The following is a 54,803-nucleotide window of genomic DNA, read 5'->3' on the forward strand; positions in this document are numbered from 1 at the left end:
CTGCCAGCGGTGGAAATTCTTGAGGTTGTCCGCGCCCATGACCCAGACGAAGCGCACGTCGCGATTGCGTGCGCGCACGATTTCGAGCGTGCGCGCCGTATAGCTCTGGCCGAGCGCCTGCTCGAAAGCCGTAACCTTGATGCGCGGATTGGGAGCGATTTTCTCGCTAAGCGCGATGCGTTCAGCCAGCGGCGCGAGATCGTTGTGGTTCTTCAACGGATTGCCGGGCGTCACGATCCACCAGAGCTGGTCGAGACCGAGCTTGCGCAGCGCCGTATCGGCGACAAGGGCGTGGCCTTCATGAGGCGGGTTGAACGACCCGCCGAAGAGGCCGACCTTCATCCCGCTTTCGACATGCGGCATGCGCAGGTAGCGCGCGTTCACTTGAGGGTGGATCACGTCAGGACCGCACCTGTCCCGTGCCGCGCACGCGGTATTTGAACGAGGTCAGCTGTTCGACGCCGACGGGACCGCGCGCATGCATCTTGCCGGTGGCGATTCCGATCTCGCCGCCCATGCCGAACTCGCTGCCGTCGGCAAACTGCGTCGAGGCATTGTGCAGGAGGATGGCGGAATCGATCTCCGAGAAGAAGCGTTCCACCGCGGCCGGATCTTGCGCGATGATCGCTTCGGTATGGGCCGATGACCAGGTGTTGATATGGTCGATGGCGCCGGAAATGCCGTCGACCAGCTTCGCCGAAATGATCGCGTCGAGGTATTCGGTCGCCCAATCCGCGTCGGTCGCGGGCTTCAGACCCGGCAGCAGCTGTTCCAGCTCTTTCGAGACCCTGACTTCGCAGCCGGCTCCAACGAGCGCTTGCAGCAGCGGCTTCGCAAAGCGATCTGCGGCGTAGCGGTCGATCAGCAGCGTTTCGGCAGCGCCGCAGATGCCGGTGCGGCGCATCTTGGCGTTGACGACGATCTTCTTCGCCATGTCGAGATCGGCCGAGGCATCGACGTAGATGTGGCAGAGGCCTTCGAGATGCGCGAAGACCGGGACCCGCGCCTCGTTCTGGACTCGGGCGACGAGGCTTTTTCCTCCGCGCGGCACGATGACGTCGATCGCGCCGTTGAGCCCGGACAACATGGCGCCGACGGCGGCGCGGTCGGCGACCGGCACCATCTGGATCGCATGTTCCGGAAGGCCCGCGGCCTTCAGCCCCTCGACCAGGCAGCCATGGATCGTCCGCGACGAATGAAAACTGTCGGAGCCGCCGCGCAGGATCACCGCATTGCCGGCCTTGAGGCAGAGCGCGCCGGCGTCGGCCGTGACGTTGGGCCGGCTTTCGTAGATCACGCCGATCACGCCGAGCGGCGTGCGCACGCGTTCGATATGCAGCCCGTTCGGGCGATCCCATTCGGCGATCACGTCGCCGATCGGATCCTTGAACGCGGCGATGGCGCGGATGCCATCGGCCATGTCGCGGATGCGGTCCCGGTTGAGTGTGAGACGATCGATGAAGGCCTTGGCGACGCCGGTTTCCCGGGCGTTTTCAAGATCGACCGCATTGGCCGCGAGGATTTCGTCGGTCCTGGCGACGATGGCGTCCGCCATGGCAATCAGCGCCGCGTGCTTGCGCTCGGCGCTGGCAATGGCGAGCGGGCGGCTTGCCGCCTTGGCCCGGCGGCCGATTTCCAGCATGACGCTGTTGACGTCCTCGCCGTTCTTTGCCGCGTCAGGCATGAACCTCGCCTTTCCTCTCGTCGTTTCCATCATCCAGCCGCGCCCCGGCGGGACCCGTCATCACCAGATCGTCGCGGTGCACCATCGCGGTGCGGCCGGGATAGCCGAGGATCGCGGCGATCTCGGCCGACCTCTTGCCGGCGATCTGGCGCGCCTCGTCGGCATCGTAGCCGGCGAGGCCGCGAGCGATTTCGCGGCCGGACATGCCGAGGATCGCAATCGTGTCGCCACGGCTGAAGCTGCCCGTCACCTGCCGGACACCGGCCGGCAGCAGGCTCTTGCCGGAGCGCAAGGCAGTTTCGGCGCCGGCGTCGATTGCAAGCGAGCCGGCCGGCAGCAGCTGCCCGGCAATCCAGGTCTTGCGCGCCGTGACCGGCGAGCCGGCCGGCGCGAACCAGGAGGAACGGGCGCCGGACTCGATCGCGTTCAGCGGATGCTCCGGCTTGCCCGAGGCGATGATCATCGCACAACCAGCCGTCGTTGCGATCTTGCCGGCGTCGATCTTGGTACGCATGCCGCCGCGCGAAAGCTCGGAAGCCGCACCCCCGGCCATCGCCTCGATCTCGGGTGTGATCTCAGCGATCGTGTCGAGGAAGCGTGCGTTGGGGTCGAGATGCGGCGGGGCGGTGTAAAGGCCGTCGATATCGGAGAGCAGCACGAGCAGATCGGCGCCGACCATCGTCGCCACCCGGGCGGCAAGCCGGTCGTTGTCGCCATAACGGATTTCGGTGGTCGCAACCGTGTCGTTTTCGTTGATGATCGGCACGGCACCGAGCTTCAGCAACTGGCTGATCGTCGCTCGGGCATTGAGGTAGCGGCGGCGCTCTTCCGTGTCACCGAGCGTCAGCAGGATCTGTCCTGCGATGATCTGATCGGTCGAGAGGCTTTCCGACCAGGCGCGCGCCAATGCGATCTGGCCGACGGCGGCGGCGGCCTGGCTTTCCTCGAGCTTCAACGCGCCCGCCGGAAGGTCCAGCACCGTTCGCCCGAGCGCAATGGCACCGGAAGAGACGACGAGCACCTCCACGCCCTTCGCCTTCAGTCCGGCAATGTCGGCGCACATGGCGTCGAGCCAAGCCTTTTTCAGCCCGGATTTGCGATCGACCAGCAGCGCCGACCCGATCTTGATGACGACCCGGCGGTATTTTTGCAGCGGCTTGCGGGTCTTTGTCATTCTAGGCGCTCTCTTCTCCGGCCTTGGCTGCGGAAATGATGCTGCGAAGCGCCCGGAGCGCTTCGGTCATGCCCTTGCCGGTGACCGCCGAAATCAAAAGCGGCGGCGACCCGCAGGCCTTGGCGAGCGCCTTGGCCTTGACCTTCAACTCATCCTCATCGAGCACGTCGATCTGTGCCAGTGCGACGATTTCCGGCTTGTCCTCCAGCCCGCCGCCATAGGCCTCGAGCTCGTGCTTCACTGTCTTGTAGGCCTTGGCGACATCCTCTTCCTGCGCCGAGACGAGATGCAAGAGCACGCGTGTACGCTCGACATGGCCGAGGAAGCGGTCGCCGATACCGATACCTTCATGGGCGCCCTCGATCAGGCCGGGGATGTCGGCGAGGATGAACTCCTGGCCATCGATCGTGGCGACGCCGAGATTGGGGTGGAGCGTCGTAAAGGGATAGTTTGCGATTTTCGGCCGGGCACGGGTGCAGGCGGCGAGAAAGGTCGATTTACCGGCATTCGGCAGGCCGACGAGGCCGGCATCCGCAATCAGCTTCAGCCGGAGCCAGATCGTCTTTTCCTCGCCTTCAAGGCCTGGATTGGCCCAGTTCGGCGCCTGGTTGGTGGAGGATTTGAAATGGGCGTTGCCGAAACCGCCATTGCCGCCGGCGGCCAGCCGATAGCGCTGGCCCTCCGCCACCATGTCGACGATCAGCGTTTCGTTGTCTTCCTCGAAAATCTGCGTGCCGACCGGCACTTTCAGCGTCACGTCGGCGCCGCCGGCGCCGGTGCGATTGCGGCCCATGCCGTGCATGCCCGTCTTCGCCTTGAAGTGCTGCTGGTAGCGGAAGTCGATCAGGGTGTTGAGACCATTGACGGCCTCGACCCAGACGTCGCCGCCGCGGCCGCCGTCTCCGCCGTCCGGCCCGCCGAATTCGATGAATTTCTCGCGGCGGAACGAGACCGCGCCTGCGCCGCCGTCCCCCGACCGGATATAGACTTTCGCTTCGTCGAGAAATTTCATGTGGCTGCCATCTGTTCGGTAATATTCGCCGCCATCGATATAGGTGCTTCCTCGGGAGGTCAAAGATTATCGTGCGGTTTCTTGGCTATCACAATCAATAGAGCGTCGGTCTCGATGGCACTTCGACCCGGCGCGCATCGCCGCCTCTCTCGATCATGTCGACATCATCGCGCCGCGGGAAAAGACGCGCATCTTTCGCTGCGACGGCGATGCCGTGTCTTCGGAAAACCCCGCGAAGGTCGCTGTAGCACTTTGAATTGCTGCATGTGCAGTACCTTCGCGGGTCTCTCCTTCAGTTCGGCCGGCGCAGATCCGCCGCTGTCAGCCGGGTCTCGATATGCGCGACCATGGCATTGCGGGCGAGCGCATAGATCTGGCTGCAGCCGGTGATCCTGAAGCCGAGCTTCTCCTGCACCCGCAAGGAGCCGGGATTGTCGGCAAAGACGCCCGAGTGGAGCACCGTCTCCGGCATGCGCCGGAAGAAGCGCTCGATGGCCGCATGGACCGCCTCGCTCGCCAGACCCTTGCCCCAATAGAACCGGTTCAGCCAGTAGCCGACATGCCACTGACCGTGCCGGAGCTCGATACCGACGCAGCCGATATGGACGTCATCGCCCGTGGTGATGGCGAGCGTCCAGTCGGGCAGGACATTGGCCGCCTGGCGGTTCAGCCAGTCGAGCGCGTCCTGGTGGTCATAGGGCGCCGGGACGCGCGCCAGCATGCGCGCGACCTGGAAATCGCCGAGCGACTGGGCGATCGCTTCGGCATCGGCAAGTCGGTGCGGCCTGAGCCGCAACCGCTCCGTCTCGATGACGGGGCAAGGGCCGGGATCAGGACGGACGATGATCCGCGACCGTTCGGAAACGAGCGCGTTCATCGCATGCCTCCCCAGCTTCTCAGCGAAACCCAGGTCTTGCGGTCGAGCCGGTACCATTCGACGGACATCATGCCGCCCAGCGCCAGACTGTCGACCATGCCGGAGCCCTGGAACTGGAAGCCGCACTTCTGTATGACACGGCGCGAGGCGATATTCATGACCCGGCAGCGCGCATCGATCTGGTCGATGTCGCGGGTGCGGAAGGCCATGTCCGTCAGCGCCTGTGCCGCCTCGGTGGCGTAGCCCTGGTTCCAATAGGGTTCACCCAGCCAGTAGCCGAGCTCCGCCGTCTTGCCGTCGGGATGCGGCTCTATACCGCAGCAACCCAGGAATGCGCCATTGTCCGCCTTGGTAATCGCGTAGACGCACTTGCCAATCGTGCCGGCTTTTGCGCGTCGCACGAAATCGGCCGCATCCGCCGTGGTGTAGGGATGCGGCATGCGCGAGACCATGGTGGCGATATTGGCGTTGTTGGCAAGATGGGCAAGGGCGTCGATATCGTCTTCATGGGGAGCGCGCAAAACGAGCCGTGGTGATAACAATATCGGGCAATCGGTCCTTGACCGCTGAGGCCTCAGCCTTTGTTCGGGAGACCGGGATTGGTCTTCCCTCAAGAGCTCGGTTTGCATGGTTCTTCCTCCAGACATGCGAAAAGGGGAGTTGGGTATTGCCCCATCTCCCCTTTGAAGTCTGGCTTTTGAACCTTGCGGGTGCATCAGCCGGGTCGATGAGACGCCGGCTGTTTTAGAGCGCTACCGGCTTATTCCGCTGCTTCCGCTTTCGGCATTACAGACACGTACACGCGGCCATTGGCCTTCGTACGGAAGTCCACGTTGCCTGCCGTAAGCGCAAAAATCGTATGGTCCTTGCCGAGGCCGACATTGGCGCCCGGATGCCACTTCGTGCCGCGCTGGCGCACGATGATGTTGCCTGCAATGACGGTTTCGCCGCCGAACTTCTTCACGCCAAGGCGCTTGGACTCAGAATCGCGACCGTTGCGCGACGAACCGCCAGCTTTCTTGTGTGCCATTGGTGTTCTCCTTTAAACCTTCGATCCCAAACTCAGTTTGCAGCAGCTTCAGCGGCGGCTTCGGTCTTCTTCGAAGACTTCTTCGCCTTGCCGCCGGCAGCAGCGATGTCCAGGATGCGGACGGTCGTCTGATGCTGGCGATGGCCGCGCGAGCGCTTGGAGTTCTGGCGGCGGCGCTTCTTGAAGGCGATGACCTTCTTGGCGCGGCCCTGTTCCACAACTTCGGCGCTGACAACGGCACCTTCGACAAACGGAGCACCGATGGTGGCATCGGCGCCGGCGCCGACCATCAGGATCTCGGTGAATTCAATCTTGTCGCCTTGAACGCCTTCCAGCTTTTCGATGGTGATGACGTCGTTGGCCGCCACGCGGTACTGCTTACCGCCGGTCTTGATGACTGCGAACATTCTTTATCCTTTCATGTTCGGTCCGGCTCATTACCTCAAAGGGCAAGGCCGTCTTTTTATCAGTCGCTACATTGAGCGGAGCGCCTCGGAAAACCCTTGACCTCCACCAGGTGGGTGGGCACAAACTCTTACCCGTCGCGGTGCGGGCAGACCACACCACTTCATTGCGCGGATTACGGGAATCGTTATTCCCTGTCAAGGCGAAAGGCGCGGCCAAGCAAGATATTCTTTCAGCGGCCCCTTGTCAGGGCCCAAATCTGCCGCTATGAACCCGACCGCGCCGACAAAGCGCCAACCGGCCCCGCGGAGAGGTGGCAGAGTGGTTGAATGCACCGCACTCGAAATGCGGCATGGGTGCAAGCCCATCGGGGGTTCGAATCCCCCCCTCTCCGCCATCTATCGCCATGTTTTTTCGGCTAGCGTATTCGGCCCATCAGTAAAACGTTGGCCGGCGCGTGGTCGGCACCTGTGAATCTATATTGCCAGCTGAGCTTTCATGAGCCTCCATGAACATACACGCGGACATCCAGTTCCGGATCCGTGATACCTGCCAAAGCGCATGAGTCCTTTCAACCCCGCCTGACAGGCGGAGAGAGGAAGACGCATGTCTCGCGATAGCGAAGGTTCATTGTTTCCAGCAAATTCCCAATCAGCAAGAACTCGATGCAATCGCGTCGGGCGCAACTGATCCTCATCCGCCGAAGGAAAAATGACCCTCGACGCGTCTGCGTCTCTCGCAACCACCCTGGCCAATTGGATCAAGTACGGTCTGCGGTCCATAGAGGCAGATCAGCGGCTCCTCCGTGGCGAAGACGTGAACGGCTTCCATCACAAGCGTCGTACCGGGGCAAAGCGTGCGTGCCGTCTCGATGAGGTGTACTGCGTCTCATGCAAGAACAAGCACTCCATGATCGACGAGGACATTGCCGCCAGCCTGGGCGCCGTGGCAGCTTCGTGTGTCGATGGAATGGCCCTAGGGCAAAGGGCGGGCACACAAATGGCCAATCTCGGAAGAATGGGATGTCATTCAAAGGCTGCGCTCCACCAATCCCAGACGCGAGACTCCCGGCTAATGTGTTCCGGTTCTCCCTACTGGAATAGGGCAGAATCCCACATTCGCATCCGTAAGCTCGCCGACCTTGCGCGCGGAACAGGGCAAGCCGCCTAAGCCAAAGGAGCTATCCTGAGCTAGGTCACAGGGTCGAATTAATGAATTTGGGGGATGCCCTAATCCCTTTTTGAAGCTCGCTGCTGCCAACCGGCTTTGCTACCCTAAGCAAGGTGTTTGCGGATCATCAGTGCCGTGCGCATGGCCTTCGTGCCAGCCGCGCATGGACGGAAGGATCAGAAATGGATCTTGTTCAGAGATCCAAGGCCGCGTGCGACCGCCCTGCATTCCTCTGTAGGAGCCGAACCTTGGGAAGGCCCCGGACCCGGCAGGTGCCGGTTGGTGCCGCCCTGAGCCTCATCCCGTTCTGCCTTATTATGTTGCTTGGATCGCCCGCAAGAGCAACTGACGACAGGCTATCCCTGCAAGACACAGTCGAGATGCCAGCGGTCGGTCTGCGTGCGAGTGAACTGACGGAACCGATAGCCAAGCGCTTGCACCCCGAAAGCGGCAGCCAGGGAACTCCGGCCACGACGGTACTGCGACGAACGCCGGCGCCTGAAGGGCCGTCATCGCGCGCCGCCACCGCTGTCGCGCGGCGCCCGACGGGTGAGCAACCGCGCATCGAGGAGCCGTCGGCGACGGAACTGTCGCAAGCTCTCGCGCAAGAACGCTCAAGGGTCAAAGCTTTACTTCGCGATCTGGCGGCCGCTCGCGCGGAGCTCGAAACGGTTCGCGGAGAAGCGCGAGCTGCCCGTCGGGCCGACGAGAAAGACGCGTTCCTGCACAAACAAGGCCTCGCTGTGGAGCGTCAACTGGTTGCCACCTTGACGCAGGAACTCAGTGCCGCATGGGCCGATCTCAAAGCTATGAGCGTTCAACTCGAGCAGTCAGCGAACGCGGCGGTCAGAGCACGGGAGGCTGCGGAAGCAGCGGTCAACAAGGCTCATGAGGTGGCTGAGAGCGAACGTGCTAAGACTGACGCATTGGAGCAAGAGCTGCTCGCTGCGCGCAAGGAAGTCGCCGCCATAAAGGATGCTGCGCCAACGGCTCGTGGTGAGCGTGAGGAAATTCTCCGGCGGGACCTGGCGGCGGCCAGAAGGGAGCTGGATGCACTACGGCGCGCCGCCGCCACCGCTGACGCTCAGGCACAAAGTGCGGCCGACAGGGCGGCCGAAGACCGTCAAGCCGCTGAAGAACAGCGCCGACGAGCCGAGGGGCTCTCACGCGATCTGGTAGCGGCCGGAAGGGAGCTGGATGCACTACGGCGCGCCGCCGCCACCGCTGACGCTCAGGCACAAAGTGCGGCCGACAGGGCGGCCGAAGACCGTCAAGCCGCTGAAGAACAGCGCCAACGAGCCGAGGGGCTCTTACACGATCTGGCGGAGGCCAGAAGCGAGCTTGATGCAACACGGCGCGCCGCCGCCGCCGCTGACGCTCAGGCAAAACGAGCGGCCGAGAGTGCGGCCGAAGACCGTCAAGCCGCTGAAGAACAGCGCCAACGAGCCGAGGGGCTCTCACGCGATCTGGTGGCGGCGCTGCACGAGATGCAGGATTTCCGGGCCAAAGCCGCTGGGGCAATCCGATCAAAGGCTGCCGCGCTCAGAGCGCGACACGTCGCGGAGGCATCTCTAGCCGCCGCGAGGCGAGCGCTCGACGACGAGCGGCAGAAGCTTGAAGCCTATGAGCACGATATTGCCTTGACCCGCCAGTCGACCGGTTCGCTGAAGGCTCTCGTCGATCAGGGCGCGGCAGAGCGGGATGCCGCCGTCGAGGCTCGGAAGTTTGCCGAGGCTGCGGCAAAGCAGGCTGGCGCAGCGCTCGCGTTGGAGCGTGAGAAGGGAAGATCGCTCGCGCGCGATCTGGACACTGCCCGTCAGGAACGCGACGCGGCAAAGGAAGAATTGAGTCGGGTCTCAGCGGCACAGCGCAAGGCGCTCGGAGACGAGCGCGAGCGGGCCAACGGCCGAAAACTTCGGGCCGCTAAGGAAAATGACAGCCCCAACGCCAGAACGGAGCGCCGCATTTTGGATGTCGAACAGGTAGCAAAGTCGCGGGCCAGCGGTCGCGCAAGTGAACGTGCAAGGAAGCACTCCGTAAAGACGAGCGCTCGATCGGCCCGTGAACCAGCGTTGCGGGAAGTCCGCCGGGTGAAGGTCCGCAGGCCGACGCCACCCGCTCGACCTCTGACGATCGTGCTCCCCTACGCACTGCTCCCCAAAGAGCGGCTCGTGAATGGCCTTTGGTAAACCACTGGAAGGCGGTTTTCGAGGGTGGATTTGCCGAATATGAGGAAAATCGCGATGCGCAAGTACCTCGCTGCCACCTTGTTGATCACGGTTGCGATCGGGCCCGCCTGGGGTCTGGGCCTCGGCGTCTCGGCCGGCGGTGTCGGGCTCGGCGCCGGTGTGAGCGTCGGCAAGAATGGCGTCTCGGTGGGGATTAGTGCGGGCGGAGCAAAGGTGGGAGCCTCGGTCGGCAAGAATGCGGGATCAAGCAGTAGGTCCCGCAGCAAGGCCGGCGGGAAAAGTGGCGGCATATCGAAGGGCTCCCATTCGGGAGTCGGGGCATCGAGAGGTGGCGGAAAGGGCGCCAGTCAGGGAGGTGCCTCAGGTGGTGCGGCTAAAGGTTTCGATCTGGGGGGCAGGTCGGCGAGTGGAGCGATATCGGATAACAATCCGACGAATGCTTCAGGCAATCCGGTTAACATGAAAGCTGGCGTTGCTCCCGCGACCGCGACACGGCAATCCGCTGTCTTGCCTCGCATGCTTCTGCCGTTAAAACAGAAGCGCGCCGTCACCGAGCGAGGCGAATGGGGTTACCTGTTACGGGTGCCGGCGCCAGTTGCGGCGATTCCGGCTACCCCGGGCACCGTGGTTCGCACCTGCCTTCACGCGATCGCGTCGGCGGCCTCCCCCCTTGGAGCCGTGCGGGTGCGCGCGGCAAGCGCCGGCCCCTTGAACCGGGGTCGCGGCGGCGATCTCACCGCCCCGCTGACGGTTCGCATAGACTATGCCGGTCCGAACGACGTCGAGGTCCGTCAGGCGCGCATCAGCTGTCGCCTCGATTCCTCCGGCAGAGTTATCGCGGTGATTTAGACGAGGCCGCAGCGTTACTGTTTGGGCGAAGCAGTCTCCCGGCAGCGTTCAGAGATTCCTGTGGCGAGATACGTGCGGTGGCCGCTGCGGAACGTCTGGCCGACGACCGTGCCCGGGGGCGCCGCGCGGCGCCCGGAAGGGAGATGATCATCGAAGGCGAAGACTTCTACCGCGGGGTCAACAACATAGATGGGCTAATCGGCTTCGTGCCCCGTCTTCTCCGACCGGAGGGGAAGGTGTGCAACCCGAACTGATGCTATAAAGTGGTCGGTCTGTAACAGCCACAACCATCAGGAAGAGGAAGCGTAGCGCGAAAAGACGTTGAACGCTGCACAATTTGGAAGGGGCCGGTTGCTAAGAAGAACTTCTGCTCCTGTAGAGCAGCGATTTCGGCTGGAATGCGGACATTCCTTGTCGTGGTTCAGACGTCCCCCATTTGCACAAGCACGTCCTGAACCAGAGCCTCCGGAGATTTCGTTGCCGTATCAATCGTTATGCGATCGATGGACCACGGCTCGTATTCGGCGCGACGTTCTTCCACGCGCTCCCACGGTATGTCAGGCATGCCTGTAATGCCGCGCACCCGGTTTTCAATTCTCTTGCGATGAACACCCTCATCGGAACAGTGGGCTTCTACGAAAATCAGCTTGCTCTTTTGACGCTTCGATAGTCGAACCCATGTCGCTCTCGCAGCTTCCACAGGGTTTACGGCATCCACAATGACGGTCAATCCGAGCTTCAGGTTCTCTTCCGCCACAGCTGCCGCAACTTCATAGGCAGCTATTCCCGTCATATACTTGGGAATATCAGATCGCCACATTGCAGCCTCTATCGGATCAACAGAGAGAACGGGCGCGCCAATCGCCCTGGCATGCCCTTCAGCGATAATGCTTTTCCCTGAACCTGGCAGTCCTGCTGTAACAATCAGTCGAATTTGGCGCACAGTTCTCTCCCATGGGATTCATCCAAGATATGCGACGTATTTGAATGTTGTATATGGCTGCTTAGGGCCGACTGCTGACGATGAATGTCATCTCCTCCCAGCAAGGGGAAAGCGCGAAAGGTGCTTGACCTCGACAAACGCATCGACCCGGCGGTTTCCCGCCCGGTCCGACATCCGTTCCGATCAGGCGCGCTCGGGGCGATCCGCGAAGCTGGCCCGAATCGTGAGAAAGTGACTGAGTGTCTGCAGCGGAAGTGAAATGGGGGCAGGTCCCAGAGCGGGCGGTATTGGGGGCATTGGGACGTCGCTCTGGGACCTCATGGCCCACGGCGGTTGCCACTGACGATTTCGTCGGAATTAGCCGCCATGGATAGCAGGAGCCATATCCAAGAAAGATACCGCGACTGGCGGCGCGGCGCATCGGACCTTTGGCCCTGCATTAGCCTCTGGAAATCGGACCAAAGTCGGAAAAGTTCGGCCGGGTCAAAGCATTCGGCAAAGGGCTAGGACTTTTGGCGGATCAAATCGGACTAAGGTCCCATGGATCAAGGTTGATGCCCCCCTAGCTCTCTAGGGGTTCGCTGCGGCGGGCACTCACAAGAACCTAATCATTTCAGCAAAAATTTAGAGTGGGGCCTGTGCCTTTGTCGCGGGTCCCGCTTGTGTTGGCTCTACCGTCGGTTCTGACATCAATGATGTCGTGGGGGGAGTGGTTGGAGCAGGACGCCGGTTGAGGTCCCTGTCGATTGGTTTCTTTAGGCAAGGAAAGAAGGTCCCAGAACGCCAGAAGGGACTATTGCCATCGCTCTGGGACCCCAGCGCGCCGACGGCGGCGTTGGAGAAAGCCGTCGCTGGCGCCCAACCCCGGATATGTGTCGCCAGGAACATTCCACAACGGGTCTAAGACCTCTGGCGATGCCATATCGGACTAAGGTCCCAACGGGATCACCCTCCCGCGCGAGCATCGCGGAGCGGGGTTGCCATCGTAGTCCATCGATTACGGCTGGTTGGCGGGAGCTGCGGTCCTTGAGGCCGGTCTCGCCCTCCCGTCGATTGCGTCCCACCATTTGTGGATGTCTTTACACAGAACCGAAAGCCGCGGCGACGGCCGTCGGCTGCTGTCCTTCGGCCACCACATGCGCAATTAGGGCTCGACCCTCAGAGAATCGCCGAAGCTTCGACAACCTCAGCCTTCCGGCTGGGACCGGACGGGCAACCTGTTGAAAGCTCGCATCTACAGCGCCGCGCGTCTTATCAGACGCGCAAAGGACGCTGTAGCACTTTGAATTTCTGCATGTCTTTGTCCTTGAATCGAGGTCGATTCAAGGAGACATGCAGTAGCTCGCTTGATTGAATCAATATGCCATAATTTTTACGGCCGGGACTTTGATTTCCCTTTTCCACCCTTTCCAGCGTTGCCTTTTTTAGGCCCGCCACCGCCACCGCCGGATTTTGCGATCGCATCGGATGTGAGACTGGTTGAGAGTAGCATCGTCACCAGCGGAGGAGTTACCGCTGCGAAGCGCCCGCAACTTTTCAGAAACTCACGCCGATCTTCATCGCTCCGCGAGATCTGTAGATCTGATTTTTCCTGATCCATAGCGCTCTCCTCTTGCTGGGCATTCTACAGCACGGGCTAATATGTCGCCATATATCCGTAAGCATAGGACTTCAGCAGTTCGATGATCCTGGTCTGCACCAAGGCATCGAGCCCCGACAGGACGTCGTCGCAAATCAGGAGTTGAGACCGGCGCCGCGTGCATGCAGCAAGCGCGGAGCGGTCTTTGGCCATAACTGGGGTCGGCACCTGTACCTGACCGCAGTTCATCGGCGCAGCCACGCGCCGCGCCTCGCCAGCAGGCCCAATGCGCTCAGGCGATGCGTTTGAGAAAGTGAACGGCTTCGCGTCGCTCGACGTTATCTTCGCCGTGCGCATGAAAATGGGCGATGTGCTCCGACTGGTTGTGATGTTTGCCTTGCGCCTCGGCATCGCGCCAGTGTTCAACCAACACAAACCGCCGGCCATCATTCGCATCAGCAAAGAGTTCGTAGCGCAGATTGCCTTCCTCTGCCGCTGACTTCCGGGTGAGTGTCATCAGGTCGGCACGCAGGCCATCCTCGCGTCCTTCCTTGGCATAAAGAATGGCCACGACATGAATGTCGCTCATAACTTACTCTCCTGCTGGAAAAGTGCTGTGCCAACTGCCGCTTCAACCGGCGGCAACCAGCCACTGCCGGTTGCCGCCATATTCTTCGTTAGATTCTATTCGCTACGGTCGTAGGAGAACTGGATGCCGGGAGTACCGCCCGTTTCGATGAACAGGTTCATGAAAGCGGGGACGGTCTCGCTGCGTTTCCAGTCCCGCTGCAGCTCGCAGAAGAGCTGGACTGTCGAAATCAGCTTGGCGCCGGCCTGTTCGATACGACGCAGCGCGGCCTCGTGCGCGGCGACCGACGTGCCGCCTACCGCATCCACCGGCACATAGATCTCATAGCCTTCCGCCAGTGCATCGAGTGCCGGGAACGTCAGGCACGCCTCGGTCCAGAGCGCGGTCATGATCAGCTTCTTACGGCCGGTCTCCTCGACGGCCTTGCGAAACTCGACATCCTCCCAGCTGTTGATGCTGGTGCGGTCATAGGTTGGATAGCCGTCCAGGGCCTTCCGGATGTGAGGAACGGGCGGCTTGTTGAGCCCAGTCTGCACATTGACTGTGGAATGCACGATTGGCAGGCCGTAGGCGACGGCCGCCTTCGAACAGCCGACGATGTTGTTCAGCAGCAGCTGCCGGTCCATCGAGGCGATCGAGTTCACCTGCACCGGCTGATAGTCGATGATGACGAAGGCCGCATTCTGCGGTGTCAGCAGTTGATCCGATTTCGGATCTCGAATGGGTTCGCTGGCCATGAGTTCGTCCTTTCTGGTTTGCGGGCGCCCGCCATCGTGCCGGCGCGGAAGAGCGTCTCCCGGCAGGTAGGGACGGCGCGGGCGCGTCAACCGTCCCGATTCTAAAGAAGAGTTCGGCCTCCTAGAATGGCCGAGATGTCAGCTCGCCGGTGCGAACCGGCCGCTCTTGAAGTCGTCGAACGCCTGGCGGATTTCCGCCTCGGTGTTCATCACGAAGGGACCATGGCCGACGATCGGTTCGTCGATAGGCTCGCCCGTCAAGACGAGCAGCATGGCATCTCCATTTGCATGGACGAAGACATCACGGCCCTCGCGGCTCAAGAGCATCATCTCGGCCTCGCCGGCCTCCTGACTGGCGTTGACCGTGATCCGGCCGGAGAGAACCACCAGCATGGCGGTATGGTTCTCGGGCAGGTCGAGCTTCAGCTCGGCGTTGCCCTTAAGACGAAAATCCCACATGTTGACGGACGTGAATGTCTTCGCCGGCCCTCTGACGCCGAGCAGTTCGCCCGCGATGACCCGCGCCTTGCCGCTTCCGTCGGGCAGATCCAGCACGGGAATGTCGGCCGAGGCGATGCCCTGATATCCGCCAGGCGCCATCTTGTCCTTGGCCGGGAGGTTGATCCACAGCTGAACCATCCGGAACGGACCGCCGGTCCTGGCGAATGCAGGCGCATGGTACTCCTCATGCAGTATGCCGCCGCCCGCCGTCATCCACTGCACGTCGCCGGGGCCGATGATCCCGCCGTTGCCGGCCGAGTCCTTGTGTTCGACCTGACCGTCGTAGACGACGGTCACCGTTTCAAAGCCGCGATGCGGATGCTGGCCAACACCGCGACGCTGCTTGGTCGGCTCGAAATGGTGGGGTCCCGCATAATCGAGCAACAGAAATGGGCTGACGTGCTGCCCGAGACTGCTGTACGAAAAGAGTGAGCGGACCGGAAAACCGTCGCCCACCCAGTGGCTTCGATTGTTGCCGTAACGGCCGAGAATTGTCTTGCTCATCATCTATCTCCAGTGGAGGCAGTGTTCGAAGCGTCTGTTGCCATTGAAGGTATCACTGCAATGAAGTCCGTATAAGATTGCGATTTTCGACGCAGCGTTCTAAGAATAGGACGATGCAAGACCTCAATGATCTCTACTACTTCGTCCAGGTGGTGGACCATGGCGGCTTCGCCGCGGCGGCCCGCGCCACCGGCATGCAGAAGTCCAAGCTCAGCCGACGCATTCAGCAGCTGGAGGAGCGCGTCGGCGTGCGGTTGCTTAACCGGTCCTCCCGTCGCTTTTCCGTGACGGAGATCGGCCGCGAATACTACGATCGCTGCATCGCCATGCTGGTCGAGGCCGAGGCTGCCGACCAGATCATCGCCCAAGTGCGGGCAGAGCCGCGAGGCGTCATACGGGTGAGTTGTCCGGTGGCGCTGATCAATTTCCAGTTCGGGGCGCTGTTTTCGCGCTTCCTGACCGCTTATCCCGCTGTCGAAATCCATCTGGAAAGCTCCAACCGGCGCGTCGACGTGATCGCGGAGGGCTTCGACGTCGCCATTCGCGTTCGCTTCCCGCCGCTGGAGCCGACCGATCTGGTCATGCGCTGGCTCGACACCAGCACCCAATGCCTGGTCGCGAGTCCCGCGCTTCTGGCCGGCCGAACGATCGGCTCGCCGGCCGACCTGCACAATCTGCCGAGCGTTACGCTCGGACCGCCGCTACGGGACTATCAGTGGCAGCTCGAACATGCCGACGGCCAGACGGCGAATGTTCCGCACGTCCCACGGCTGGTTACCGATGACATGGCAGCACTGTGCGAAGCGGCCCTTGCCGGCGTGGGGATCGTGTCGCTGCCGACGATGATGGTCTGGCGGCAGGTCGAAGCGGGCCGGCTCGTTCACGTGCTGCCCGACTGGCGCCCGCGCGCCGGCATTGTCCATGCCGTTTTCCCTTCCCGGCGCGGCCTTCTTCCTTCCGTTCGAACGCTGCTTGATTTCCTCGCGGCGGAATGCGCCGAGGCGAGGAAGCGAGCAACCGTGTAGCCGATCCAAAGGCTCGGCGGATGACGATCAAGCAGACGGGAGTAGGCGCTGGTTGCCCCCAAAAGCTTGAAGGCAACCGTCTGCAACTCCCACATCCTCTTTTGCAAGAGTGGGCAGGCGCCCGTTGAGTGAGCGATGCCGTGACGAGGTCTACTCTTGTGCAAGGTGAGTTTTCATCGGGGGTCTACGGCTCGAGCCGGTTCAAGGCGAGCACGCAATGGTCGAGGCGCTCCTATTGAGTGCCTTCAAGGCCGTCGCCATAGAGAAGTGCAGAAGCGCTCGCCGGCTCCCGGATAAGGAACAGGACGAGCGCTTTGGCCGCGCTTCTACTCTTTGACGGTTGATGTGACCGCTTCGATCACCTGCGACGCCATGGCGAATTCGCGGTCTCGGCTCGAAATTCGATGGCGCTTTGCAATCCAGCCGAAGTCGGTGTAGGCGGCGTATACGGATCCGTCTTTCGCCTGATAGACGAGGACCCGGACAGGCCAGTCGAGTCCGGCGAGGGGATTGGCGGTGATGAAAGTCGTGCCGAGTGCCGGATTGCCGAACATCACCAGACGCGACGGACGCACCTCGTTACCGGCAGCGTTGCCGAGATTGGCCTGGTCGATGATGCCGAAGAGTGTGATGCCCTTTTCCTCGACGCTGCCCTTGATGCGGTTCACCGTCTCGCTGACCGAATAGCGGCTCTTGACCGTGACGATGCCGTTGCTATCTGCGGCCTCTGCTGTCGACACTTGACCCAACACCGTGGTTGCGGTGATCAAGGCCGCCGACAGCATTGCATTGTTGATCTTCTTCATTTCAAAGCTCCTCTCTCTAGCCCCGAATGGGCTCATTCAAGGATGCGGCTGGCCGCTGCCATTTGATAATGCCGTCTCTTGTCCATTTCGATAACTGGACCTCATGGCGCGCAGCGGCACGGCAAAGAGCATGGCGAAAACAAGCATCGCGACGAGCACCAGGACTGAAGTGTTCCATCCGAAACGATCGTAGATCTGGCCGATCACCAGGCTGCCGAAGAGCCCACCCGTGTAGTAAGAGGCGAGATAGGCGCCGCTTGCTGCCGCCTTCTCCGTGTCGGCGATGCGGCCGACCTGACCGGTCGCAAGCGCTTGCGCGAGAAAGGTGCCGACCGCGACCATGGCGAGGCCCGCAAGCACAATGGCGAGGCTGCTGCTCAAAAGAGCGATGAGCCCCAGCGAAGCGCAAAAGAGCGTGAGCACAATGCCGGCTCCGGCGCCGAGACGACGCGAGATATACCCGCCGAGCGGCGTCGTGAACAAAGATGGCAGGAATACGAAATAGACCAGGCCGAGCTGCATCGGCGATAGCCCGAGCTCGACGAGCCGGAAGTTGACATAGGTGTATGTCCCTATGAAGACGAAGAGGATCAGGAAGCCGATGGCGAGCACGCTCTGCAGGCGTCGATTGCCGAGCACCGAGCGCCAGTTCCCGCTCCTGCGTCGCCTCAGTCGGTCCGGCATCATGCGTTCCGTCCGTTTTAACGTCGTCCAGACGAGGGCCGCTCCCGCCAGATTGAGTAGCGCGAAAGTCTGGAAGTTGATGGACAATCCGCCGAGGTCGGCAACGGCCGCCGAGAGAATGCGGCCGAAGAGGTTGCTTGCGACGTTGCCGGTCACATAGGCCGCAAGCGCGCCCGTCGCCCGCTCGGCCGGGAAATGCTCCGCCAGATAGGCCATGGTGAGTGTGAAGGCGGTCGCCATGCACAGGCCCTGCGCCACGCGCAGGCCAGTGAAGATCGCGATGTCCCGGGTCGTTGAGAGCAACACGGTCGGGACGGCGAGCAGTGCGAGACTGATCCAGATGCCGTTTCGCCGGTCCAGGTTGCGCCCGAAGATGCCGACGGCAAGCCCAGCGGCCGCCATGCCGAAGGTGCTGGCATTGACCGCGAAGCCCATTGTAGCGCGGCTGACCCCGAACTCCCGCTGCAGCGATGGCAGGATCGCCTGGGCGGCGAAGAGATCGACGAGGGTCAGGAATGCGATGAGCGCAATGATTCCGAAATGCCAGCGATCGGCTGCGGGGTTTGCCAGAACGGACGCGGACGCCGGCAGCGAGGCACGATCGAGGTTAGCCATCGCGTATCCTCCCAAAATATGGACGTTTCCCGCCAGCGGCCGGAAACGTCCGTGATGTTACGGTGCTATCGCTTTGCGGCTCACATGGCGTGGTCGTCAGCTTGCATCGGCGGCAGGATATCGGCCGAGTAGAGCACGGCCGGCTTTGAGCCGTTGTTCTTCCACCAATGGGCGAGCTCACCGAATTCCGCAGTGACTTCGCCCGCCTTATGCTCGATCGGGACCTTGCAGCTGCTGCGGTATTCCGTGATCGTGCCTTCCACTACCAGAATGTTGGCGGGACGCACGTCGTGCGAATGCCACGGCACGATGCCGCCCGGCTGGACGACCAGCTTGCGCAGCCGCAGCGCATTCCCTTCCCACGCGCTTCCCTTCGAGGAAAGATCGATCGACGCGAGGACTTCATCGGTCACGCCTTCAGGCGCCGTGGCGCCGGGCGCCATGGCAATTGCTGCGATCTGATCCTTGGGGCATTCCCCGGCCATAGCCATTGGCGCGCCGAGTGTGCTTGCGAAGAGTCCGAGCGCCGCAGCGGCGGCCAACGACAGACGGCCTGCGATGGGTTTCTGAATCATGTCCGGTTCTCCTTGGTCGGTCCGGCCGGAGACATTCCGGCGGCACAAGGAGATTGCGGGACATTCGGCCGACAAAGAAATGCCGCCTGCTTTTGAATTCCATAGCTCAGAGCTATTGCGGGAGAGGAGTAGCGTCGGCCGATCGGCGCATGTCTATGCCGGAATGTGGTGCCGCCCAGCCGTAGGATTTGACTGCTCCAACGAAGGTGGCGACAGCCGGCGAGAACCGCCGGCCCGCGACAGTCACGAGGCAAACCTCCCGCGTGACCTCCGGTTCGACCACAGGCCGGACCTGCAAGCCTGGAATGACGGCGCTGTATTCGGGAATGAAGCAGATGCCGAGCCCGCCCGCCACCATGTTTTGTATCCAGTCCTCCCGCTCGCTGGAATAGGAGATCTGGGTCTTCACGCCAGAGGACTCGCACAACTCCGTCAGATAATCCCAGTATTCGCAGTTCACGCGTCTGAGATAGATCTCGCCATCGATGGCGGTAATGGGAACCGCATCGTATTGACAGAGACGGTGACCCGGAGGAAAGGCGAGCATGAACCTTTCACGAAACAGCGGGGTCACGTCGAAGCGTTCGGGGAAGCGGTCGCTGCTCGCCATGATGGCGACATCTATCTCTCCTTCCCCAAGCAGCTCTGAAAGCTTGGACGGCACACCTTCGACGAGCTGAAGTTGAACGCCGCGGTGGCGCATGTTGAAGTCGGTCAGCAGGCCGGTAAACCGACGCGGTCCGATCGTGCACATGATGCCGACCTTCACATGCGCATCTTCCAGGCAGAGAAAGCGTGACGCTTCCTGCCTGACGCCCGAGAGCTCGTCGAGAATCGACTGAAACCGCGGTCTCAGCAGGTTTCCGAGATCCGTGATGTGGGTAAGGTTCCGTTCCCGTCGAAACAGGAGCCCGCCGACTTCATCTTCGAGTTGCTGGACGGCACGGCTCAACGCCGGCTGGGTCACGTTGCACTTTTCGGCGGCACGCGTGAAATTTCGCGTCTCGCAAACGGCCAGGAAATACCGAACGTGGTGAATGTCCATAACCGCCCCCGCGGGGTTTTCGTGTCCAGGCGCCACTCTCCGATGCAGGTGCCGCTTTCACCAATGCAATTCACCTATCGAATTCATAGCACAGTGGCATTTCAGTTGAAATGAATACAGCGCCATTCTCGTCCCGGAAGAGGCCCTCCGGCCCAAACGTGAGGAGACGCGGACATGTTCAAAAGTACCGAGGCTGAAATCGACGCGATGTTCGGGCGCAGGGCGCTCGAGGGGCGCAGCGCCATCGTCACCGGTTCCACCAGCGGCATTGGCCTCGGCATCGCCCAGGCGCTTGCCAAAGCGGGCGCGGCAGTGATGCTCAACGGCTTTGGCGATCCGGCGGAAATCGAACGGCAGCGGGCCGAGATGGCGGAGGAGAACGACGTCGATGTCGCCTATGACAGCGCCGACATGTCGAGTCCGGAGGCGATCCGGATGATGGTCGAGCGCGCCGGCGCCCGCTTCGGGCAGGTCGACATCGTCGTCAACAATGCCGGCATACAGCATGTTGCCCCGATCTCCGAGTTCCCGACGGCGAAATGGGACGCGATCCTTGGGATCAATCTTTCTGCTGCGTTTCACCTCGTTCAGGCGACCTACGGGCAGATGTGCGCTCGCGGCTACGGACGGGTCATCAACGTCGCCTCGGCTCATGGTCTCGTCGCCTCGCCCTACAAGTCCGCTTACGTGGCCGCCAAGCATGGGCTCGTCGGACTCACCAAGGTTGTGGCGCTCGAAGGCGCGGAATTCGGCATTACGTCCAATGCGATCTGCCCGGGCTATGTCTGGACGCCGCTGGTGGAGGCGCAGATCGACGGACAGGCAAAGTCGCACGGGATCGCGCGCGACGCGGTTATCCGCGACGTGTTCCTGAAGAACCAGCCGACCAAGCGCTTCGCGACAGTCGAGGAGATGGGGGCGCTCAGCGTCTTCCTTTGCAGCAGCGCGGCCGCTTCGATCACCGGCGCGGCCATTCCCGTGGATGGCGGGTGGACAGCCCATTGATCGAGAGGAGCAGAGCCATGAACAAGCACATCCAAGTGGGCCCGCCGGAATCCGAGCACCAGGTGCGGCGCTCCGAGGCCGAAATGCGTCCGCCGCGAACGATAAATCTCGCGCTTCAGGGCGGCGGTGCGCACGGCGCATTCACCTGGGGCGTGCTCGACCGGCTGCTCGACGAGGCGAACCTCTCCTTCGACGGCATCGTTGCAACCAGTGCCGGCGCGATGAACGCCGCGGTCCTGGCCTATGGGCTTGCGGAAGGTGGCCGCAGCGGCGCGCAGAAGGCGCTCGCCAATTTCTGGCGCCGCATCAGCCATGCGGCAGCCTTCAGTCCGCTGCAGCCGAGTGTGCTGGATCGCATCACGGGTTCGAAATCATTGGAGTTTTCGCCGGCCTTCGTCATTTTCGACATGGTGACACGGCTGCTCTCGCCCTATCAGTTCAACCCGTTGAACTACAATCCGCTGCGTCAGGTTCTGGAGCAATCGATCGATCTCGATGCGATCCGCATGTCCCGCTGTCCCGTGAAGCTCAACATCTGCGCGACCAACGTGCGCTCCGGCAAGGTCAAGGTGTTTTCCAATGACGAGATCTCGATCGACGCCGTAATGGCCTCGGCCTGCCTGCCGTTCCTGTTTCAAGCCGTCGAGATCGACGGTGAGGCCTATTGGGACGGAGGCTACATGGGGAACCCCGCCATTTTCCCGCTGATCTACGGCTGCGACACGCCGGACGTGCTGGTGGTGCACATCAATCCGCTGGAGCGAACGGAACTGCCGCGCACTGCGGCGGAAATCCTGAACAGGATCAACGAAATAAGCTTCAACTCGTCATTGTTGAGGGAGATGCGGGCAATCGCCTTCGTGACCCACCTGATCGATTCCGAGGCCGGCAATTCACTTGGCCTCAAACGTGTCTTCGTACACGGCATCTCCGACGACGAGACGATGAGAAATCTCAGCGTCTCAAGCAAACTCAATGCCGAGTGGGGAGCCCTCGTAGACCTCCGTGACCGCGGTCGACAGTGCGCGGAGGACTGGCTGATCGCGAACTACGACGCGATAGGGAAGCGTTCGAGCGTCGATATCAGTACGCGTTATCTCTAGAGCGGGATGAGGAAAAGTGTGAAGCGGTTTTCCGCCCACATCCCGCTCTAACTTATTAGAATCGATCACGTTTATGCTTTGGGTCGATTCGGCCCAAATCATTGTGATGTAGGGCGTTCGACGCTTCCCGACCAATCGCAGCGCGTCGCCACGGAGTGCGCGGCAAGCCCTCGTTGCCGTCTCCCTCCCGATGGCAGTCTTGCCCCCTTCCGGGGGCTTTTTTCGTCTTGGGTGCGCCCATCGCCGACGGATAGTTCGGCCTATCGAAACCATGCCTGAACAGCATTTCAAACAGCGCGAGCGGTCTGCGAAGCTTCTCAGCATCAGGCCGATGTGCGGTCTGAACAACGTCAGATCCAGGAGATGTTCAATGATCAACACTCGTACGCTCATCAGTTCCGCGCTTGCGGCGATCGCCTCCGTCTCGGCTTCCACGGCTTCGGCGGGGCCGGCCGCCCAGCCCGACTTCTCGTTCGAGAAGTGCTACGGCATCGTCAAGGCCGGGCAGAACGACTGCCAGACGGCAACCCATTCCTGCGCGGGCACGTCAACGATGGACGACCAGGTCGACGCCTGGATCTACGTGCCTGCCGGCACCTGCGGAAAGATCGCCGGCGGCAGCAACGCCCCGAAGGCCTGACGGCCCCGCGACAGCAAGCAAAAAGGGAGTAGACCGATGCCCAAGACGTTTCCAACCCACCCGATGCCGTGCGCTGCGGGCATCGGCCTCCGTTCCATACACATTGCCGAGATGCTTTCCCGCAGGCCTGCTGCGGGTTGGCTCGAAGTCCATGCCGAAAACTACATGGGCCAATCAGCGGCCGTGGATGCGCTCGAGAAGCTGCGCGAGGTTTATCCGCTTTCGGTGCACGGCGTCGGACTGTCGCTCGGCAGCGCCTCAGGTCTCGACCGAGCGCACCTGGAGCGGCTGCGTCTCGTCTGCCAACGCTTCCAGCCAGCGATCGTCTCCGAACACCTTGCCTGGAGCGTCGCCGACGGCGCCTACCTCAACGACCTTCTGCCGCTCCGTTACGACGACGAGGCACTTGCCATCGTTTCCGCGAACGTCGGCCGGCTGCAGGACACGCTCAAGCGCCAGGTGTTCATCGAAAACCTCTCCGCCTATCTCGCCTTCGCTGAATCGAGCATGACCGAGGCCGAATTCCTGAGCGAGCTCGTCAACCGGACCGGTTGCGGCTTGTTGCTGGACGTCAACAACGTCCATGTCTCCGCAAGCAACCTCGATTTCGATGCACTGGCCTTCATCGACGCCCTGCCTGCCGACGCGATCGGTGAAATTCACCTTGCCGGCCACGCGGTCAATGAAATCGACGGCGACGTCATTCTCATCGACGACCATGGGTCTCGTGTGCCGCCGGCCGTCTGGTCGCTCTATGCCCACGCGCTCCGCAGGATCGGCCCTCGGCCGACACTCATCGAATGGGACACGGATGTGCCGCCGCTCGAGGTCCTGTTGGGCGAAGCGATGTGGGCCGACATGCTCGCCCGTCGGATCGCCTTCGACGAACGCCTCGAGGAGCCGCCGGTTACTGTGCCAGACGGCCGTTTCGAGACCATGAGGTTGCCCGGCCGCGACGGCACAACTGGCATCCTTTTCCCGGCGCTCGCCGCAACAGCGGCAGTCAAAGCCGCTTGCGGCAAGTGCGCATCGGATCATTGCAGGAGGGACGGCCATGTCTTCCATTGAAACGCTGCAGAGTGTCGTCGCGCGTGCGGTTCTGACGACCGGGCCGGCAGATATCCTGCCACTTCTGGCACGGGGTCGTTTCGATCCCGCAAGGCGGTTCAACATCTACCGCAACAATACACTGGTCTCGCTCACCACGACCTTGAAGGCCGTCTTCCCCGTGACGGTGCGGCTGCTCGATGAACGCTACTTCAGTTATGTCGCCGGCCGCTTCATCCGGAGCAGCCCGCCACGAGAGCCGCGCCTTTCGCGGTACGGTGCAGGATTTGCGCCATTTCTCGCGAACTTCGAGGGAACCGCCGATATGCCCTTCGTCTCTGAGGTCGCGCGCCTCGAGTGGAAGATCGCCGAAGCGCTCGACGCCCCGTTGGAGCGGCCAAGTACACTCATCGAACTCTATGAGCGGCTTTCGAGTGGGTCCTTCGTGCTTTTCTTGCAGCCTTCGCTGCGACTTGTTCTTTGCCGCTGGCCCGCCCTCAGCATATGGGCGGCGCATCAGCATGGGGGCGAACCCGACAGGCTCGCGGACCTCAACCGCGAACCGGAGCGCATCGCGCTCTGGAGACATGGTGACACCGTTCGCTTCCTGCGCCTCGACGCCGCGGAGTTTGCGTTTTGGCATGTGTTGAGGCGGGGCAAGGGACTCGAGGCTGCGGTTGCCCGCGCCTGCCGCCACTCGCCTGAGTTCGATATCGCACGAGCGGTGACGGGCCTTTTCGTCAGCGAGCTCGTCACCGGCATCAATCGCACGAAGGAGCCTTCCAACCAGCAGGAGAGAGTGTCATGACCACAATGCGCGCAACACCGATCAGTATTTCCAGAACGATATACAGGCTTCACGACACTGTCGTGGAGTGGACCACCGCCCTGCCGCTATCGATCGTGCAATTGGCATCGCGCGTGGCGGTCGCAGAGGTATTCTGGCAGTCCGCCCAGACGAAGCTCGCCTCATGGCCGGTCACGCTCCAGCTGTTCGCCTTCGAATATCGCTTGCCGCTGCTCGATCCCGGGCTGGCCGCCCTCATGGCGACGGCGGCGGAACTCAGTGGCGCGGCGATGCTCGGATTGGGACTGCTCGCGCGGCTCGCCTCGCTGATGCTGCTCGGCGTCGTCGCCACCATCCAGATCTTCGTCTACCCGGATCATTGGGTCGAGCATCTGATGTGGACGAGCCTGCTCTTGCTTATCCTGTCGCGGGGCGCCGGCGTGTTTTCAGTCGATCATCTGGTCGCCCGACGCATCCGTGCCGGAGGCTGAGTGATGTCAGCGACGCCTGTTCAGAGCGGCTCCGTGCCGGGCGAAATTGCGACCGGCACGGACCAGACAAAGCACCGGCCGCGCGTGGTCATTCTCGGTGCGGGCTTCGGCGGCCTGAACGCGGCGATGACGCTTCGCCGCGCGCCTGTCGAAGTCACCGTCATCGACCGGCGAAACTATCACCTGTTCCAGCCTCTACTTTACCAGGTAGCGACCGCGGGGCTCTCGCCGGCGCAGATCGCCATGCCGATCCGCCGCATTCTTTCGCGGCAGTCGAATGCCACGGTCCTGATGGACAAGGTCGAGGCGGTCGATACCGCCGCGCAATGCGTCGTGACCGGCAGCCGGCGCATACCGTATGACTATCTGATCGTCGCGACCGGCGCCCGCCACACTTATTTCGGCAACGACACCTGGGCGGACCACGCCCCGGGCCTCAAGACAATCACGGATGCGACGTCGATCCGCGCGCGCATCCTCGCCGCCTTCGAACGGGCGGAGGTGACCGATGATCCCCGTTTGCGTCAGACGCTGTTGACCTTCGTCGTCGTCGGCGGCGGACCGACCGGCGTCGAGCTCGCCGGCGCGATCGCCGAGCTCTCCCGAAGGACGATCGTTCACGATTTCCGGCGCATCGATTCATCCTCCGCCCGGGTCGTGCTCGTCGAGGCGGGTGAGCGGATACTGCCGGCGATGCCGCCTTGCCTTTCGAGAAAGGCCCAGAGACAACTCGAAAAGCTTGGCGTCGAGGTCGTGCTCGGCAATGCCGTCGCCGGCTGTGACGACAGCGGCGTACGGCTGGTCGACGGAACTGAAATCGGCTCCGCCTGCATTCTCTGGGCCGCGGGCGTCATGGCTTCGCGCGCCGCCAAGTGGATCGGTGCGCCGGCCGACCGCGCCGGACGGGTCATCGTCGACGAGCGCCTCAATCCACCAGGGCACGACGAAATATTCGTCATCGGTGACACGGCCTCGGTCACCGATGCGGCCGGGCGTCCTGTACCGGGCGTGGCGCCGGCAGCCAAGCAGATGGGGCGTTATGCAGCCTACGCCATTCTCGGTGACATGGCGGGACGGCACCCGGCGCCGTTCCGCTATCGTGACTACGGCAATCTCGCGACCATCGGCCGCAAGGCAGCGGTCGCGGATTTCGGCAAGACCAGGCTCTCCGGCTATCCCGCATGGCTCGTCTGGAACTTCGCCCATCTCTGGTTCCTCGTCGGCTTTCGCAACCGCCTCGTCGTCTTTCTCGACTGGGCCGTTGCGTATGCCCGCAACGATCGCGCTGCGCGGCTGATTACCGGTCACCATGAGGCTTAGCGATGTATCGCCCGAAGCTCGCCCAGGTCATCATCGTTATCCTCATGCTAGCGGTGCTCTCCACTGCCGCGCTGATCCATCTCATCTGGCAGCGTGCAGCCGGTGAGAACATCGAGGAGATCGTCGCGAGTCTCGATGCCCAGACGGCGGGATCCGTCAGGAACGACCTATCCCGGACGTTGTCGCTCGTGACGAGCACCGCCGAAGTTGTCCGCTCCATCTTCTTCCAAGGTGCGATCAGCGCCAATGACGAGGTCAAGCGCGAGTTCCTGTTCCTGTCGCTGCTGCGCGAGCAGCCGGCGATCGACTGGATCGGCTTCGGTTTTCCGGATGGGCGCTTTTTCGGATCGCATGCGACCGCCGACGGCCGCATCGAGATGGTCGAAATCGGCGCCGCTGAAGCTGGCGAACTCCGTCCGTTGCGGCGCGATCTCTACCGACCGATCCCGGGCGACATCTTTTTCGAGGAGCGCATCAAGGCGGAGAGCGCCTATGTGGCACTCGGCGCCCCGTGGTATCGATTGGGCAAGGAAACCGGAGAGCCTGTCTGGGTGGTCACCAATGTGCTGCCGAACGGTTTCGAGCCCGCCATGGTGCTATCGAAGCGCGTCGTGAGCTTCGGGAAGTTTACCGGCGTGGTGATGGTGGCCGTGAGCCTCCGGCGCCTCTCCGAGGCGTTGCAGGCGCTTGAACTACCGGCGCTCGGCAAAGCGTTCGTTCTCGACAGCCGCGGGCGCGTCCTTGCGACATCGCAACCCTCCGACGGCGTTATGGCGGCGCATTTTTCCGACTTTCCGGCCGCCGATGCCGTGGCGACGGCCGCCGCCGAGGCTGTCGCGGCCAATAAGGTCGATGCCTTCCGGGTCGTCGTGCCAAACGCTTCGCTCGGGCCCGTCTTCGTGTCGTCGTCGCGCCTGCCGTTCGAGAACTGGCGTCTTGTCACCGCCACCCCCCGCTCAACCTTTGCAAGCGGCATCGACGAGAATATCCAGCGCATAGCGGCGGTCGTGGTCGCCATCGCCGCGCTTGCCGCAGCAACTGCCGTCGGCTTTGCAAATTTTCTCTTCGCCCGTCCGCTCGCCCGACTGGCAGAGCAATTGCGTGCGGTCGAGCGCTTCTCGCTGGAGAGCATCCGCCATCATCCGACCTTCCTCGCCGAGCTCAATGATTTGTCGCAGGCGTTGAAGCGGATGGCGGCCGGGCTTTCGGCCTTCGCCCGCTACATGCCGCTCGACGTCGTGCGACCGCTGGTCGAAGGTGGCATCGAGCCGAAACCCGGTGGCGAGCTCTGCGAAGTGACGGTGATGTTCGCCGACCTGCCCGGTTTCACCGAGCTGACCGAGAGGCTCGGACCCGGCGTCGAGCCGCATCTGACGCGCTTCCTGACGATTGCGGTCGCCGCTGTCCATGCGGAGGGCGGCACGGTCGACAAGTTCATCGGGGATGCCGTTATGGCGATCTGGAACGCGCCGGGCAAACAGGCGGATCATGCCGCCCGCGCCTGCCGCACGGCTGTCGCGATCCGGACGGCAATGCATGACGACCCGCCAATCGCGGCCGAAGAGAATGCGATCCGCGTACGCATTGGCATCAACAGCGGCACGGCGCTGATCGGCAATATCGGTTCCGCCGAGCGGCTGAGCTACACCGCCATCGGCGACACGGTCAATCTCGCGAGCCGACTGGTGAATGTGGCCAAGGAGCGCGGCGTCGAAATCGTGCTCAGCGACGCGACCATGTGCGAGCTCGGGGCAGAGCCGGTAACGAGACCGCTCGGGCTTGCGACGGTGCGCGGCAAGGCCAGGCCCGTTGGCGTACATACGATTGATCAGCCAAAAGTTCGGTCCGCGGGAGGAAGCGATGGAAATGGCGATTACGACGGTGGCGATGCTCGCTTGCCTGCAACTCAAGCACTTTGTCGTTGATTATGTGCTGCAGCCAGCCTGGATCCTGCGCGGCAAGGGCAATTTCCGCATGATCGGCGGCTATGTGCATGCGGGCGGGCACGCGCTCGGAACCGTGCCGGCGCTGATGCTCGCCAGCGCTGGCATGACGCGCGTCGCCATTCTTGTGCTCGCGGAATTCCTGGCTCACTATCTCATAGACTACGGCAAGGCACTGCTGTCGCGGCATAGCCGCGCCGATGCGACGACCCGGGCCTACTGGGCCATGCACGGCGCCGATCAATTGATGCACCAGCTCACCTATGCGGCGCTGATCCTTGCCGCGCTAACGTAAGAGCCCGACGATGATCGTAGTTTGTTTCCGTTCTGGAAAATCTAGTCCAGGTGCAACACGGACGTGTGAAAAGTAGGGCATGCCCGTATACGCGCAAATGCGCCATGAAAACCTCGGCGGCCGTGCGATAGCCGAGACACTTGCGCGGGGACTTGATGGCAGACCCTCTCCGCCAGTAAATCACACCTCGCCAGCGATCGCGCCGCTCGCCGACATCGCCGCCTCCGCCAAAGCCTGCCTTGCCCAACAGGCCCAGAGCTCGGGAGGCGGTAGCCAGAACCAGCCTCCTTTCTCATCTCCAACGACTTCCGACTTGCCGACGAAGGCGCATGCCGCCGTAAGGAGGCAGATCCACGCTGCGCGCTTTTCGTGATCCCGCTCGGCTGTGACCTTCCGAAGCAGAACCTCGTTGCTCCAGCCGATGGACCGAAGGAGGTTTTCGAGCACGCCGCATTCGACGGCGTGGTCGTACAGCCAGTCGAATTTCTTGCGCTTCGCCGCCCTGGACATGGCAAAACGCTGATCCTCGAGAAGAACGCCGAGAAAGGCGTTGGGGAAAGCCTCGATGATCGCGGTGCCGGGAACGACGGATTTGCCGATCATGCGCGCGGCTGCAAGGTGCCTGATCTGCGCGGCTGTCTCTGCAGCAGCTTTTCGCAGGTTTCGACCATAGCCGTGATGGCTGAGCCCCGGCTTGCAACGCGCATGGAATGCGCCGCGGATAAAGAGCCGCTCGCACAAGCGGTCGATGTCATCGGGAGCGTCGGGCGGCGTCAAGGGTCCGTCGATCGCGATAACGGCGAATGTCGTCGACGCGGGAATGTGACGCTTTCGGCGGTTCCAGTCGGTGTACGTCCTCGCGGAACCGAGATCCTCGCCGACGCTCCATGCGATCCCGGTCGTCGGTCGCGACAGCGAGTATCCGACGTCAATGCCGAGCAGGTTTTCGAAGCTCATTTCTTTCAACGCTCAGCTCCCAACCCGTCAAATCTCCGACGAGAAAGCCACGCCTGCGTCCGAAAGTTCAAGCCTGCAGCCCTTACCCTCGCGCGTTCGCGCGCAGCCATGTCTCCAGCGCCGCGATCATCGTCAATCTGAGGCTTGCGCCACGGGCAAGCGCATGGGCGAGGGAGCGGTCGTGGGGTGGGAACCCGATTTCGTGCATCACGTCGTCCGGCTTCAACCGGCGTCGGAACATGATCGCCTCGATCTCGGCGATTGTGGAGGGGAGCAGATAGCGGCCGCTTGCGATAGGAGCCTCCGCGGCACGCGCAGACAGCGTGGGAGTGAAGGCCAGTGCCGCCGTTGCCGATGGGGCGTCCGTAGCCGCGAGCCAGGTCAGAAAGGCATCGCGCTCGGTACCAGTCGCCTTCCTCCAGGAGTTCTTGAGCTTGTCCAGCCGGGTGCGCTCCGGTTTTATCCCGGCGATCGCGAGGGCTTTGCGCAAGGATGGGATCTTGCCGGCAACAAAAGCGCCATGGACGTCAGGGAATTCGGACCTGAGCCGCTGCAGATAGTGTGCATTGTCCAGCTTCGTCTTCTTCGCCATTCTCGCATCCGGCATCGAACTTCGGTGATCCTCTATCGTGCCTGGAAGGTAAGCGCGAGCGAAAAGGCTGGCTAGGGGATCGCAGCCGCGCTGTTGAAAGACGGCGGCCGGCGATTTTGCCTCAAGCTCTGCACAAGTCGGCGCGCCTAACCATCGCATCAACTGCCGGAATGTAACGCGGCGAAGAAAGGACGATGCGATGTCCAATGAATTTGAGCACTATAGCGACCCTGAGGATGCAACCGTGGCCCTGTTCCTTATGAGCAATGACGGTGACGAACTCACCGATATCCTGGTTGCCGCGCTTGAAGATGCATTTCGGATCCTCGACGAGGGTTGGATGTCCCAGACGATGCATTGAGGCTAGAGCATCCCGCTTTTCAGGTGGAATCACCGAAAGCGGATAAGATGCTCTAGGAACAAAGTGCTAGAGCGTCCTTTGTGCGTTCATTTGAACGCACGGCGCTCTAGGCCGCGCCATTCAGCCGCCTTGCAGCAACCCTTCGACCGACGCGCTCGCGGCCAGGAGCATTCCGTCCGTCCCGCTCCGCCCCACCAGCATCAAACCCGCCGGCAGCCTTGTGCCTGCCATCGGCAGCGTGATTGCAGTGAGATCGAACTGGTTGGCCACTTGCGTGTTGCGCAACAGCAGATCCTCGACGCGACGGTACTCCATTTTGTCCTGCTCGACCGAGGCGATGCTGACAGCGGAAATCGGCGTAGCCGGCAGCAGGATGAGATCATAGAGCGTCAGCCGCTCGTCCATGGCGCGAACGAGATCTTGCCGCGTCCGCAGCAGCTTTTCGAGCGCCGCGTCGGAGACCGCAAGGCGGCGGCGCAGCGTCGCTTTTACCCGGCTATCGACCGGCGCATCCTCGTCCTCAAGCCAGTCCCGGTGGATCCGGCTTCCTTCTATCCCCGCGATCGAGCCGATCGAAGTCGCTTCGGCAAAGCGGTTGAGGAGATCGTCGATCACGCAGTCGACGAGTGTTACGCCGGCACGCGAGAGGATTTGCAGGCTTCCCTCGAAGGCCTCCGCAATCTCGGGCGTCAGATTTTCGAGGAGCGCACCCTTGGGAATGCCGAGCGTCAGGCCAGTGAGCGGCAGCGGCGCAAGTGGCTTCGGTGTCTCGCCGGCCATGATCGCGTCGGCAAGCGCGCAATTGGCGACGGTTCGTGCGAGCGGGCCGATCGAATCGAGGCTTGGGGAGAGCGGAAAGGCACCGTCGAGGGGCACGCGCCGGGCCGTCGGCTTGAAGCCGACGAGGCCGTTCAGCGCCGCCGGAATGCGAACCGATCCGCCGGTGTCGGAGCCGATGGCGATGTCGCTGGTGCCCTCCGCCACCGAGACGGCCGCGCCGGACGATGAACCGCCGGGAACGAGGCTCGCGTCGATCGCATTGCCGGGCGCAGGATAGTGCGGGTTGAGGCCGACAGCGGTGAAAGCGAACTCGGTCATGTGCGTCTTGCCGATGATAACGGCACCGGCCGTGCGCAGCCGCTGGACGATCACTGCATCTGCCGTGGCCGGTTCTGCCGCCCGGCGAATGACCGAGCCGGCAAGAGTCGGCTCGCCGGCGACGTCGAAGAGGTCCTTGATCGAGACGATCCGGCCGTCGAGCGGACCGAGGCTCCTTCCATCGCTCAGCCTTCGGTCGGCGGCGTCGGCTTCGGTGCGGGCGGCGTCCGCATAGAGTTTCATGAAGACGCGTTCTTCGTCCCGGCGTGCATACAGGCGGGCAAGGGTTGTTTCGAGCCGGTTGCGAGAGGGGGTATTTGATCGGGGCAAGGCGAAAGACCTCGAGAATGGGATAGGCGCTGCTGCACGATTCGTTAAATCGGAACCGATTTATGGGCGAAATCGTGCAGCAATTCAAAGTGCTGCAGCCGTCCCTTGGGCGTTCATCGCGTGCGGCCGGCCGTCGTTTATAAGTCCGGGTATTTGATATATAATAGGAGTTTACCAGCGACTTCTGGAATTCGATCGGGAGGCGCCAATGCCAATGCTGAAATCGTCCGCGATCCTGGACTCTTCCGCAATCCAGCGCGTCAATTACGATGCACGCCATCGAACCTTGAGCGTTTGGTTCGTTGGCAATCGCAGGCCTTACCATTACCTCGATGTCTCGGAGAGCGTTTACGAGGAGCTTGTGCACGCAGACTCCGCCGGCGGCTACTTCAACCACCACGTCCGGGATCACTACGATTTCACGCATTGAAGCGGGATGAGGAGAGGCGACACCCCCCAGCCCCTTCCCAAGGCCAGGGAGCTTCCAGTGCCCGCCGCGAGCGGCTGCCATTCCCGAAAAATCGATCCACTGCAACATTCAAATAAGGCGAAGAGTGCGAAGGGGCGAGCCGCGGTGATGGAGGCTCTGGCCCCGCTCGCTCATCGCCGCTCCTTCACAGAACTGTCGCCAAACCGTTCAAATAGTTTCATCTCGCTGTAAAGCCGCTGACATGCGGCTCGCCAAAGGTCCGCCTCGCAAACTCGATGATTCGCGAAGCACGGAACCGGAGGCGGATATTTGGCCGACATTCGAAGCACGCTGACCAGGCGCTCTTTTCTCTTCTCCGCCGGCGCCGCCGGTTTCGCCGCTTCTTCCGGCCTTGCCACTCCCTTCTACGCCCGTGGTTATGGGCGGCCGGAATTCCTGCACGGCGTGCAGTCCGGCGATGTCGATACGCAGTCGGGGATGATCTGGACGCGCGTCGATCGGCCGGCGCGCGTGGCGGTCGAGTATTCGACCACGGAAAGCTTCTCGAACGCCGTTCGGCTTGCTGATATCGATGCGACGCCGCGGAGCGATTGCGCGGTCAAATGCCGGCTCGACAGCCTGCTGCCGGACCAGGACATCTTTTACCGCTTTACCGCAACCGATCTCTACGATGGCAATCGTGCTTCGGAGCCGGTCGTCGGGCGGTTCCGTACGGCGCCCCTGCGCAAACGGTCGGTGCGTTTCGTCTGGTCCGGCGATACGGCCGGTCAGGGCTGGGGCATCGACGAGGTCGGGATGAAGACCTATTCGACCATCTGTCTGCACGAGCCGGATTTCCTCATCCATTCGGGCGACACGATCTATGCCGACAATCCTATGCCGGATGAGATCAAGCTCCGGGACGGCGGTATGTGGAAGAACCGGATCGTGACGCCAGAGAAGCGCGATGTCGCCCGCACGCTGGAAGAATATCGCGGTCAGTGGAAATACAACCTGCTCGACGAACACGTGCGCGGGCTGAACGCCGTCTGCCCGACCTTCTATCAATGGGACGACCACGAAGTGCTCAACAACTGGTCGGCGTCGACCGATCTTCGCGACGATCCGCGGTATCCGGAGAAGGACGTGACGGTCTATGCGGCCCGGGCCGCGCGCGCCTTTCACGAGATGACACCGATCCGCACCTTGCCGACGCAGCCCGGACGCATCTTCCGTAAGGTTGCCTATGGGCCACTGTTGGACGTGTTCTTCGTCGATCTGCGCTCCTATCGCGGCCCCAACCAGGGGGAGGGCGATGCCGGCCTCTTCGGCTGGCGGCAGGCGGACTGGCTGAAGCGGGAGCTTGCGGCATCTCGCGCCACCTGGAAGGTCATCGCCTGTGACATGCCGATCGGCCTCGTCGTCTGGGATGATTATTCGCAGAAGCGCGGGTCGGATGCGATCGCCAATGGCGACAGCGGCGCTCCGATGGGCAGGGAGACGGAATTCGCCGACCTGCTCCGGTTCATCCGCGACAACGCGATCGAGAACATCGTCTGGCTGACGGCGGACGTGCATTACACGGCGGCCCACCACTACGATCCGTCTCGGGCGGCCTTCAAGGAATTCCTGCCCTTCTGGGAATTCGTTTCCGGCCCCCTTCACTCCGGCACCTACGGTCCGAAGGAGCTCGACATGACCTTCGGCCCGGAGGTTCGCTTCATCAAGGCGTCTGGCGGCGGCATCGACAGCAACCTGCCGCCGTCCGCGGGCTTGCAATTCTTCGGCATCGTCGACATCAGCGGCCGGACGCAGCAGATGACCGTGCGGCTGATGGATCGGCAGGACCAGGAACTCTGGCGCGTGACGCTCGATCCGGCGGCCGCAGCGTGAGCCCGCAGAGCTCTGTGCAGAGCTGGTCTGCGTCCCGGCCCCCTTTCGCTCCTGCAAAAAAACCTGTATGAGCGCGGCAACTGAAAAAGCGGTACCCGCCTTGTCGCGCGTGCCCTCGAACTTTCCGAGACAAAAAATGAGCATTCGTAACATCGCGATCATCGCGCACGTCGACCATGGGAAGACCACGCTCGTCGACGAACTTCTGAAGCAATCCGGCTCTTTCCGCGAGAACCAGCGCGTCGCCGAGCGCATGATGGATTCCAACGAGCTGGAAAAAGAACGCGGCATCACCATCCTTGCCAAGGCGACATCGGTCGAATGGAAGGGCGTTCGCATCAACATCGTCGACACGCCCGGTCACGCCGATTTCGGCGGTGAAGTCGAACGCATTCTGTCGATGGTGGACGGTGCCATCGTTCTGGTCGACGCTGCAGAAGGCCCCATGCCGCAGACGAAATTCGTCGTCGGCAAGGCACTCAAGGTCGGGCTTCGTCCGATCGTCGCGATCAACAAGATCGATCGTCCCGACGCCCGCCACGAGGAGGTCATCAACGAAGTGTTCGATCTTTTCGCGGCGCTCGATGCCACCGATGAGCAGCTCGATTTCCCGATTCTTTACGGCTCGGGACGCAACGGTTGGATGAACGTCGCGCCGGAAGGTCCGCAGGATCAGGGTCTGGCGCCGCTGCTCGACCTCGTGCTTGAGCACGTGCCCGAACCAACGGTTGGCGAAGGGCCGTTCCGGATGATCGGCACGATTCTCGAAGCCAACCCCTTCCTCGGCCGCATCATCACCGGCCGCATCCACTCGGGCTCGATCAAGCCGAACCAGGCTGTCAAGGTCCTCGGCCAGGACGGCAAGCTGCTCGAGTCGGGCCGCATTTCCAAGATCCTCGCCTTCCGCGGCATCGAGCGCCAGCCGATCGAGGAAGCCCATGCGGGTGACATCGTCGCGATCGCCGGCCTTTCCAAGGGCACAGTCGCCGATACATTCTGTGACCCGGCCGTCGCTGAGCCGCTGAAGGCGCAGCCGATCGATCCGCCGACCGTCACCATGTCCTTCCTCGTCAACGATTCGCCGCTTGCCGGCACCGAGGGCGACAAGGTCACGTCGCGCGTGATCCGCGACCGTCTGTTCAAGGAAGCCGAAGGCAACGTCGCGCTGAAGATCGAGGAATCCTCCGAGAAGGATTCGTTCTTTGTGTCCGGCCGCGGCGAACTGCAGCTTGCGGTGTTGATCGAGACCATGCGCCGTGAAGGCTTCGAGCTTGCCGTATCGCGTCCGCGCGTCGTCATGCACAAGGATGAAAGCGGCCAGCTTCTCGAACCGATCGAAGAAGTGGTCATCGATGTCGATGAAGAGCATTCCGGCGTCGTCGTCCAGAAGATGTCGGAGCGCAAGGCCGAAATGGCCGAGCTCCGTCCGTCCGGCGGCAACCGCGTGCGTCTCGTGTTCTTCGCGCCGACCCGCGGCCTCATCGGGTACCAGTCCGAGCTTCTGACCGACACGCGCGGCACGGCGATCATGAACCGCCTGTTCCACGACTACCAGCCTTACAAGGGTGAGATCGGTGGCCGGGTAAATGGTGTTTTGCTTTCCAACGATGCCGGCGAATCCGTGGCTTACGCGATGTTCAATCTCGAAGACCGCGGCCCGATGATCATCGAGGCGGGCGAGAAGGTCTATGCCGGCATGATCATCGGCATTCATACACGTGATAACGATCTGGAAGTGAACGTGCTGAAGGGCAAGAAGCTCACCAACATGCGCGCATCCGGCAAAGACGAGGCGGTGAAGCTGACGCCCCCGATCCGCATGACGCTCGACCGGGCGCTGTCGTGGATCCAGGACGACGAACTGGTCGAGGTCACCCCGAAGTCGATCCGGCTTCGCAAGATGTATCTCGATCCGAACGAGCGCAAGCGCTTCGAAAAGGCCCGTACCGCCGGCGCGGCGTAAGCCACGAAAAGACCGACGCAATTGGAACCCCGGAGCGATCCGGGGTTTTTGCTGTGCGTGCCGATAGCGCGCGGCTTGCGGATAAAGTTAAAAAGGCGTTAACCTTCACTTGGATGCCGTTAAAGTTGCCTGTGGGTTAACGCCGCCCGGCAGCACGGCGGGATTCCGGTTCGCCATGTCGTGTGTTTAGAGTCAAGTCATGAAGACTGTTTCGATCGAGGTCAGGCCCGGGGAGCCGCATGAGGCGGCGGCGATTGCGGAGGTGCATCGCGTTTCCTGGCTTCAGGCCTATGGCGGCATCATTCCGCATCGCCCGCTGATCCAGATGGTCAACCGCCGCGACGAAATTTGGTGGCGCAAGGCAACGCGTGGACCGGCAACCTTACTGGTGGTCGATGTCGCCGGAACGATCGCCGGCTATGCCACGCTGGGCTTGAGCCGCGCGAGAGCCCTGCCGCAAGAGGGCGAGATCTACGAGATCTATCTGCGGCCGGAATATCAGGGCATCGGCCTCGGACGCGTTCTCTTCCGCGAGGCGAAGAGCCTCTTGAGGTCGCTTGGCTGCAAAGGCCTTGTCGTCTGGTGCCTCGAAGACAGCGAACACGCCTACAGCTTCTTCCAGACCGCCGGGGGCAGCGACATTGCCGAAGGAATGGAAGATTTCGGCGACAAATACCTGAAAAAGGTTGGTTTCGTCTGGAACTGACTGCTTAGCCGTCCCTCCGCTTCGGCAGGTAATGGGTGGGTTCGCCCGCCTTTTGCGCCGCGCTGCCGCGGTAGGCGGCTGCCATCGGTATAGATGCTGTTGTTGGCGAAAGTCGGTGCCGGAAAAAGCGCGGCAACGGCAAAATAACGAAGCGTCTTCGCCATTGTTGCTTCCTTGCGCTGAAAAACATTCACCTGCCTATTTTTGGCCGTGTCGCCCGCCTAATGCATGTTTCCCTAAATCGTAACCGATTTAAGGATAAGTGCGGGAATTCAAAGTGCTACTGTCCTTGCGCGTCAGAGACGCGCGGCGCCGTAGAGCAATTCCGCCCGTCCCGGACGAAAGTTATGTTGCATCGCGGCATGTTTCGCTTTATCCGACGGGGCGAATTTTAACCGACCCCTGGAGGTACTCATGCGGATCGACGCGATTTCCATCGGAAAAAATCCACCGGAAGATGTCAATGTAATCGTGGAAGTTCCGGTCGGCGGGCATCCGATCAAGTACGAGATGGACAAGGAAGCCGGCACGCTGGTCGTCGACCGCTTCCTCTATACGCCGATGACCTATCCGGGCAACTACGGCTTCGTCCCGCACACGCTGTCCGACGATGGCGATCCGATCGACGTTTTGATCTGCAACACCCGCCCGCTCGTGCCGGGCTGCGTCATCAATGTCCGCCCGATCGGCGTGATGATGATGGAAGATAATTCCGGTCAGGACGAAAAGATCATCGCCGTGCCGTCGGGCCATCTCACCCAGCGCTACGATAAGGTCCATGACTATACCGACCTGCCGGAAATCACGCTCAAGCAGATCGAGCATTTCTTCGAGCACTACAAGGATCTGGAGCCCGGCAAGTGGGTGAAGATCTTCGGCTGGAAGGACGTGAGCGTCGCCAAGCAACTGATCAAGGAAGCGGTCGAGCGCGCGAAGCCGAAGAAGTAGTCTATTAGTCTATTCTGCCTGGCTGACGATTGCAGCCAGGCGCTTGATGACATCCTCCGGATCGGCGTCGATCCGGAGGATTTTTTTACGCTGCGTGTCGCCGGAGACGAATGAGATCCTGGTCTTCGCGATGCCGAATTGCTTCGCCAGCAACGCGATCAGCGCCTGGTTCGCTTTGCCCTTTTCCGGCACGGCGCGGACGCGAACCCTGAGGTACTCCTCGCCGTCGGCAGCGCATTCGAAGCCGTCGATCGCATCGCGACCGCCGTTCGGCGTCAGCCGAACAGTCAGGCGGACATGGTCGTCAAGGCTCGTCAGCGCCGCGTGCACTTATATGCCGATCACCGCCGACGCGACCGTCGTGTTGAGGAAGTACCAGATGAAATAGAGGATCACCAGGACGACGAGCGGCGAGAGATCGACGCCGCCCATGTCCGGCAGGAAGCGGCGGATGGGCCGGTAGAGCGGCTCGGTCAGCTGATAGAGCGAACGGCCGATCATGTTGATCGCGTGGTTGTTCACGTTGATCACGTTGAAGGCGTAGAGCCAGGAGAAGATGGCCGACGCTATGATCAGGAACCAGGCTATGTTGATAATGAAGTTCAAGGTTGCGATGACAGCAATCATGCCAGTCTCCAGTTCGTTGTTGACAGACATGTAGACATTGGAAACTAAACGGGCAAGTACGACGGTTCGTCGTGCGCGATCATGTTTAATGGCATCGCACCTGTGCTTTGCCGCTCCTACAGCGCCGCGCGTGTGATCAGACGCGCAACGGTTGCTGTGGAGCTTTAAGTTTCTGCATGATTTTGTCCTTAATCGATTCCGATTTAAGGAATCATGCAGTAGGAGCCTCCCCATATGTCCGCCGTTCACGCTGCGCATCGTTTCGCCGCCTTCGGGCATGTCGGCTATCGGCGCTACTTTTTCTCACGCTTCCTCGCCTATTTCGCTATCCAGATCATGTCCGTCGCCGTCGGCTGGCAGATCTACGATCTGACGCGTGATCCGTTCGATCTCGGCCTCATCGGCCTCTTTCAGTTCCTGCCATCGCTGGTTCTGATTCTGGTGACGGGGGCCGTCGCGGACCGCTACAACCGCCGCGCCATCATGGGCATCTGCATGACGGTGAGCACGCTCTGCGCGGCCGCGCTGCTCCTGTTGACGGTGACGGGTCTGTTTTCGCCCTGGCCGGTCTATCTGATCCTCATCGTCTTCGGGATCGAGCGGGCGTTTCTCGCTCCGGCCGCGCAGTCGCTCGCACCCAATCTGGTGCCAGCCGAGCACCTGCCCAACGCGATCGCCTGGAATTCGACCTCCTGGCAGACGGCGACGATCGTCGGGCCGGTCGCCGGGGGCCTTATCTATGGATTCGGTCCTGTTGTGCCGTACGCAGTCAGTCTCTGCTTCTTTGCGGCGGCGGCCCTGATGGTCTTTGCCGTGCCGAAGCCCGCGGTGCGTTCGCCCGCCCTAGGAGAAAGCTGGCAGACGATCACAGCCGGCTTCCGCTACATCACGGCCGAGAAGGTGGTGCTGGGGGCGATCTCGCTCGATCTCTTCGCCGTGCTGCTCGGCGGCGCGGTTGCACTCATGCCGGTCTTTGCGCGCGATATACTGGCACTTGGTCCATGGGGGCTTGGTCTTCTGCGCGCCGCACCGGGCGTCGGTGCCGTCGGCATGGCGGTCTGGCTTACCGCTCACCCGATCCGCAACCGGGCAGGGCTCTATATGTTTATCGGTGTTGCACTTTTTGGCCTCGCGACGATCGTCTTCGGCCTGTCGGCAACACCCTGGATCTCGATTGCCGCCCTTGTCGTCATGGGCGCGGCGGACATGATCTCGGTCTATGTCCGCGAAATCCTGATCACGCTCTGGACCCCGGACGAACTGCGAGGTCGCGTGAACGCGGTCAACATGGTGTTCGTGGGCGCGTCGAACGAACTCGGTGAATTCCGCGCCGGCATGATGGCTTCGGGCTTCGGTGCTGTCTTCGCAGTCGCCTTTGGCGGTGTCGGCACACTTCTGGTGTCGCTGCTCTGGGCGGTCGGTTTCCCGCAATTGCGCAAGATCGATACGCTCGATGTCCCGGAGCACCAACGGGTCTGATTGCACATGCGGCGTAGGGCGGGTGGCAGGGCCGTGTTACGCGCGATCTTGCCTTTTCGGCGCGGCAGCCTCCCCGCCGCGCAAAAAAATCAATTCGAGGAAATTCTCCATCCAGGTCCGCAAAGGGTGATCGTGAATCATTCGCCCTTCGAGGTGCGCCTTGCCGATCTGGGCGCCGGGCAGCTCGAAGCGGTGCGCGCCATGGACCACCCAGCGGTGCATCATCGCGCGCGTCAGCTCGCCGTGAAACTGAATGCCCCAGGCGTTCTCGCCATAACGGAAGGCCTGGTTCGGATAGGTATCGCCGGTCGCCAGCAATTCGGCGCCACTAGGCAGATCAAACCCTTCCCGGTGGAAGTGATAGACCATGGCCGGCCAATCCATCAGCGCCTTGCCGGCGTCGGTGGCCTTTAGGGGATACCAGCCGATTTCCGTCATGCCCTCATGATGCGGCGCGACCTTGCCGCCAAGGTTGCGTGCCAGCATCTGCGCCCCCAGGCAGATGCCGAGATAAGGCTTGTTCTCGAGGAGTGGCACCGAAAGCCAGTCGATCTCGCGGCGGACGAACTCTTCCTCGTCGTTGGCGCTCATCGGGCCGCCGAAGACGATGGTTCCCGAATGGGCCTCCAGCGTCGGCGGCAGCGTGTCGCCCAAAGCCGGGCGCCGGATGTCGAGTGTAAAGCCCTTCTGCTGGAGAATCTGCCCCACGCGCCCGGCACTCGATCGCTCCTGATGCAGAATTATGAGGATCGGTCTTTTGAAGTCGTCGGCCTCTGCGGGCATTTCAGTTTTCCTGCTGCGGGTCGGTTTCCTCCTCCACGTCGATCTTGGCGGCAACTTCCTTCCGCTTCAAGACCCGATCGCGCCCGGAGACGCCGAGGAGATCGGCGATCCGCCAGATCACGTGATCTTCCATCTCGTTGCGGACGCCATCGGCATAGACGATCTCCCACAGCGTGCCGACGAGCTCGATCCGCTGCTCCTCGGACAGATGACGCTTGATCTCTGCGGTGAACTTGTAAAAGTCGATCGCCTCGCTTTCGGCGCTCTCGCCCGCCTCGATGAGCGCATCGAGGCCCTCGTCGTCGAGTTGATATTGCTCCTCGATAATCTCGCGCATCTTGCGGCGCTCGGCAGCCAGCACCGTGCCATCGGCCTCCATGACCTGAACGCAGAGTGCGATCACGGCAACGCGCGGGTCGCCCTTTTCAATTGGCGCCGTGGAGCCCGCCAAACTTTCGAGGAACGCTCGAAACCGTTCTAACATGTCCTTGTCCGCAGCGTTCGAAGTTCAAAACAGCCGGAGGCCGGCCTTGTCCGTTGCCTTTTCGCCGGCGGAGGCGTCGCGAACGCCGGGATCGTCCGGCGGGCGGCCGAAGAAGGGTGCCGGCTCTTCTTCCGCGACCTCCTCGTTGTCCTTGGCAGCAGGGGGAGCAGGTTCTTTCCTCTCCGGAATCTTGATCACCTCACGCTCCGCTTCCAGAACGGCCGGCGTTGCTTTCGCCGGTGCCGGCTCCGGCGCCGTCCGCGCTGCGACGTGCTGCACGGTCGCGACTGGTGGGAGGTTGCGGATCGCCTCGTCGGCGCTCGGACGGCCATTTTCGAGCTTGTCCGAAAGCTGCAAGGCCGGTGCCTTCCATTCGAAAGCGTCGAGCCGGCCGCTGACCGGCGAGACCGGCAGCCAGGACGGCGAGGTCACCCCATCGGCCGTCCAGGCCGGATCGCGCGGACTGCGCAGCGCCTGTGCCATCCAATGGCGGATACGGCCCTCGTCGCCGGTGTCCGCTTCCTCGATATCGGCGAGCAGCAGGAAGACGCTTTCCGTCGGCTCGAGCCGTGCAGCGGCTTCAGCCTTGGCTCGCGCCAGCGGCAGTTCGCGCGCCTCGAGTGCGGCTTCGGCAACGGTTGCCAATGCAACCGCATTGTTGCTGCGGAGTGATTCGAGCTTCTTCGCACGCTTCAAACGGTCGAGGGCGGAATCGCCTCCGCGCGCTCTGACGTAGAGCCTGGCCACGTCCGGATGCGGTTGCTGCTTCCAGATCTTTTCGAGAATTCCCGCGCCCTTGCGCAGATTGTCTTCGCGGAACAGGGCCTTGGCCGTTACCAGCGCCGCCGGCACCAGGCTCTCGTCGAGTTTCAGCGCGGCGAGGCCGTCGTCGCGCGCCGCTTTCGGGTCAGCGTCGAGCTTCGCCATCGCACGGGCGGTCAGCAGCACGGCCTTTTTTTGGTCGGCATCCTTGCGGTCGAGGATATTGGCGGCGCGACTCTGGTCGAGAAGGCGGATCGCCTCGTCCCATTGTCCTGCCTGGCTGCGGTGATCCAGCGTTGCCAGCGTCGCCCACGGCAGGTGCGGCGCCTTCTCCGCGGCGCGTTCGGCATATTGCCGGGCAGCCTCGTTGGCGCCGAGCCGCTTGGCTTCGAGGAACAGGCCGCGCAGGCCGAGCTCCCGCGTTTCGGCATCGTCGGCCATCAGTTCGAACTTCTTGCGCGCGTCGTCGTATTTGCCTTCGATCAGCGCGGTCTGCGCCTCGAGCAGGTGGATGAGCGGCTCCTGGTCGGCGCTGATCAGGCCGCGGCTTCGCGCCGACATCTTGCGGGCAAGATTGGCGTCGCCGGCACCAGCGGCGATCAGCCCCGTCGAAAGCGCCTGGTAGCCGCGATCGCGCTTGCGGGAGCGGAAATAGCGCGTGACGGTATGGGGCGACATCCAGATCGTGCGGAGCAGCCAGATCACGATCAGGACGGCGGCAAAGAGCGAGATCAGAATGGATGCGGCGCGCATCAGCGTCATTTCGATGCGCTGCCCCTGCCAGATCAGCGACAGTTCCCCCGGCCGATCGGCGAGCCACGCAAAGCCGAGACCAAGGCACAGGACGAAAAGGATGAAGAACAATATACGGATCATCTCTTCTTCTTTCCTTCCGCTAGCCGGCCGTGCCGGTACGCGTCATGCTCTGTGCCACGGCGGCGTCGATGGTGGTCTCGACGCGCAGGCGCTGGTCGAGTTTCGCCTTGAAGTCCGCGCCAGTCGATTTCGCCGGTTCGGGAAGAGCGCCCCATTCCAACGATGCGCCCTTCAGGTCGCCATTGTTGAGCTTGTCCTCGATGCGCGCGATGACGGCTTCCGGCGTGTCGCCCTCGACGCTGCCGACCGGCCGGATGCGGATGCCGGACATGGCGCTTGAGACGAGGCGAGCGAAAATGCCCTCGTTCGGATCGGGCTGGTTGAGCGCATCGAGCATCGCGTCCGCCGTTTGCGGAAAGGCGGCGCGGAGGTCCGTTCGCGTCGCGACACCCGTTGCGGCGTCCTCAGTCAGATCTTTCACGGTCACGTCGTCGGGCGCAATGCTGCGCAAGGCATCAAGCTCGGCCAGAAACGGGCCGCCGCGATCGATCGCTGTCTTCAGCGCCGTTACGGCGACCGCCTTCGCCATCTGGATGTCGTTAGCCGGCTCGTTGAGTTTTTGTTCCGCCTGGTCGATGCGCCCGGCAAGTTCGGCCTTGGCGGCCGCCGCCGACTGTTCCGCATCGGCGAGGCTGGCTTTCAGCGTGGCGACTTCCTTGGTCAGATTGGCGACTTCCGTTTCGAGGGCGGTGATCTGCGGCGCGCTCGCGCCATCTGCCCCGGGCTGTTTGGCCGCCTGTTCCAGCGCCGCAAGACGGCTCTCCAGCGGACCGATGTCGGCCGCGGGGGCGGATTGAGATGCGATCTGTGTCTTGATCGCCTGGATTTCGCTGGCAAGGCCCTGCTCGAAGGCAGCACTGCCGCGATCCGGTCCGAGCGCTGGAATATAGCCGGCATATTGCAGCACGCCGGCGCCGAGCAGCGTCACGAGACCCCCGAGTATACCGGCCGCGAGCGCGCCTGCGCTCGTCCCCTGTCTCTGCGCCGGCTGCGGCGGCATCGCGCCGTTGCTCAAGTGCGGGGGCTCTTCGTCGAAAGCGGCCGCGGCGGCATCCGCGCGCTCATCCTCCGTTTCCTCCGTCTTTTCCGTCGTATCGGTCGCGTTTTCGCTCTCTGCCTCGCTCGCCGAAATCTCGGCGGGCTCGTCGGTGACCGATTCCTTGTTCGCGACAGATTCGGCCTCGTCGGTCGCCGTCTTTTCCGCCTGGAGGTCGATCGTCAGCGGTTCCTTCTCGGATTTCGAGCGGCGCGGCGGGTTTTCCGATACCATGGTGACCTCTTACCGTTACAGTGCCAGTCGGCTTTAAGACAAACCTAGTCAGGCGAACTCGCGAGGGAAAGCCCCCAACTCCGTTTTTGCCGGAAATGCCATCAGTTCACCCGATTGGAGGGGGCCACATACGCGGAAAACCGGTGCCGGCTTTGCTGTTCGCGCCTCGAACATGCGCCGTTGGATGTTTTGCTGAGATATCAACGCTGCGCGGGATCAAAGGAGTTGCAGAAGATGCTCCTCGTCCGGCATTGCGGCGACTTCCGCGGCCGCATCAGGCGGTAAGGCGTCCTTCGTCGATGTGCTCAGGCAGAGATAGCGTTTGGAAAGCGCCGCTGCGCTGAGATTGCTTTCCGAGAGAAGGGCGGCAAGCTGCCGCACGTTTTCGCGCGAATAGAGCAGTACGGCGTCAAACTGCCCCGCGCCGAGAAGATCGGAGAGCACGTCCGGGTGATGCGCGATCGGCCTCATCCGGTAGCATTCCACGGTCCTGTGATCGATGCTGCGCCGCCGCAGCGTCCGTTCGAGGCCATCGGAGCGCGGCGATCCGGCGAGATAGAGCAGCGGTTCGGGTGGCTCCGCGCCGAATACTGTCGCGATCGTGTCCGCGAGACCTTCGCCCGTGCCCGGTCCGACGTGAATATCGGTGAATCCGAGGGCTGCTGCGGCGCGGCCGGTTGCCTCGCCGACGCAGAAGAGCGGTGTTGCAAGATGCGGTTCAAGCGCGCGGCCCAGGGCCGAGAGCACCCGGGTTGCTTCCGCGCTCGTCAGCGCGATGGCGCCATGCCTTTGCTTCAATGCGCTCGCGAGAGCTGTTACCAGGTGCTCCGCCTGCATCAGAGGCAGGAGGATCGCTTCATGGCCCATCGCCTCGAGCTTCAGCGCCGTCCTTTCGGCGGTCGGTCGCGGCCGAGTGACGAGCACGCGCATCGCTCACGTCCAACTCGAAAAGAATCCCGGTCCGGCCTTGGCGCGGATTTCCTCGCCGGCCCTGCGTCCGAGGTCGGCGGCCTCCGCTGCCTTGCCGTCGACGGCGATGCGATGGCAGGTCGCGCCATCCGGCGTCAGGATCATGCCGGAAAAGCGGATATGCGTGCCGTCGGACACGGCGTGCCCGGCGATCGGCGTGCGGCAGGAGCCGTCAAGCGTCGCCAGGAAGCCGCGCTCGCAGGAAACGGCCTCGTGCGTGCGCCGATCGTCGATGGCCGCAAGCAGCGTATTGATCCGGGTGTCGCCGATGCGGCTCTCGATGCAGATCGCCCCTTGCGCCGGCGCCGGCGGAAATTCCGCTGGGTCGAGCAGTTCGGTCGGCACGTCGGTCATGCCGAGCCGCTTCAAGCCGGCATAGGCGAGAAGCGTGCCGTCGACCTGGCCTTCGGCGAGCTTGCGCAGTCGTGTTTCCACCTGGCCGCGATAGGTGATCACGTTGATGTCGGGCCGGAGGCGCCGAATGAGCGCCTGGCGACGCAGCGACGACGAGCCGACGGTGGCGCCCTGCGGCAGGTCCACAAGTCTCGGCGCCGTGCGTCCGACGAAGGCGTCGCGAACGTCTTCGCGTGGGAGGAAGGCGGAGAGGAAGAGCCCGTCTGGCAGCTTCGTCGGCATGTCCTTCGACGAATGCACGGCGAAATCGAGGTCCCCCGACACGAGCTGTTGTTCGAGCTCCTCGGTGAACAGGCCCTTGCCGCCGATCTCCGCAAGCGACCGGTCGGTGATCCGGTCTCCCTTCGTGGACAGGATCACGACCTCGAACATTTCCTGCGGCAGACCATGGGCAGCAGCCAGCCGGTCGCGCGTTTCATGCGTCTGGGCGAGCGCTAGTGGGCTGCCCCGCGTCCCGATGCGGAAAGGTTTCGTTTGCATCCTCGGTCATCCATTGTTACTGCATGGTTCCTTAAATCGGGACCGATTTAAGGATAAAACCATGCAGCAGTTCAAAGCGTTACAGCGTCCTTTGTGCTTCTGAAAGACGCACGGCGCTGACACAAGTTCCGTGTACCCACCTTTCCGTGCGACCGCAATCTTTGAGTAGACCACATATGTCCGCGCCCCTGCGTATCCTCGGCATCGAAACAAGCTGCGACGAAACGGCGGCGTCCGTCGTGCTGCGGGAAAAGGACGGCAGCGGCCGGATCCTTGGCGATGTCGTGCTCAGCCAGCTGGAAGAGCATAGCGCCTATGGCGGCGTCGTTCCGGAGATTGCCGCCCGAGCCCATGTCGAGGCGCTCGATACGCTGATCGAGGAAGCGCTGCTGCGCGCCGGCGTCAGACTTGAAGACATCGACGCGATCGCTGCGACAAGTGGTCCCGGGCTGATCGGCGGCCTGATCGTCGGGCTGATGACCGGTAAGGCGATCGCGCGGGCGACGGGCAAGCCGCTTTACGCCGTCAATCATCTCGAGGGCCACGCACTGACGGCGCGGCTGACGGATGGCCTGACGTTTCCATATCTGATGCTGCTTGTCTCGGGCGGCCACACGCAGCTGATCCTGGTGAAAGGCGTCGGCGATTACGAGCGCTGGGGCACGACGATCGACGATGCGCTCGGCGAAGCCTTCGACAAGACCGCAAAGCTTCTCGGCCTTCCCTATCCGGGCGGTCCGGCGGTCGAGCGCGCGGCCCGGACGGGCGATCCCAGGCGCTTCGACTTTCCGCGCCCCCTCGTTGGCGACGCGCGGCTCGACTTTTCCTTCTCCGGCCTGAAAACGGCCGTTCGCCAAGCGGCACAGTCGCTGGAGCCCGTGACGGAGCAGGATGTCGCCGACATCTGCGCCTCGTTCCAGCGCGCCATCTCGCGCACCCTCAAGGACCGTGTAGGGCGCGGACTGAAGCGGTTCAGGGCCGAGTTCGGCACTGTCCCTGAAGCGGCTCTGGTCGTGGCCGGCGGGGTAGCCGCCAATCAGGAGCTGCGGGCGACGCTTCAGGATCTTTGCGACCAGAACGGCTTCCGCTTCGTGGCGCCGCCGCTTCAGCTTTGCACCGACAATGCGGCGATGATCGCCTGGGCTGGTGCCGAACGGCTTGCGGCGGGACTGGAGGCGGATGGCCTCGATGTCGCGCCGCGCTCGCGTTGGCCGCTTGACAGCCAAGCACAGGCATTGATCGGCTCCGGCAAGCGTGGCGCCAAGGCATGATGGACAAGATGAGTGAGAAGCCGAAGATCGTCGTCGTTGGAGCCGGAGCATTCGGGACCGCGCTTGCCGCCGTAGCCGCAGCGACCGACAATGCCAAAGTGACATTGCTTGCCCGCCGACAGGAGACAGTCGAGGAGTGCCGCCGGACGCGCCGGAACGAGGCGTTCCTGCCAGGCATTCCGCTTCCGGCGGGACTTGCTTTTTCCGCCGATACGACCGTGCTGATGGACGCCGATGTCGTCCTCTTCGCCATGCCCTCTCAGGAGCATCGGGCCGCCGCCCGCAGCTACGGCGGCTGGATCGGCACCGATGCGACGATCGTCACCTGTGCCAAGGGGATGGAGCAAGCGACCGGCCGGCTCCTGACCGACGTGCTGGACGAAGAGTTGCCGGGCCGCAAGATTGGAGTTCTTTCCGGTCCGGGCTTTGCCGCCGATATCGCCAAGGGCTTGCCGACGGCAATGGTGATCGCGGCGCGCGACAGCGAGACAGCGACGGAACTCGCCGAGACGCTTTCCGGCCGGACGTTTCGGCTCTACCCCTCGGCCGACCGTGTTGGCGTGCAGCTCGGCGGCGCGCTGAAGAACGTGCTGGCGATTGCCTGTGGCATCGTCGAGGGCGCAGGCCTTGGCGATTCGGCCCGCGCAGCGCTGATTTCCCGCGGTCTTGCGGAAATGTCGCGCTTCGTCGTTGCCCAGGGCGGTGAGGCCGATACAGTCCGCGGCCTTTCCGGGCTCGGCGACCTCGTACTGACTGCGACGAGCCACCAGTCGCGCAACCTGCGCTTCGGCATCGCGCTCGGCAAGGACGGACGCGCGACTGGGCAGGGCGGCGAGCTGGTCGAGGGCGCCTTCGCCGCGTCGGTCGCAGCCCGCGTCGCACTCGACCTCGGCGTCGACATGCCGATTACCGAGGCGGTCGCCGCCATCATCGACGGAAGGCGTGATGTCCGCACTGCTCTGGAGCAGCTGATGTCGCGCCCGATAACTCAGGAATGACTTGGCAGCGGAATGAGGAAAGGTGCAGAGCGGTTGTCCGCCCGCATTCCGCGCCAAGCGATAACGTCAGGAGGAACCATGCTCTTCGCACTTCTATGCACGGATAGGCCCGGCGGGCTGCAGTTGAGGCTGGATACGCGCCCGGCCCACGTCGCCTACCTCAACGACCTCAACGCCAAGGGCATCCTCAAGATCGCCGGTCCCTTTCTCGGCGCGGACGCCAAGCCGACGGGAAGTCTGGTGATCGTCAAGGCCGAAACGCTTGAGGAGGCGAAGGCAATCGCCGAGGACGACCCCTATGCCAAGGCGGGCCTCTTTTCGAATGTCGAGATCAAGGCCTACAACTGGGTCTTCAACAATCCGGAGGCTTAAGCGGCGATGGCGTTCTGGCTTTACAAATCCGAACCGGCCAAATGGTCCTGGCAGATGCAGAAGGACGCGGGCAAGAAGGGCACGGAATGGACCGGCGTGCGCAACTATCAGGCGCGAAACAACATGCGGGCGATGAAGATCGGCGATAAAGGCTTCTTCTATCACTCCAACGAGGGGCTGGAGATCGTCGGCATCGCCGAGGTCTGTGCTCTCTCGCACCCGGATTCGACCGCTGAAGGCGATGCCCGCTGGGATTGCGTCGATATCCGCGCCGTCATGGACGTCCCGCGTCCGGTCTCCTTGAAGGAGATCAAGGAGAACCCGAAGCTCGCCAAGATGTCGCTGGTGACCTCGATGCGGCTGTCGGTGCAGCCGGTTACGGAGGACGAGTGGATCGAGGTTTGCCGCATGGGCGGCCTCGACAATCCGCCGCGCTGAGATCCCTTTCCTTGAAGACCGATCCCGAACGCTTTATCCGAGCCAACACCGGCGTCCTTTCGCCGCCGCATGTGCCGGAGATCCGGTTGCATCTTGCAAGCGAGGCGCATGATCTCTGGCTGAAGACGGAAGAGGAACTGGAGGAGATCGGTCTGCCGCCGCCGTTCTGGGCTTTCGCCTGGGCGGGCGGGCAGGGGCTTGCGCGTTATATTCTCGATCATCCGGACAGCGTGCGCGGGCGCCGCGTCATCGATTTCGCCTCCGGCTCCGGCCTGGTTGCGATCGCGGCCATGAAGGCGGGTGCCTCTTCCGTTCTTGCCGTCGACATCGATCCCTGGGCGGAAACGGCGGTACGGCTGAATGCGGAACTGAACGGGGTGGAAATCGGATTCAGCAACCGGAACATCATCGGCGAGCCGAAGGTCGCCGATGTCTACCTCGCCGGCGACGTCTTTTACGACAAGGCTTTTGCGGATCTGCTCCGCCCCTGGTTCGCCGGATTGGCGAGGGCGGGAGCGGCGGTGCTCGTCGGAGATCCCGGACGCGCCTATTGCCCGCGGCAGATGATGAGGGCGCTCGCGACCTATGCGGTGCCGGTCACGCGGGCGCTCGAAGACAGTGAGGTAAAGCGCACGACCGTCTGGCGCTTCGAACCGGCCGAAGCCGTCGGCGGCTGAGCCGATCGCGGCCCCAATGCATGTTGTCCAAAACTACGCAGCAGTTTTGGACAACGAAGGCAAAAGGCAAAGAGGCATAGCGCGCTTTATGGCCGGATGACGCAGACGCCGTGTTCCCAGGAGCAGACGCGGTCGTTCGGTTGCGGCGAGACGACGATGATCTTCGCACGCTTCAGCGGCGGGGCGCCGTCGACCGCATCCTCGCCGAAATAGCTGGAATTGCCGTACTGGCGGAAATAGATGCCGTTGCCCTCCTGGCGGAAGGCGGAGATGCCGCCGGCATAGGTTCCGATGCCGGGGGTGACCGAAGGAAAGTCGTCGCCGCCGTACGAACCGAAGCCATCATAGAAGCTGGAACCATAGCCCCCGCCGATCACGACCACACCATGGTCGCGGCGCCAATCACGCTTGGCATGGTGTCGTAGACGGTGCTTCATCCGTACGTGCCGGGTGCGAGTTTTCACGTCCTGCATGTCCCGATTGAACAAAGAAAAGTCGTCAAAGCCGGACACGACGGAGCGGTGCCTTCTGCGGTCGCCAAATTTGCGATGGCCGTGATGCCAATCGCGCCATGCGTGATGCGGCTTTCGGTGCAGTCTTATATGCCGGACGCGGGTCTCGACCTCAGATAAACCCTGCCGGTCGCCCGCCATCGCAGGCATTTCTGCGGTCATCACCAGAGCGCAGACCAGCGCTAGAACTTTGGTCGCATGGACCGCTCGCAACAGATTCATTCTGCCGTGCCCTCCGGATCATCCTTAACAAATTCTTAACGCCATCCTGGGCCAAGCGAGGGCAAATGTCACGGATTTGCTTATGTTTTCTGCGCTTATCGTTAATTCGACCGATGTCTTGGCAAGGCCGGAAAATGCCGCTTTTCGTCTAATCGATTTTATTTATTTTGCACCGCAAACACACTTGTCGTTAAGCCTTATGGTGATTAAAGGTCCGGATGACTGAATTGCGCACAATCGTGTGCGATACCGGACGAATGCGATCCAGTTTGGGGCGTCGAATCCGGTCATTCCGTGAGGTTCCGATGACGAATGTCACAAGAAGCCGGCCGCTTTCGCCGCATCTTCAAATCTACAAACCCATCCCGACCATGGTGATGTCGATTGTGCACCGCATTACCGGCGGCGCGCTTTATTTCGGCACGATCCTAGTGGCGTGGTGGCTGATCGCCGCGGCTTCCGGCGCGGCCTACTACGATTGGGTCAGCTGGCTCTTTGGCACGTTGATCGGCAAGCTCGTGCTCTTCGGCTACACCTGGACGCTGGTTCATCACATGCTCGGCGGTATTCGCCACTTCGTTTGGGACCTCGGCTACGGCTACGAGAAGCATTTCGCAACGAAGATGGCCAAGGCGACGATCGTCGGATCGGTGGCTCTGACGCTGCTGATCTGGGTGATCGGCTATCTGGTCCGCTACTGAGGGGGAATGAGGATGGACATGCGCACACCTCTCGGCAAGGTTCGCGGCCTCGGCTCCGCCAAGGAGGGGACCGATCATTTCTGGCGCCAGCGCCTGACGGCCGTTTCCAACGTTCCGCTGCTGATCTTTTTCGTGTTCTTCGTTGCCCGCTACGCCGGCGCCCCGCATGCGGAGGTCGTCGCGGCGCTCTCCAATCCGTTTGTGGCGGTGATCATGGGCCTCGTGCTCGTTTCGGCTCTCACACACATGAGAATCGGCATGCAGGTGATCATCGAAGACTACGTGCATGGCGAAGGCGCCAAGGTCGCCCTTCTCATGCTCAACACATTTTTCGCGATCGCGATCGGCGGGCTCTGTCTTTTCGCCATCCTGAAGATCGCTTTTGCAGGGTAATTTCGTCATGGCATCGATCAGTTCACCCGCTGCAAACGGCAAGGCCTACCAATATGTCGACCACGCCTTCGACGTCGTCGTCGTCGGTGCTGGCGGCGCTGGCTTGCGCGCCACGCTCGGCATGGCCGAACAGGGCCTGAAGACGGCCTGCATCACCAAGGTCTTCCCGACGCGCTCGCACACCGTCGCCGCCCAGGGCGGCATCGCCGCGTCGCTGCAGAACATGACGCCGGACAGCTGGCAATGGCATCTGTACGACACCGTCAAGGGCTCCGACTGGCTCGGCGATGTCGATGCCATGCAGTATCTCACCATGGAAGCGCCGAAGGCGGTTTACGAGCTCGAGCACTACGGCGTGCCGTTCTCGCGCAACGAGGAAGGCAAGATCTACCAGCGGCCGTTCGGCGGTCATATGCAGAATTTTGGCGAAGGCCCGCCGGTGCAGCGCACCTGCGCGGTTGCCGACCGCACCGGCCATGCGATCCTGCACACGCTCTACGGCCAATCGCTCCGGAACAACGCCGAATTCTTCATCGAATATTTCGCCATCGACCTGATCATGTCGGACGACGGGCGGTGCACCGGCGTTGTTGCCTGGAACCTCGACGACGGCACGATCCACCGCTTCTCGGCGAAGATGGTGGTGCTGGCGACCGGCGGTTACGGCCGCGCCTATTTCTCGGCGACCTCGGCGCACACCTGCACCGGCGACGGCGGCGGCATGATCGCCCGCGCAGGCCTGCCGCTCCAGGACATGGAGTTCGTGCAGTTCCACCCGACCGGCATCTACGGCTCGGGCTGTCTGATCACCGAAGGCGCGCGCGGCGAGGGCGGCTATCTCGTCAACGCCGAAGGCGAGCGCTTCATGGAGCGTTATGCCCCGTCGGCCAAGGATCTCGCCTCGCGTGACGTCGTTTCGCGCTGCATGACACTGGAAATCCGCGAGGGCCGCGGCGTAGGCAAGAACAAGGACCACATCTTCCTGCATCTCGACCACCTCGATCCGGCCGTGCTGCACGAGCGCCTGCCGGGCATTTCCGAGAGCGCGAAGATCTTTGCCGGTGTCGATGTCACCCGCGAGCCGATCCCGGTGCTGCCGACCGTCCACTACAACATGGGCGGCATTCCGACCAATTATTGGGGCGAGGTGCTGAACGCTGACGGTCAGAACCCCGAGCGCATCGCGCCGGGGCTAATGGCAGTCGGCGAAGCGGGCTGCGCCTCGGTCCACGGCGCCAACCGGCTCGGCTCCAACTCGCTGATCGACCTCGTCGTCTTCGGCCGTGCCGCGGCGATCCGCGCCGGCCAGATCATCGACCGGCAGGAATCGATCCCGGCGATCAACACCGCCGCCTGCGACCGCATCGTCGAGCGCTTCGATCGCCTGCGTCATGCCAATGGCAGGACGCCGACGGCGGTGCTGCGCGAGAAGATGCAGCGCGCCATGCAGGAGGACGCCGCGGTATTCCGCACGCAGGAATCGCTCGAATCCGGCTGCCGCCGTCTGTCGGAAATCTGGAAGGAACTTCCCGACGTCAAGGTCACCGACCGCTCGATGATCTGGAACTCGGACCTTGTCGAAACGCTTGAGTTGGAAAACCTGATGGCCAACGCCATCACCACCATCTACGGCGCCGAAGCGCGCAAGGAGAGCCGCGGTTCGCATGCCCGCGAGGATTACACCGAAGGCCCGTTCGGCGGGCGCGACGATGTCAACTGGCGCAAGCATACGCTCGCCTGGGTCAACGAGGCCGGCGATGTCCGGCTCGATTACCGCCCGGTTCACACCGACCTGATCGCCGAGGGCATCGATCCGATGAAGATCGCCCCGAAGGCGCGCGTGTACTGATCTCGAGGATTAAGGACATGGTTGAACTCGCTCTCCCCAAGAACTCGCAGATCACCGAAGGCAAGGTCTGGCCGAAGCCGGTCGGCGCGACGAACCTGCGCGAATACCGCGTCTATCGCTGGAACCCGGACGACGGCAAGAACCCGCGCGTCGACACCTACTATATCGACATCGACGACTGTGGCCCGATGGTGCTCGACGGTCTGCTCTACATCAAGAACAAGATCGATCCGACGCTGACGCTGCGCCGCTCCTGTCGCGAAGGCATCTGCGGCTCCTGCGCGATGAACATCGACGGCACCAACACGCTCGCCTGCACCAAGGGCATGGACGAGATCAAGGGAACGGTGAAGATCTATCCGCTGCCGCATATGCCGGTGGTCAAGGATCTGGTGCCGGATCTCACCAATTTCTATGCCCAGCACCGCTCGATCGAGCCCTGGCTGAAGACGGTTTCGCCGACGCCGGCGAAGGAATGGAAGCAGAGCCACGAGGACCGTCAGAAGCTCGACGGCCTTTACGAGTGCATCCTGTGCGCTTGCTGCTCGACCTCCTGTCCGAGCTACTGGTGGAACGGCGATCGTTATCTCGGTCCGGCCGTTCTCTTGCAGGCCTACCGCTGGCTGATCGACTCCAGAGACGAGGCGACCGGCGAGCGGCTCGACAATCTCGAGGATCCGTTCCGGCTTTACCGCTGCCATACGATCATGAATTGCGCCCAGGCCTGTCCGAAGGGGCTCAACCCGGCCAAGGCGATCGGCGAAATCAAGAAGATGCTGGTGGAGCGCAGGATCTGACCCTAGAGCGCCGCTCGTCTTGTGAGACGCGTAAGGGACGCTGTAGCACTTTGAATTGCTGCATGTTTTTATCCTTAAACCGGCTAAGGTTTAAGAATAAATGCAGCAGCATCCTTTGTCGGTCACGGCTTCGACGGCGGGCTTTCTGCCCGCCGTTTGCGTATCACGAATTTCACGTCCACGTGTCGGCATTTGATTTGAAACTTTCGACGGTCCTCATAGCTTTAGAATGGGATCGGAGATTGCGATGAATCGTTTGTTGCTTGCACTTGCCGCCGGTTGTCTGATGGCCCTGCCGGCGCGGGCGGCCGAGCCGCAGTTCGCGCTGTTTGCCGGCGGCTGCTTCTGGTGCGTCGAGACCGATTTCGATGGTGTGCCCGGCGTTCTCGAGACGATTTCGGGCTACGCTGGTGGCGCGAGCGCCAATCCGACCTATGAGGATTACGTGAAGGGCGGTCATCGCGAAGTCGTCCAGATCAAGTTCGATCCGGACAGGGTTTCCTATTCAACGCTTGTCGCCGTGCTGTTTCACACGACCGACCCGACGG

58 protein-coding genes, 1 tRNA gene and 1 pseudogene (2 of these 60 only partly in view) are annotated in these 54,803 nt (G+C 62.5%); 30 read left to right on the plus strand and 30 right to left on the minus strand.

Annotated elements, in window-relative coordinates:
• From QN224_RS19225 to rplU, 8 genes are all read right to left on the minus strand, one after another.
• Positions 1-342: the 5' portion of a nicotinate-nucleotide adenylyltransferase gene (locus tag QN224_RS19225; protein ID WP_269284426.1), read on the minus strand. It extends 252 nt beyond the left edge of the window; the window shows 342 of its 594 coding nt (coding positions 1-342); its start codon is at positions 340-342; the stop codon falls past the left edge of the window.
• 58 nt (positions 343-400) lie between these two features.
• Positions 401-1,684, minus strand: coding sequence for a glutamate-5-semialdehyde dehydrogenase (locus QN224_RS19230; RefSeq protein WP_283977963.1), 1,284 nt, complete (start codon positions 1,682-1,684; stop codon positions 401-403).
• A complete protein-coding gene (proB, locus tag QN224_RS19235) occupies positions 1,677-2,858 on the minus strand; it encodes a glutamate 5-kinase (RefSeq protein WP_283977964.1) in 1,182 nt (393 codons plus the stop codon). Before proB ends, QN224_RS19230 begins: the two co-directional genes overlap by 8 nt.
• Position 2,859: 1 nt before the next feature.
• On the minus strand, positions 2,860-3,870 hold the full coding sequence (gene obgE, locus QN224_RS19240) for a GTPase ObgE (RefSeq protein ID WP_283977965.1): 1,011 nt from the start codon (positions 3,868-3,870) through the stop codon (positions 2,860-2,862).
• A gap of 292 nt (positions 3,871-4,162) precedes the next feature.
• Positions 4,163-4,747: a GNAT family N-acetyltransferase gene (locus QN224_RS19245; protein WP_283977966.1), complete on the minus strand. Its 585-nt coding sequence runs from the start codon at positions 4,745-4,747 to the stop codon at positions 4,163-4,165.
• Positions 4,744-5,376, minus strand: coding sequence for a GNAT family N-acetyltransferase (locus QN224_RS19250; RefSeq protein ID WP_173508771.1), 633 nt, complete (start codon positions 5,374-5,376; stop codon positions 4,744-4,746). Before QN224_RS19250 ends, QN224_RS19245 begins: the two co-directional genes overlap by 4 nt.
• Before the next feature lie 131 nt (positions 5,377-5,507).
• The gene (rpmA, locus tag QN224_RS19255; RefSeq protein ID WP_097539554.1) at positions 5,508-5,777 is read right to left on the minus strand and encodes a 50S ribosomal protein L27; all 270 of its coding nucleotides are present in this window, start codon (positions 5,775-5,777) and stop codon (positions 5,508-5,510) included.
• Between the two features lie 32 nt (positions 5,778-5,809).
• On the minus strand, positions 5,810-6,184 hold the full coding sequence (rplU, locus tag QN224_RS19260) for a 50S ribosomal protein L21 (RefSeq protein WP_173508772.1): 375 nt from the start codon (positions 6,182-6,184) through the stop codon (positions 5,810-5,812).
• A gap of 305 nt (positions 6,185-6,489) precedes the next feature.
• Here rplU and QN224_RS19265 point away from each other — a divergent pair.
• The 3 genes from QN224_RS19265 (at position 6,490) to QN224_RS19275 (ending at position 10,390) form a co-directional block, all read left to right on the plus strand.
• Positions 6,490-6,579: transfer RNA gene (locus QN224_RS19265), tRNA-Ser, on the plus strand.
• Positions 6,580-7,732: 1,153 nt separating this feature from the next.
• Entirely contained in the window at positions 7,733-9,541 is a 1,809-nt protein-coding gene (locus QN224_RS19270; protein WP_283977967.1) for a hypothetical protein, read from the plus strand.
• 54 nt (positions 9,542-9,595) lie between these two features.
• A complete protein-coding gene (locus QN224_RS19275; RefSeq protein ID WP_283977968.1) occupies positions 9,596-10,390 on the plus strand; it encodes a helicase in 795 nt (264 codons plus the stop codon).
• A 421-nt stretch (positions 10,391-10,811) separates the two neighbouring features.
• On the opposite strand, the gene QN224_RS19280 is transcribed toward QN224_RS19275, so the two are convergent.
• The 6 genes and pseudogenes from QN224_RS19280 to QN224_RS19305 form a co-directional block, all read right to left on the minus strand.
• Positions 10,812-11,333, minus strand: coding sequence for an AAA family ATPase (locus QN224_RS19280; RefSeq protein WP_283977969.1), 522 nt, complete (start codon positions 11,331-11,333; stop codon positions 10,812-10,814).
• Between the two features lie 1,414 nt (positions 11,334-12,747).
• A pseudogene (locus QN224_RS19285) lies at positions 12,748-12,933 on the minus strand (hypothetical protein); the annotation flags it as partial.
• A 36-nt stretch (positions 12,934-12,969) separates the two neighbouring features.
• The gene (locus QN224_RS19290) at positions 12,970-13,173 is read right to left on the minus strand and encodes a hypothetical protein (protein ID WP_283977970.1); all 204 of its coding nucleotides are present in this window, start codon (positions 13,171-13,173) and stop codon (positions 12,970-12,972) included.
• A 31-nt stretch (positions 13,174-13,204) separates the two neighbouring features.
• Positions 13,205-13,501 carry a putative quinol monooxygenase gene (locus QN224_RS19295; protein ID WP_283977971.1) on the minus strand — a complete coding sequence of 99 codons (297 nt, stop codon included), beginning with the start codon at positions 13,499-13,501 and terminating at the stop codon, positions 13,205-13,207.
• A gap of 95 nt (positions 13,502-13,596) precedes the next feature.
• Positions 13,597-14,238 carry a hydrolase gene (locus QN224_RS19300; protein WP_269280580.1) on the minus strand — a complete coding sequence of 214 codons (642 nt, stop codon included), beginning with the start codon at positions 14,236-14,238 and terminating at the stop codon, positions 13,597-13,599.
• 138 nt (positions 14,239-14,376) lie between these two features.
• Complete coding sequence (locus tag QN224_RS19305; RefSeq protein ID WP_283977972.1) at positions 14,377-15,243, minus strand: pirin family protein; 867 nt, start codon at positions 15,241-15,243, stop codon at positions 14,377-14,379.
• 113 nt (positions 15,244-15,356) lie between these two features.
• On the opposite strand from QN224_RS19305, the gene QN224_RS19310 reads away from it, so the two are divergent.
• On the plus strand, positions 15,357-16,268 hold the full coding sequence (locus tag QN224_RS19310; RefSeq protein ID WP_283977973.1) for a LysR substrate-binding domain-containing protein: 912 nt from the start codon (positions 15,357-15,359) through the stop codon (positions 16,266-16,268).
• A 326-nt stretch (positions 16,269-16,594) separates the two neighbouring features.
• On the opposite strand, the gene QN224_RS19315 is transcribed toward QN224_RS19310, so the two are convergent.
• The 4 genes from QN224_RS19315 to QN224_RS19330 form a co-directional block, all read right to left on the minus strand.
• Positions 16,595-17,074, minus strand: a complete 480-nt coding sequence (locus tag QN224_RS19315; protein WP_283977974.1) for a DUF302 domain-containing protein — start codon at positions 17,072-17,074, stop codon at positions 16,595-16,597.
• Between the two features lie 36 nt (positions 17,075-17,110).
• Complete coding sequence (locus QN224_RS19320; protein ID WP_283977975.1) at positions 17,111-18,373, minus strand: MFS transporter; 1,263 nt, start codon at positions 18,371-18,373, stop codon at positions 17,111-17,113.
• Positions 18,374-18,453: 80 nt separating this feature from the next.
• A complete protein-coding gene (locus QN224_RS19325) occupies positions 18,454-18,948 on the minus strand; it encodes a cupin domain-containing protein (protein ID WP_283977976.1) in 495 nt (164 codons plus the stop codon).
• A gap of 112 nt (positions 18,949-19,060) precedes the next feature.
• Positions 19,061-19,993: a LysR family transcriptional regulator gene (locus QN224_RS19330; RefSeq protein ID WP_173508785.1), complete on the minus strand. Its 933-nt coding sequence runs from the start codon at positions 19,991-19,993 to the stop codon at positions 19,061-19,063.
• A gap of 174 nt (positions 19,994-20,167) precedes the next feature.
• On the opposite strand from QN224_RS19330, the gene QN224_RS19335 reads away from it, so the two are divergent.
• From QN224_RS19335 to QN224_RS19375, 9 genes are all read left to right on the plus strand, one after another.
• The gene (locus QN224_RS19335; protein WP_283977977.1) at positions 20,168-20,998 is read left to right on the plus strand and encodes a 3-hydroxybutyrate dehydrogenase; all 831 of its coding nucleotides are present in this window, start codon (positions 20,168-20,170) and stop codon (positions 20,996-20,998) included.
• A 17-nt stretch (positions 20,999-21,015) separates the two neighbouring features.
• Entirely contained in the window at positions 21,016-22,101 is a 1,086-nt protein-coding gene (locus QN224_RS19340) for a patatin-like phospholipase family protein (protein WP_283977978.1), read from the plus strand.
• Between the two features lie 370 nt (positions 22,102-22,471).
• Complete coding sequence (locus QN224_RS19345; RefSeq protein ID WP_173508788.1) at positions 22,472-22,741, plus strand: DUF2282 domain-containing protein; 270 nt, start codon at positions 22,472-22,474, stop codon at positions 22,739-22,741.
• 36 nt (positions 22,742-22,777) lie between these two features.
• The gene (locus tag QN224_RS19350; RefSeq protein ID WP_283977979.1) at positions 22,778-23,809 is read left to right on the plus strand and encodes a DUF692 domain-containing protein; all 1,032 of its coding nucleotides are present in this window, start codon (positions 22,778-22,780) and stop codon (positions 23,807-23,809) included.
• A complete protein-coding gene (locus tag QN224_RS19355; protein ID WP_283977980.1) occupies positions 23,796-24,596 on the plus strand; it encodes a DUF2063 domain-containing protein in 801 nt (266 codons plus the stop codon). Before QN224_RS19350 ends, QN224_RS19355 begins: the two co-directional genes overlap by 14 nt.
• Positions 24,593-25,066, plus strand: coding sequence for a DoxX family protein (locus tag QN224_RS19360; RefSeq protein WP_283977981.1), 474 nt, complete (start codon positions 24,593-24,595; stop codon positions 25,064-25,066). The genes QN224_RS19355 and QN224_RS19360 overlap by 4 nt, the downstream gene beginning before the upstream one ends.
• Before the next feature lie 3 nt (positions 25,067-25,069).
• Positions 25,070-26,386 (plus strand): NAD(P)/FAD-dependent oxidoreductase, encoded by a 1,317-nt coding sequence (locus QN224_RS19365; RefSeq protein ID WP_283977982.1) that lies wholly within the window; start codon positions 25,070-25,072, stop codon positions 26,384-26,386.
• Between the two features lie 2 nt (positions 26,387-26,388).
• On the plus strand, positions 26,389-28,311 hold the full coding sequence (locus tag QN224_RS19370) for an adenylate/guanylate cyclase domain-containing protein (protein ID WP_283977983.1): 1,923 nt from the start codon (positions 26,389-26,391) through the stop codon (positions 28,309-28,311).
• Positions 28,247-28,624: a DUF3307 domain-containing protein gene (locus QN224_RS19375; protein ID WP_173508794.1), complete on the plus strand. Its 378-nt coding sequence runs from the start codon at positions 28,247-28,249 to the stop codon at positions 28,622-28,624. The genes QN224_RS19370 and QN224_RS19375 overlap by 65 nt, the downstream gene beginning before the upstream one ends.
• Positions 28,625-28,804: 180 nt before the next feature.
• Here the strand turns inward: QN224_RS19375 and QN224_RS19380 are convergent, their stop codons facing one another.
• The gene (locus QN224_RS19380; RefSeq protein WP_283978054.1) at positions 28,805-29,581 is read right to left on the minus strand and encodes a DUF429 domain-containing protein; all 777 of its coding nucleotides are present in this window, start codon (positions 29,579-29,581) and stop codon (positions 28,805-28,807) included.
• Positions 29,582-29,663: 82 nt separating this feature from the next.
• Positions 29,664-30,173, minus strand: coding sequence for a hypothetical protein (locus QN224_RS19385; protein ID WP_283977984.1), 510 nt, complete (start codon positions 30,171-30,173; stop codon positions 29,664-29,666).
• 199 nt (positions 30,174-30,372) lie between these two features.
• Between QN224_RS19385 and QN224_RS19390 the strand changes: the two genes are divergently transcribed.
• A complete protein-coding gene (locus QN224_RS19390; RefSeq protein WP_283977985.1) occupies positions 30,373-30,534 on the plus strand; it encodes a hypothetical protein in 162 nt (53 codons plus the stop codon).
• A 120-nt stretch (positions 30,535-30,654) separates the two neighbouring features.
• Here QN224_RS19390 and QN224_RS19395 read toward each other — a convergent pair whose 3' ends face one another.
• A complete protein-coding gene (locus tag QN224_RS19395) occupies positions 30,655-31,962 on the minus strand; it encodes an amidase (RefSeq protein WP_283977986.1) in 1,308 nt (435 codons plus the stop codon).
• A 208-nt stretch (positions 31,963-32,170) separates the two neighbouring features.
• Between QN224_RS19395 and QN224_RS19400 the strand changes: the two genes are divergently transcribed.
• From QN224_RS19400 to ppa, 5 genes are all read left to right on the plus strand, one after another.
• Positions 32,171-32,392: a KTSC domain-containing protein gene (locus QN224_RS19400; protein ID WP_283977987.1), complete on the plus strand. Its 222-nt coding sequence runs from the start codon at positions 32,171-32,173 to the stop codon at positions 32,390-32,392.
• A gap of 309 nt (positions 32,393-32,701) precedes the next feature.
• A complete protein-coding gene (locus QN224_RS19405; protein ID WP_283977988.1) occupies positions 32,702-34,264 on the plus strand; it encodes an alkaline phosphatase in 1,563 nt (520 codons plus the stop codon).
• 136 nt (positions 34,265-34,400) lie between these two features.
• The gene (gene typA / locus QN224_RS19410) at positions 34,401-36,227 is read left to right on the plus strand and encodes a translational GTPase TypA (protein ID WP_173508800.1); all 1,827 of its coding nucleotides are present in this window, start codon (positions 34,401-34,403) and stop codon (positions 36,225-36,227) included.
• Positions 36,228-36,426: 199 nt separating this feature from the next.
• Positions 36,427-36,933, plus strand: coding sequence for a GNAT family N-acetyltransferase (locus QN224_RS19415; protein ID WP_173508801.1), 507 nt, complete (start codon positions 36,427-36,429; stop codon positions 36,931-36,933).
• Positions 36,934-37,347: 414 nt separating this feature from the next.
• Positions 37,348-37,881, plus strand: coding sequence for an inorganic diphosphatase (ppa, locus tag QN224_RS19420; RefSeq protein ID WP_173508802.1), 534 nt, complete (start codon positions 37,348-37,350; stop codon positions 37,879-37,881).
• A gap of 9 nt (positions 37,882-37,890) precedes the next feature.
• Here ppa and QN224_RS19425 read toward each other — a convergent pair whose 3' ends face one another.
• Positions 37,891-38,211 (minus strand): DUF167 domain-containing protein, encoded by a 321-nt coding sequence (locus tag QN224_RS19425; protein ID WP_283977989.1) that lies wholly within the window; start codon positions 38,209-38,211, stop codon positions 37,891-37,893.
• Positions 38,212-38,508: a YggT family protein gene (locus QN224_RS19430; RefSeq protein WP_136505441.1), complete on the minus strand. Its 297-nt coding sequence runs from the start codon at positions 38,506-38,508 to the stop codon at positions 38,212-38,214.
• A 234-nt stretch (positions 38,509-38,742) separates the two neighbouring features.
• On the opposite strand from QN224_RS19430, the gene QN224_RS19435 reads away from it, so the two are divergent.
• Positions 38,743-39,987, plus strand: a complete 1,245-nt coding sequence (locus QN224_RS19435) for an MFS transporter (RefSeq protein ID WP_283977990.1) — start codon at positions 38,743-38,745, stop codon at positions 39,985-39,987.
• Positions 39,988-40,023: 36 nt separating this feature from the next.
• Here the strand turns inward: QN224_RS19435 and QN224_RS19440 are convergent, their stop codons facing one another.
• The 6 genes from QN224_RS19440 to hemC form a co-directional block, all read right to left on the minus strand.
• A complete protein-coding gene (locus QN224_RS19440) occupies positions 40,024-40,770 on the minus strand; it encodes a glutamine amidotransferase (RefSeq protein WP_173508805.1) in 747 nt (248 codons plus the stop codon).
• 1 nt (position 40,771) lies between these two features.
• Positions 40,772-41,254 (minus strand): TerB family tellurite resistance protein, encoded by a 483-nt coding sequence (locus QN224_RS19445; RefSeq protein ID WP_173508806.1) that lies wholly within the window; start codon positions 41,252-41,254, stop codon positions 40,772-40,774.
• Between the two features lie 24 nt (positions 41,255-41,278).
• The gene (locus QN224_RS19450) at positions 41,279-42,892 is read right to left on the minus strand and encodes a heme biosynthesis protein HemY (RefSeq protein WP_173508807.1); all 1,614 of its coding nucleotides are present in this window, start codon (positions 42,890-42,892) and stop codon (positions 41,279-41,281) included.
• Between the two features lie 19 nt (positions 42,893-42,911).
• Positions 42,912-44,162 (minus strand): hypothetical protein, encoded by a 1,251-nt coding sequence (locus QN224_RS19455; RefSeq protein WP_283977991.1) that lies wholly within the window; start codon positions 44,160-44,162, stop codon positions 42,912-42,914.
• A gap of 216 nt (positions 44,163-44,378) precedes the next feature.
• Complete coding sequence (locus tag QN224_RS19460) at positions 44,379-45,092, minus strand: uroporphyrinogen-III synthase (RefSeq protein ID WP_283977992.1); 714 nt, start codon at positions 45,090-45,092, stop codon at positions 44,379-44,381.
• A gap of 3 nt (positions 45,093-45,095) precedes the next feature.
• Positions 45,096-46,025 carry a hydroxymethylbilane synthase gene (hemC, locus tag QN224_RS19465; protein ID WP_283977993.1) on the minus strand — a complete coding sequence of 310 codons (930 nt, stop codon included), beginning with the start codon at positions 46,023-46,025 and terminating at the stop codon, positions 45,096-45,098.
• A gap of 176 nt (positions 46,026-46,201) precedes the next feature.
• Between hemC and tsaD the strand changes: the two genes are divergently transcribed.
• From tsaD to QN224_RS19490, 5 genes are all read left to right on the plus strand, one after another.
• Positions 46,202-47,296, plus strand: coding sequence for a tRNA (adenosine(37)-N6)-threonylcarbamoyltransferase complex transferase subunit TsaD (gene tsaD / locus QN224_RS19470; RefSeq protein ID WP_283977994.1), 1,095 nt, complete (start codon positions 46,202-46,204; stop codon positions 47,294-47,296).
• Between the two features lie 8 nt (positions 47,297-47,304).
• The gene (locus QN224_RS19475) at positions 47,305-48,294 is read left to right on the plus strand and encodes an NAD(P)H-dependent glycerol-3-phosphate dehydrogenase (protein WP_283977995.1); all 990 of its coding nucleotides are present in this window, start codon (positions 47,305-47,307) and stop codon (positions 48,292-48,294) included.
• A 78-nt stretch (positions 48,295-48,372) separates the two neighbouring features.
• Positions 48,373-48,666: a YciI-like protein gene (locus QN224_RS19480; protein WP_283977997.1), complete on the plus strand. Its 294-nt coding sequence runs from the start codon at positions 48,373-48,375 to the stop codon at positions 48,664-48,666.
• Positions 48,667-48,672: 6 nt separating this feature from the next.
• Positions 48,673-49,104: an EVE domain-containing protein gene (locus tag QN224_RS19485; protein ID WP_283977998.1), complete on the plus strand. Its 432-nt coding sequence runs from the start codon at positions 48,673-48,675 to the stop codon at positions 49,102-49,104.
• An 11-nt stretch (positions 49,105-49,115) separates the two neighbouring features.
• Positions 49,116-49,781, plus strand: coding sequence for a methyltransferase (locus QN224_RS19490; protein ID WP_283977999.1), 666 nt, complete (start codon positions 49,116-49,118; stop codon positions 49,779-49,781).
• A gap of 86 nt (positions 49,782-49,867) precedes the next feature.
• Here QN224_RS19490 and QN224_RS19495 read toward each other — a convergent pair whose 3' ends face one another.
• Positions 49,868-50,218 (minus strand): hypothetical protein, encoded by a 351-nt coding sequence (locus QN224_RS19495; protein WP_283978000.1) that lies wholly within the window; start codon positions 50,216-50,218, stop codon positions 49,868-49,870.
• A gap of 602 nt (positions 50,219-50,820) precedes the next feature.
• Here QN224_RS19495 and sdhC point away from each other — a divergent pair.
• The 5 genes from sdhC to msrA all read left to right on the plus strand — a co-directional run.
• Complete coding sequence (sdhC, locus tag QN224_RS19500; RefSeq protein WP_269280686.1) at positions 50,821-51,216, plus strand: succinate dehydrogenase, cytochrome b556 subunit; 396 nt, start codon at positions 50,821-50,823, stop codon at positions 51,214-51,216.
• Between the two features lie 12 nt (positions 51,217-51,228).
• Positions 51,229-51,609 (plus strand): succinate dehydrogenase, hydrophobic membrane anchor protein, encoded by a 381-nt coding sequence (sdhD, locus tag QN224_RS19505; RefSeq protein WP_173508818.1) that lies wholly within the window; start codon positions 51,229-51,231, stop codon positions 51,607-51,609.
• Positions 51,610-51,616: 7 nt separating this feature from the next.
• Positions 51,617-53,458 (plus strand): succinate dehydrogenase flavoprotein subunit, encoded by a 1,842-nt coding sequence (sdhA, locus tag QN224_RS19510; RefSeq protein WP_283978001.1) that lies wholly within the window; start codon positions 51,617-51,619, stop codon positions 53,456-53,458.
• 17 nt (positions 53,459-53,475) lie between these two features.
• Positions 53,476-54,255 carry a succinate dehydrogenase iron-sulfur subunit gene (locus QN224_RS19515; protein ID WP_173508820.1) on the plus strand — a complete coding sequence of 260 codons (780 nt, stop codon included), beginning with the start codon at positions 53,476-53,478 and terminating at the stop codon, positions 54,253-54,255.
• 247 nt (positions 54,256-54,502) lie between these two features.
• A protein-coding gene (gene msrA / locus QN224_RS19520) for a peptide-methionine (S)-S-oxide reductase MsrA (RefSeq protein WP_173508821.1) crosses the window boundary here: on the plus strand, positions 54,503-54,803 show its 5' portion. 296 nt of this gene lie beyond the right edge of the window; the window shows 301 of its 597 coding nt (coding positions 1-301); it begins with the start codon at positions 54,503-54,505; its stop codon lies off the right edge, out of view.

The sequence above is a fragment of the Sinorhizobium sp. 7-81 genome, from assembly GCF_030124405.1.
Taxonomy (GTDB): domain Bacteria; phylum Pseudomonadota; class Alphaproteobacteria; order Rhizobiales; family Rhizobiaceae; genus Sinorhizobium; species Sinorhizobium psoraleae.

What these genes read in the sequence shown, in the direction of transcription:
- QN224_RS19230 (WP_283977963.1), bottom strand. Translation starts at nt 1,684, where the DNA reads ATGCCTGACGCGGCAAAGAACGGCGAGGACGTCAACAGCGTCATGCTG.
- proB (WP_283977964.1), bottom strand. Translation starts at nt 2,858, where the DNA reads ATGACAAAGACCCGCAAGCCGCTGCAAAAATACCGCCGGGTCGTCATC.
- obgE (WP_283977965.1), bottom strand. Translation starts at nt 3,870, where the DNA reads ATGAAATTTCTCGACGAAGCGAAAGTCTATATCCGGTCGGGGGACGGC.
- QN224_RS19245 (WP_283977966.1), bottom strand. Translation starts at nt 4,747, where the DNA reads ATGAACGCGCTCGTTTCCGAACGGTCGCGGATCATCGTCCGTCCTGAT.
- QN224_RS19250 (WP_173508771.1), bottom strand. Translation starts at nt 5,376, where the DNA reads ATGCAAACCGAGCTCTTGAGGGAAGACCAATCCCGGTCTCCCGAACAA.
- rpmA (WP_097539554.1), bottom strand. Translation starts at nt 5,777, where the DNA reads ATGGCACACAAGAAAGCTGGCGGTTCGTCGCGCAACGGTCGCGATTCT.
- rplU (WP_173508772.1), bottom strand. Translation starts at nt 6,184, where the DNA reads ATGTTCGCAGTCATCAAGACCGGCGGTAAGCAGTACCGCGTGGCGGCC.
- QN224_RS19270 (WP_283977967.1), top strand. Translation starts at nt 7,733, where the DNA reads ATGCCAGCGGTCGGTCTGCGTGCGAGTGAACTGACGGAACCGATAGCC.
- QN224_RS19275 (WP_283977968.1), top strand. Translation starts at nt 9,596, where the DNA reads ATGCGCAAGTACCTCGCTGCCACCTTGTTGATCACGGTTGCGATCGGG.
- QN224_RS19295 (WP_283977971.1), bottom strand. Translation starts at nt 13,501, where the DNA reads ATGAGCGACATTCATGTCGTGGCCATTCTTTATGCCAAGGAAGGACGC.
- QN224_RS19300 (WP_269280580.1), bottom strand. Translation starts at nt 14,238, where the DNA reads ATGGCCAGCGAACCCATTCGAGATCCGAAATCGGATCAACTGCTGACA.
- QN224_RS19305 (WP_283977972.1), bottom strand. Translation starts at nt 15,243, where the DNA reads ATGAGCAAGACAATTCTCGGCCGTTACGGCAACAATCGAAGCCACTGG.
- QN224_RS19310 (WP_283977973.1), top strand. Translation starts at nt 15,357, where the DNA reads ATGCAAGACCTCAATGATCTCTACTACTTCGTCCAGGTGGTGGACCAT.
- QN224_RS19315 (WP_283977974.1), bottom strand. Translation starts at nt 17,074, where the DNA reads ATGAAGAAGATCAACAATGCAATGCTGTCGGCGGCCTTGATCACCGCA.
- QN224_RS19320 (WP_283977975.1), bottom strand. Translation starts at nt 18,373, where the DNA reads ATGGCTAACCTCGATCGTGCCTCGCTGCCGGCGTCCGCGTCCGTTCTG.
- QN224_RS19325 (WP_283977976.1), bottom strand. Translation starts at nt 18,948, where the DNA reads ATGATTCAGAAACCCATCGCAGGCCGTCTGTCGTTGGCCGCCGCTGCG.
- QN224_RS19330 (WP_173508785.1), bottom strand. Translation starts at nt 19,993, where the DNA reads ATGGACATTCACCACGTTCGGTATTTCCTGGCCGTTTGCGAGACGCGA.
- QN224_RS19335 (WP_283977977.1), top strand. Translation starts at nt 20,168, where the DNA reads ATGTTCAAAAGTACCGAGGCTGAAATCGACGCGATGTTCGGGCGCAGG.
- QN224_RS19340 (WP_283977978.1), top strand. Translation starts at nt 21,016, where the DNA reads ATGAACAAGCACATCCAAGTGGGCCCGCCGGAATCCGAGCACCAGGTG.
- QN224_RS19345 (WP_173508788.1), top strand. Translation starts at nt 22,472, where the DNA reads ATGATCAACACTCGTACGCTCATCAGTTCCGCGCTTGCGGCGATCGCC.
- QN224_RS19350 (WP_283977979.1), top strand. Translation starts at nt 22,778, where the DNA reads ATGCCCAAGACGTTTCCAACCCACCCGATGCCGTGCGCTGCGGGCATC.
- QN224_RS19355 (WP_283977980.1), top strand. Translation starts at nt 23,796, where the DNA reads ATGTCTTCCATTGAAACGCTGCAGAGTGTCGTCGCGCGTGCGGTTCTG.
- QN224_RS19360 (WP_283977981.1), top strand. Translation starts at nt 24,593, where the DNA reads ATGACCACAATGCGCGCAACACCGATCAGTATTTCCAGAACGATATAC.
- QN224_RS19365 (WP_283977982.1), top strand. Translation starts at nt 25,070, where the DNA reads ATGTCAGCGACGCCTGTTCAGAGCGGCTCCGTGCCGGGCGAAATTGCG.
- QN224_RS19370 (WP_283977983.1), top strand. Translation starts at nt 26,389, where the DNA reads ATGTATCGCCCGAAGCTCGCCCAGGTCATCATCGTTATCCTCATGCTA.
- QN224_RS19375 (WP_173508794.1), top strand. Translation starts at nt 28,247, where the DNA reads ATGGAAATGGCGATTACGACGGTGGCGATGCTCGCTTGCCTGCAACTC.
- QN224_RS19380 (WP_283978054.1), bottom strand. Translation starts at nt 29,581, where the DNA reads ATGAGCTTCGAAAACCTGCTCGGCATTGACGTCGGATACTCGCTGTCG.
- QN224_RS19385 (WP_283977984.1), bottom strand. Translation starts at nt 30,173, where the DNA reads ATGGCGAAGAAGACGAAGCTGGACAATGCACACTATCTGCAGCGGCTC.
- QN224_RS19390 (WP_283977985.1), top strand. Translation starts at nt 30,373, where the DNA reads ATGTCCAATGAATTTGAGCACTATAGCGACCCTGAGGATGCAACCGTG.
- QN224_RS19400 (WP_283977987.1), top strand. Translation starts at nt 32,171, where the DNA reads ATGCCAATGCTGAAATCGTCCGCGATCCTGGACTCTTCCGCAATCCAG.
- typA (WP_173508800.1), top strand. Translation starts at nt 34,401, where the DNA reads ATGAGCATTCGTAACATCGCGATCATCGCGCACGTCGACCATGGGAAG.
- QN224_RS19415 (WP_173508801.1), top strand. Translation starts at nt 36,427, where the DNA reads ATGAAGACTGTTTCGATCGAGGTCAGGCCCGGGGAGCCGCATGAGGCG.
- ppa (WP_173508802.1), top strand. Translation starts at nt 37,348, where the DNA reads ATGCGGATCGACGCGATTTCCATCGGAAAAAATCCACCGGAAGATGTC.
- QN224_RS19430 (WP_136505441.1), bottom strand. Translation starts at nt 38,508, where the DNA reads ATGATTGCTGTCATCGCAACCTTGAACTTCATTATCAACATAGCCTGG.
- QN224_RS19435 (WP_283977990.1), top strand. Translation starts at nt 38,743, where the DNA reads ATGTCCGCCGTTCACGCTGCGCATCGTTTCGCCGCCTTCGGGCATGTC.
- QN224_RS19440 (WP_173508805.1), bottom strand. Translation starts at nt 40,770, where the DNA reads ATGCCCGCAGAGGCCGACGACTTCAAAAGACCGATCCTCATAATTCTG.
- QN224_RS19445 (WP_173508806.1), bottom strand. Translation starts at nt 41,254, where the DNA reads ATGTTAGAACGGTTTCGAGCGTTCCTCGAAAGTTTGGCGGGCTCCACG.
- QN224_RS19450 (WP_173508807.1), bottom strand. Translation starts at nt 42,892, where the DNA reads ATGATCCGTATATTGTTCTTCATCCTTTTCGTCCTGTGCCTTGGTCTC.
- QN224_RS19455 (WP_283977991.1), bottom strand. Translation starts at nt 44,162, where the DNA reads ATGGTATCGGAAAACCCGCCGCGCCGCTCGAAATCCGAGAAGGAACCG.
- QN224_RS19460 (WP_283977992.1), bottom strand. Translation starts at nt 45,092, where the DNA reads ATGCGCGTGCTCGTCACTCGGCCGCGACCGACCGCCGAAAGGACGGCG.
- hemC (WP_283977993.1), bottom strand. Translation starts at nt 46,025, where the DNA reads ATGCAAACGAAACCTTTCCGCATCGGGACGCGGGGCAGCCCACTAGCG.
- tsaD (WP_283977994.1), top strand. Translation starts at nt 46,202, where the DNA reads ATGTCCGCGCCCCTGCGTATCCTCGGCATCGAAACAAGCTGCGACGAA.
- QN224_RS19475 (WP_283977995.1), top strand. Translation starts at nt 47,305, where the DNA reads ATGAGTGAGAAGCCGAAGATCGTCGTCGTTGGAGCCGGAGCATTCGGG.
- QN224_RS19480 (WP_283977997.1), top strand. Translation starts at nt 48,373, where the DNA reads ATGCTCTTCGCACTTCTATGCACGGATAGGCCCGGCGGGCTGCAGTTG.
- QN224_RS19485 (WP_283977998.1), top strand. Translation starts at nt 48,673, where the DNA reads ATGGCGTTCTGGCTTTACAAATCCGAACCGGCCAAATGGTCCTGGCAG.
- QN224_RS19495 (WP_283978000.1), bottom strand. Translation starts at nt 50,218, where the DNA reads ATGAAGCACCGTCTACGACACCATGCCAAGCGTGATTGGCGCCGCGAC.
- sdhC (WP_269280686.1), top strand. Translation starts at nt 50,821, where the DNA reads ATGACGAATGTCACAAGAAGCCGGCCGCTTTCGCCGCATCTTCAAATC.
- sdhD (WP_173508818.1), top strand. Translation starts at nt 51,229, where the DNA reads ATGGACATGCGCACACCTCTCGGCAAGGTTCGCGGCCTCGGCTCCGCC.
- sdhA (WP_283978001.1), top strand. Translation starts at nt 51,617, where the DNA reads ATGGCATCGATCAGTTCACCCGCTGCAAACGGCAAGGCCTACCAATAT.
- QN224_RS19515 (WP_173508820.1), top strand. Translation starts at nt 53,476, where the DNA reads ATGGTTGAACTCGCTCTCCCCAAGAACTCGCAGATCACCGAAGGCAAG.